62 protein-coding genes and 2 pseudogenes (1 of these 64 running past the window's edge) are annotated in these 55229 nt (G+C 56.9%); 27 read left to right on the forward strand and 37 right to left on the reverse strand.

All coding sequences use genetic code 11. The features are described 5' to 3' along the window. From GXX82_13830 to GXX82_13875, 10 genes are all read left to right on the forward strand, one after another. The coding region (locus tag GXX82_13830; protein ID NLT24117.1) for a PAS domain S-box protein at window positions 1-1395 on the forward strand (1395 nt) is incomplete at its 5' end. Further along, window positions 1370-2734, forward strand: coding sequence for a sigma-54-dependent Fis family transcriptional regulator (locus GXX82_13835; protein ID NLT24118.1), 1365 nt, complete (start codon window positions 1370-1372; stop codon window positions 2732-2734). The genes GXX82_13830 and GXX82_13835, both read left to right, overlap by 26 nt. Before the next feature lie 455 nt (window positions 2735-3189). Further along, entirely contained in the window at window positions 3190-4446 is a 1257-nt protein-coding gene (locus GXX82_13840) for an ABC transporter substrate-binding protein (GenBank protein ID NLT24119.1), read from the forward strand. A gap of 19 nt (window positions 4447-4465) precedes the next feature. Continuing rightward, window positions 4466-5335, forward strand: coding sequence for a branched-chain amino acid ABC transporter permease (locus tag GXX82_13845; protein NLT24120.1), 870 nt, complete (start codon window positions 4466-4468; stop codon window positions 5333-5335). Between the two features lie 2 nt (window positions 5336-5337). Then, window positions 5338-6351, forward strand: a complete 1014-nt coding sequence (locus tag GXX82_13850; protein NLT24121.1) for a branched-chain amino acid ABC transporter permease — start codon at window positions 5338-5340, stop codon at window positions 6349-6351. Next, the gene (locus GXX82_13855) at window positions 6348-7115 is read left to right on the forward strand and encodes an ABC transporter ATP-binding protein (protein ID NLT24122.1); all 768 of its coding nucleotides are present in this window, start codon (window positions 6348-6350) and stop codon (window positions 7113-7115) included. Before GXX82_13850 ends, GXX82_13855 begins: the two co-directional genes overlap by 4 nt. Window positions 7116-7118: 3 nt before the next feature. Then, window positions 7119-7865, forward strand: a complete 747-nt coding sequence (locus GXX82_13860) for an ATP-binding cassette domain-containing protein (GenBank protein ID NLT24123.1) — start codon at window positions 7119-7121, stop codon at window positions 7863-7865. Between the two features lie 11 nt (window positions 7866-7876). Continuing rightward, window positions 7877-9529: a long-chain fatty acid--CoA ligase gene (locus GXX82_13865; GenBank protein ID NLT24124.1), complete on the forward strand. Its 1653-nt coding sequence runs from the start codon at window positions 7877-7879 to the stop codon at window positions 9527-9529. A 366-nt stretch (window positions 9530-9895) separates the two neighbouring features. Next, a complete protein-coding gene (locus tag GXX82_13870; protein NLT24125.1) occupies window positions 9896-11143 on the forward strand; it encodes a M23 family metallopeptidase in 1248 nt (415 codons plus the stop codon). Next, on the forward strand, window positions 11143-13611 hold the full coding sequence (locus GXX82_13875) for a DUF3536 domain-containing protein (GenBank protein ID NLT24126.1): 2469 nt from the start codon (window positions 11143-11145) through the stop codon (window positions 13609-13611). The genes GXX82_13870 and GXX82_13875 overlap by 1 nt, the downstream gene beginning before the upstream one ends. 194 nt (window positions 13612-13805) lie before the next feature. Here GXX82_13875 and GXX82_13880 read toward each other — a convergent pair whose 3' ends face one another. The 6 genes from GXX82_13880 to GXX82_13905 form a co-directional block, all read right to left on the reverse strand. Further along, complete coding sequence (locus GXX82_13880) at window positions 13806-14006, reverse strand: hypothetical protein (GenBank protein ID NLT24127.1); 201 nt, start codon at window positions 14004-14006, stop codon at window positions 13806-13808. Window positions 14007-14248: 242 nt separating this feature from the next. Continuing rightward, the gene (locus GXX82_13885; protein ID NLT24128.1) at window positions 14249-14710 is read right to left on the reverse strand and encodes an FprA family A-type flavoprotein; all 462 of its coding nucleotides are present in this window, start codon (window positions 14708-14710) and stop codon (window positions 14249-14251) included. Window positions 14711-14746: 36 nt separating this feature from the next. After that, entirely contained in the window at window positions 14747-15013 is a 267-nt protein-coding gene (locus GXX82_13890; protein ID NLT24129.1) for a hypothetical protein, read from the reverse strand. A gap of 119 nt (window positions 15014-15132) precedes the next feature. Beyond that, entirely contained in the window at window positions 15133-15945 is an 813-nt protein-coding gene (locus tag GXX82_13895; GenBank protein ID NLT24130.1) for an ATP-binding cassette domain-containing protein, read from the reverse strand. 3 nt (window positions 15946-15948) lie between these two features. Further along, entirely contained in the window at window positions 15949-18771 is a 2823-nt protein-coding gene (locus GXX82_13900; protein ID NLT24131.1) for a hypothetical protein, read from the reverse strand. Window positions 18772-18774: 3 nt separating this feature from the next. Further along, the gene (locus GXX82_13905) at window positions 18775-19989 is read right to left on the reverse strand and encodes an STAS domain-containing protein (protein ID NLT24132.1); all 1215 of its coding nucleotides are present in this window, start codon (window positions 19987-19989) and stop codon (window positions 18775-18777) included. 116 nt (window positions 19990-20105) lie between these two features. On the opposite strand from GXX82_13905, the gene GXX82_13910 reads away from it, so the two are divergent. Then, window positions 20106-20561, forward strand: a complete 456-nt coding sequence (locus GXX82_13910) for a hypothetical protein (protein NLT24133.1) — start codon at window positions 20106-20108, stop codon at window positions 20559-20561. Between the two features lie 214 nt (window positions 20562-20775). Here GXX82_13910 and GXX82_13915 read toward each other — a convergent pair whose 3' ends face one another. Beyond that, complete coding sequence (locus GXX82_13915) at window positions 20776-20955, reverse strand: hypothetical protein (GenBank protein ID NLT24134.1); 180 nt, start codon at window positions 20953-20955, stop codon at window positions 20776-20778. A 497-nt stretch (window positions 20956-21452) separates the two neighbouring features. After that, entirely contained in the window at window positions 21453-21911 is a 459-nt protein-coding gene (locus tag GXX82_13920; protein NLT24135.1) for a DNA-binding protein, read from the reverse strand. A gap of 302 nt (window positions 21912-22213) precedes the next feature. On the opposite strand from GXX82_13920, the gene GXX82_13925 reads away from it, so the two are divergent. After that, on the forward strand, window positions 22214-22516 hold the full coding sequence (locus GXX82_13925; GenBank protein NLT24136.1) for a hypothetical protein: 303 nt from the start codon (window positions 22214-22216) through the stop codon (window positions 22514-22516). 27 nt (window positions 22517-22543) lie between these two features. On the opposite strand, the gene GXX82_13930 is transcribed toward GXX82_13925, so the two are convergent. The 8 genes from GXX82_13930 to GXX82_13965 are packed head-to-tail and all read right to left on the reverse strand — an operon-like array spanning window position 22544 to window position 27158. Further along, on the reverse strand, window positions 22544-23455 hold the full coding sequence (locus GXX82_13930; GenBank protein ID NLT24137.1) for a cation transporter: 912 nt from the start codon (window positions 23453-23455) through the stop codon (window positions 22544-22546). 45 nt (window positions 23456-23500) lie between these two features. After that, window positions 23501-24079 (reverse strand): thioredoxin domain-containing protein, encoded by a 579-nt coding sequence (locus GXX82_13935; protein ID NLT24138.1) that lies wholly within the window; start codon window positions 24077-24079, stop codon window positions 23501-23503. Between the two features lie 42 nt (window positions 24080-24121). Continuing rightward, on the reverse strand, window positions 24122-24682 hold the full coding sequence (locus GXX82_13940) for a hypothetical protein (protein ID NLT24139.1): 561 nt from the start codon (window positions 24680-24682) through the stop codon (window positions 24122-24124). 7 nt (window positions 24683-24689) lie between these two features. Continuing rightward, window positions 24690-24827, reverse strand: a complete 138-nt coding sequence (locus tag GXX82_13945; GenBank protein ID NLT24140.1) for a hypothetical protein — start codon at window positions 24825-24827, stop codon at window positions 24690-24692. Between the two features lie 25 nt (window positions 24828-24852). Beyond that, entirely contained in the window at window positions 24853-25272 is a 420-nt protein-coding gene (locus GXX82_13950; protein ID NLT24141.1) for a zinc-binding protein, read from the reverse strand. 17 nt (window positions 25273-25289) lie between these two features. Continuing rightward, a complete protein-coding gene (locus GXX82_13955; GenBank protein NLT24142.1) occupies window positions 25290-25520 on the reverse strand; it encodes a thioredoxin family protein in 231 nt (76 codons plus the stop codon). A gap of 16 nt (window positions 25521-25536) precedes the next feature. Next, entirely contained in the window at window positions 25537-26826 is a 1290-nt protein-coding gene (locus GXX82_13960; GenBank protein NLT24143.1) for a hypothetical protein, read from the reverse strand. An 11-nt stretch (window positions 26827-26837) separates the two neighbouring features. Then, on the reverse strand, window positions 26838-27158 hold the full coding sequence (locus tag GXX82_13965; protein ID NLT24144.1) for a winged helix-turn-helix transcriptional regulator: 321 nt from the start codon (window positions 27156-27158) through the stop codon (window positions 26838-26840). A gap of 147 nt (window positions 27159-27305) precedes the next feature. Between GXX82_13965 and GXX82_13970 the strand changes: the two genes are divergently transcribed. The 6 genes from GXX82_13970 (at window position 27306) to GXX82_13995 (ending at window position 31174) form a co-directional block, all read left to right on the forward strand. Next, complete coding sequence (locus GXX82_13970; protein NLT24145.1) at window positions 27306-27737, forward strand: metalloregulator ArsR/SmtB family transcription factor; 432 nt, start codon at window positions 27306-27308, stop codon at window positions 27735-27737. A gap of 15 nt (window positions 27738-27752) precedes the next feature. After that, window positions 27753-28847: an ACR3 family arsenite efflux transporter gene (gene arsB / locus GXX82_13975; GenBank protein ID NLT24146.1), complete on the forward strand. Its 1095-nt coding sequence runs from the start codon at window positions 27753-27755 to the stop codon at window positions 28845-28847. A 283-nt stretch (window positions 28848-29130) separates the two neighbouring features. Beyond that, the gene (locus GXX82_13980) at window positions 29131-29550 is read left to right on the forward strand and encodes a thioredoxin family protein (protein ID NLT24147.1); all 420 of its coding nucleotides are present in this window, start codon (window positions 29131-29133) and stop codon (window positions 29548-29550) included. After that, window positions 29547-30245 carry a cytochrome C biogenesis protein gene (locus GXX82_13985; GenBank protein NLT24148.1) on the forward strand — a complete coding sequence of 233 codons (699 nt, stop codon included), beginning with the start codon at window positions 29547-29549 and terminating at the stop codon, window positions 30243-30245. Before GXX82_13980 ends, GXX82_13985 begins: the two co-directional genes overlap by 4 nt. Window positions 30246-30371: 126 nt before the next feature. Next, entirely contained in the window at window positions 30372-30827 is a 456-nt protein-coding gene (locus tag GXX82_13990; protein ID NLT24149.1) for an arsenate reductase ArsC, read from the forward strand. Then, the gene (locus GXX82_13995) at window positions 30827-31174 is read left to right on the forward strand and encodes a DsrE family protein (GenBank protein NLT24150.1); all 348 of its coding nucleotides are present in this window, start codon (window positions 30827-30829) and stop codon (window positions 31172-31174) included. Before GXX82_13990 ends, GXX82_13995 begins: the two co-directional genes overlap by 1 nt. Before the next feature lie 27 nt (window positions 31175-31201). On the opposite strand, the gene GXX82_14000 is transcribed toward GXX82_13995, so the two are convergent. The 4 genes from GXX82_14000 to GXX82_14015 form a co-directional block, all read right to left on the reverse strand. Then, window positions 31202-31432 carry a zinc ribbon domain-containing protein gene (locus tag GXX82_14000; GenBank protein ID NLT24151.1) on the reverse strand — a complete coding sequence of 77 codons (231 nt, stop codon included), beginning with the start codon at window positions 31430-31432 and terminating at the stop codon, window positions 31202-31204. 9 nt (window positions 31433-31441) lie between these two features. Further along, window positions 31442-31819, reverse strand: coding sequence for a diguanylate cyclase (locus GXX82_14005; GenBank protein ID NLT24152.1), 378 nt, complete (start codon window positions 31817-31819; stop codon window positions 31442-31444). Then, window positions 31816-32118, reverse strand: a complete 303-nt coding sequence (locus GXX82_14010; protein NLT24153.1) for a DUF134 domain-containing protein — start codon at window positions 32116-32118, stop codon at window positions 31816-31818. Before GXX82_14010 ends, GXX82_14005 begins: the two co-directional genes overlap by 4 nt. A gap of 375 nt (window positions 32119-32493) precedes the next feature. After that, complete coding sequence (locus GXX82_14015; protein NLT24154.1) at window positions 32494-34509, reverse strand: sodium:proton exchanger; 2016 nt, start codon at window positions 34507-34509, stop codon at window positions 32494-32496. A gap of 200 nt (window positions 34510-34709) precedes the next feature. Here GXX82_14015 and GXX82_14020 point away from each other — a divergent pair, with 200 nt between their 5' ends. From GXX82_14020 to GXX82_14030, 3 genes are all read left to right on the forward strand, one after another. Next, window positions 34710-35063 (forward strand): molybdenum cofactor biosynthesis protein MoaE, encoded by a 354-nt coding sequence (locus tag GXX82_14020; protein ID NLT24155.1) that lies wholly within the window; start codon window positions 34710-34712, stop codon window positions 35061-35063. Next, window positions 35060-35749 carry a DUF1847 domain-containing protein gene (locus GXX82_14025; protein NLT24156.1) on the forward strand — a complete coding sequence of 230 codons (690 nt, stop codon included), beginning with the start codon at window positions 35060-35062 and terminating at the stop codon, window positions 35747-35749. The genes GXX82_14020 and GXX82_14025 overlap by 4 nt, the downstream gene beginning before the upstream one ends. Before the next feature lie 91 nt (window positions 35750-35840). Beyond that, window positions 35841-36557, forward strand: coding sequence for a peroxiredoxin (locus GXX82_14030; protein NLT24157.1), 717 nt, complete (start codon window positions 35841-35843; stop codon window positions 36555-36557). Between the two features lie 57 nt (window positions 36558-36614). Here GXX82_14030 and GXX82_14035 read toward each other — a convergent pair whose 3' ends face one another. From GXX82_14035 to GXX82_14095, 13 genes are all read right to left on the reverse strand, one after another. Beyond that, on the reverse strand, window positions 36615-37661 hold the full coding sequence (locus GXX82_14035) for an MBL fold metallo-hydrolase (GenBank protein ID NLT24158.1): 1047 nt from the start codon (window positions 37659-37661) through the stop codon (window positions 36615-36617). 91 nt (window positions 37662-37752) lie between these two features. Next, on the reverse strand, window positions 37753-39066 hold the full coding sequence (locus GXX82_14040) for a cation diffusion facilitator family transporter (GenBank protein NLT24159.1): 1314 nt from the start codon (window positions 39064-39066) through the stop codon (window positions 37753-37755). 307 nt (window positions 39067-39373) lie between these two features. After that, complete coding sequence (locus GXX82_14045) at window positions 39374-40273, reverse strand: sulfurtransferase (protein ID NLT24160.1); 900 nt, start codon at window positions 40271-40273, stop codon at window positions 39374-39376. Between the two features lie 38 nt (window positions 40274-40311). After that, window positions 40312-40701, reverse strand: a complete 390-nt coding sequence (locus GXX82_14050; protein ID NLT24161.1) for an iron-sulfur cluster assembly scaffold protein — start codon at window positions 40699-40701, stop codon at window positions 40312-40314. After that, the gene (locus GXX82_14055; GenBank protein ID NLT24162.1) at window positions 40698-41450 is read right to left on the reverse strand and encodes a DUF364 domain-containing protein; all 753 of its coding nucleotides are present in this window, start codon (window positions 41448-41450) and stop codon (window positions 40698-40700) included. Before GXX82_14055 ends, GXX82_14050 begins: the two co-directional genes overlap by 4 nt. 73 nt (window positions 41451-41523) lie before the next feature. Beyond that, on the reverse strand, window positions 41524-42795 hold the full coding sequence (locus GXX82_14060) for a P-loop NTPase (protein ID NLT24163.1): 1272 nt from the start codon (window positions 42793-42795) through the stop codon (window positions 41524-41526). Window positions 42796-42798: 3 nt separating this feature from the next. Next, entirely contained in the window at window positions 42799-43668 is an 870-nt protein-coding gene (locus tag GXX82_14065) for a P-loop NTPase (protein NLT24164.1), read from the reverse strand. Next, the gene (locus GXX82_14070; GenBank protein NLT24165.1) at window positions 43665-44546 is read right to left on the reverse strand and encodes a P-loop NTPase; all 882 of its coding nucleotides are present in this window, start codon (window positions 44544-44546) and stop codon (window positions 43665-43667) included. Before GXX82_14070 ends, GXX82_14065 begins: the two co-directional genes overlap by 4 nt. A gap of 286 nt (window positions 44547-44832) precedes the next feature. Continuing rightward, the gene (locus tag GXX82_14075) at window positions 44833-45597 is read right to left on the reverse strand and encodes a DUF134 domain-containing protein (GenBank protein ID NLT24166.1); all 765 of its coding nucleotides are present in this window, start codon (window positions 45595-45597) and stop codon (window positions 44833-44835) included. Between the two features lie 143 nt (window positions 45598-45740). Beyond that, complete coding sequence (locus tag GXX82_14080) at window positions 45741-46031, reverse strand: hypothetical protein (protein ID NLT24167.1); 291 nt, start codon at window positions 46029-46031, stop codon at window positions 45741-45743. A 30-nt stretch (window positions 46032-46061) separates the two neighbouring features. Next, window positions 46062-46541 (reverse strand): PaaI family thioesterase, encoded by a 480-nt coding sequence (locus GXX82_14085; protein NLT24168.1) that lies wholly within the window; start codon window positions 46539-46541, stop codon window positions 46062-46064. 139 nt (window positions 46542-46680) lie between these two features. Next, window positions 46681-46899, reverse strand: coding sequence for a preprotein translocase subunit TatB (locus tag GXX82_14090; GenBank protein ID NLT24169.1), 219 nt, complete (start codon window positions 46897-46899; stop codon window positions 46681-46683). 19 nt (window positions 46900-46918) lie between these two features. Then, the gene (locus tag GXX82_14095) at window positions 46919-48013 is read right to left on the reverse strand and encodes a YedE-related selenium metabolism membrane protein (GenBank protein ID NLT24170.1); all 1095 of its coding nucleotides are present in this window, start codon (window positions 48011-48013) and stop codon (window positions 46919-46921) included. Between the two features lie 274 nt (window positions 48014-48287). Between GXX82_14095 and GXX82_14100 the strand changes: the two genes are divergently transcribed. Continuing rightward, window positions 48288-49067: an enoyl-CoA hydratase/isomerase family protein gene (locus tag GXX82_14100; protein NLT24171.1), complete on the forward strand. Its 780-nt coding sequence runs from the start codon at window positions 48288-48290 to the stop codon at window positions 49065-49067. A 40-nt stretch (window positions 49068-49107) separates the two neighbouring features. Here GXX82_14100 and GXX82_14105 read toward each other — a convergent pair whose 3' ends face one another. The 4 genes from GXX82_14105 to GXX82_14120 all read right to left on the reverse strand — a co-directional run bounded on the left by GXX82_14105 (window position 49108) and on the right by GXX82_14120 (window position 52536). Continuing rightward, complete coding sequence (locus GXX82_14105) at window positions 49108-49530, reverse strand: iron-sulfur cluster assembly scaffold protein (protein ID NLT24172.1); 423 nt, start codon at window positions 49528-49530, stop codon at window positions 49108-49110. Window positions 49531-49569: 39 nt separating this feature from the next. After that, window positions 49570-50424, reverse strand: a complete 855-nt coding sequence (locus GXX82_14110) for a DUF89 family protein (GenBank protein NLT24173.1) — start codon at window positions 50422-50424, stop codon at window positions 49570-49572. A gap of 152 nt (window positions 50425-50576) precedes the next feature. Continuing rightward, the gene (locus GXX82_14115) at window positions 50577-51929 is read right to left on the reverse strand and encodes a sigma 54-interacting transcriptional regulator (GenBank protein NLT24174.1); all 1353 of its coding nucleotides are present in this window, start codon (window positions 51927-51929) and stop codon (window positions 50577-50579) included. Between the two features lie 70 nt (window positions 51930-51999). Beyond that, window positions 52000-52536: a hypothetical protein gene (locus tag GXX82_14120; GenBank protein NLT24175.1), complete on the reverse strand. Its 537-nt coding sequence runs from the start codon at window positions 52534-52536 to the stop codon at window positions 52000-52002. Window positions 52537-52557: 21 nt separating this feature from the next. Between GXX82_14120 and GXX82_14125 the strand changes: the two genes are divergently transcribed. The 5 genes and pseudogenes from GXX82_14125 to GXX82_14145 all read left to right on the forward strand — a co-directional run. Beyond that, complete coding sequence (locus GXX82_14125; GenBank protein ID NLT24176.1) at window positions 52558-52965, forward strand: DUF5320 domain-containing protein; 408 nt, start codon at window positions 52558-52560, stop codon at window positions 52963-52965. Between the two features lie 89 nt (window positions 52966-53054). After that, window positions 53055-53396: pseudogene (locus GXX82_14130) on the forward strand (dinitrogenase iron-molybdenum cofactor biosynthesis protein). Window positions 53397-53408: 12 nt separating this feature from the next. Next, window positions 53409-53504 (forward strand): annotated as a pseudogene (locus tag GXX82_14135) (dinitrogenase iron-molybdenum cofactor). Window positions 53505-53728: 224 nt separating this feature from the next. After that, window positions 53729-54730: an XdhC family protein gene (locus GXX82_14140; GenBank protein ID NLT24177.1), complete on the forward strand. Its 1002-nt coding sequence runs from the start codon at window positions 53729-53731 to the stop codon at window positions 54728-54730. Further along, on the forward strand, window positions 54717-55229 hold the 5' portion of the coding sequence (locus GXX82_14145; GenBank protein ID NLT24178.1) for a radical SAM protein. 273 nt of this gene lie beyond the right edge of the window; the window shows 513 of its 786 coding nt (coding positions 1-513); the start codon lies at window positions 54717-54719; the stop codon falls past the right edge of the window. The genes GXX82_14140 and GXX82_14145 overlap by 14 nt, the downstream gene beginning before the upstream one ends.

The following is a 55229-nucleotide window of genomic DNA, read 5'->3' on the forward strand; positions in this document are numbered from 1 at the left end:
TACGCGGTGCTCGTCGACCACGACTACCGGATGATCGATTGTCATATCCGGTGGATCACGAGATTGAGGCTTCTCGGCGGGTTCACCCTGTCCGAGGTCCAGGGCGCGTACGAGATGTTCAGGAAGCTCGTGACCCCTGTCCTCACCAGCAAGCTGAAAGGGCGTGAGCTGCAGAATGCCCTGGAGCGCGTCAACGAGTGTCTCTACTACACGATCACGAGGTTCAGCGACTATTTCCAGCAACTCCACGAAAAGCAGATCAGGGACCACGCGCGGGACCTGAAGAAACAGGTCGAGGAGAGGACGAGCGAACTTGCCGAGTCGGAGGCGCAGTACCGGGTGCTCGTCGAGGACATTAACGACGGGTACTTCGTCAACCAGAACGGGATCATCGTCTTTGCCAACAAGGCCTTCTGCGATCTCCACGACTACACGGTGGCAGAGGTTGTCGGCAGGCCGTACCTTGAGTTCATAGCCCCCGAGTCCCGCGGCGAGGTGAGGAAACTCTATGAGACCCGGGTGGAAAGGGGGGCTGCACAGGACCTCTATATGTATTTCCGCCGCACTCGGGACGGACGCGCCCTTCCCACGGAGAACAAGGTGAAGCTCATTATCTACCGGGGGCAGAAGGCCGCCGTCGGCATATGCAGGGACATAACGGAACGGGTCGAGATGGAGAGAAAGGTCCGCGAGTCGGAGAGCCTCGCCCACATCGGGCAGCTTACCACTTCTCTCGCCCACGAGATCCGCAACCCCCTGTCTTCCGTCAAGATGAACATCCAGATACTCCTCAAGAAGATCGAGTTCAAGGGGAACGACAAGCGGCGGATGGAGATCATGACGGAGGAGATATCCCGCCTCGAGAGGATCCTCACAGAGATGTTGGATTTTGCCAAACCTCTCAGACTGGACCTCAAGCCCGCGTCGATCAGGTCCATCATCCTCTCCTGCCTTGAGATGATGACGGTGAGGTTCCAGGAAAAGGGCATCGAGGTGCGCAAGTCGTTCTCGAGGGAAATCCCGAGGATATCCATAGACCGCGACAAGATCGAGCAGGCCATCATCAACGTCCTGCAAAACTCCATCGACGTGCTTCCCGAAGGGGGAAAGATCGGTATAAGGACGAAGTATGCCGCCGGGAACGGCAGGTTCGTCAGCATAGACGTCGATGACAACGGACCGGGCATAGCGGACGGAGACCTTCCTTACGTTTTCGATCCTTTCTTCAGCAACAAGAAGAAGGGTACCGGACTGGGGCTGTGGAATGTGAAGAAGGTCATTGAGGCACACGGGGGGACGGTGGGTATTACCACGAAACGAACGGGGGGCGTTCACCTCTCCATGACGGTACCCGTCAGGAGGCGCAATAATGAAAAAAAGGATACTCATCGTTGACGATGAGAAGTCGCTTCTGGAATCCCTTGAGATGTTCCTGAGCGAGAAGGGCTACGACGTGGCATGCGCCATGACCGCCGCCGAGGCCATCGAAAAGAACAACTCCTTCAAACCTGACGTGATCGTCCTCGATATCCGTCTTCCCGACAAGGATGGCCTCGAGGTGTTGAAAGAATTCAGGGAGACCACGAAAAAGAGCAACGTCATCATAATAACGGCCTTCCATGACATGGACACAACGATCAAGGCGATGAAGTTCGGCGCCTGCGAGTACATCCCGAAACCGATCGATATCGAGGAACTGGAAAGCGCCGTCGAGCGGGCGGCGCGGGCCGGGGCGCCGGGGCCGGCCACGAACGCCATATCACTCGATCCCTCCCTCATATACGAAAAAGGGAAGATCATCGGTAAGAGCCGGGAGATGAAGGAGATATTCAAGGCGATCGGGATACTGTCGGAGAACAAGGTAACGGTCCTCATAGAGGGGGAAACGGGAACGGGCAAAGAGATGATAGCCAGGGCCATCCACTATCACAGTCCGGGGAAGGACGCCCCGTTCATCGGGATCAACTGCTCCTCCATCGTGGGGACCCTTCTCGAAAGTGAGCTTTTCGGGCATGAGAAGGGTTCCTTCACGGGTGCCATCGCTACGAAGAAAGGAAAATTTGAACTCGCCGGCGATGGCACGATCTTCCTCGACGAGGTGAGCGAGATACCCTTTGAAATGCAGGCGAAGCTGCTGCGCTTCCTGCAGGAGAAAGAGTTCGAGCACGTCGGAGGTGAAAGGAGCCTGAAGTCCAACGCGCGGGTCATAGCCGCGACGAACAGGGACCTCTGGCAGATGGTCCGTGAGGGCCATTTCAGGGAGGATCTTTTTTACAGGCTGAGCGTCGCCATGATCAGGGTGCCTCCGCTTCGGGACCGGAGTTCCGACATACCTCTGCTCATCCAGTACCTGCTCAAGAAGATCAATGCCGACCTGCACCACAGCATCAAGAGGGTCGAGGAAAGGGCCATGGAGAGACTGCTCGCCTATCACTGGCCAGGCAACGTCCGTGAGCTGGAGAACGTTTTGACGAGGGGCGTGATCTCCACCCCCGGCGAGGTCATCCTCGACGAGTTCATCGTGACGCTTCTCGAAAAGGCCGACGCCGACGAAGAGGAGGCGAGGGAGGCGACGGGCGCCATGACGACCCTGCAGGATGTCGAGAAGGTCCACATTCTCAAGGTCCTCCAGCACACGGGATGGCATTTCGGCAAGACCTGCGGCATCCTCGGCATATCGCGGCCCACCCTCCGGCAGAAGCTGAAGGAGTACGATATCGCCTTGCCCTCCTGATCTCCACCCCGTTGCTGGCATCCTAATTGCAGTTAGCATGTCCGTGACCCCTTCAATGAAGACGCTGCAGGAAATCCGAAAAGAGCACATCTGCAAAGTGCTCGAAAAGACACATTGGGATTTGAAAGAGGCCAGTACCATCCTCGAAATTTCAGAGGATGTTCTTCTAAAAGAGATCAACAGCGCGGGAATCACAAGAGCGAAAATTTTCCATCAAAAGTAAAAGTTCCTTTCAATTCCCGTCAGAGGAGAATTGAAAATTTTCTGCAATCTGACGTCACATCCATCCCCGGGGATTGTTCTACACCCTTTGAAGCGATTGACGTGCAACCCGCCGCAAACGTTACTCTCAACCGGCGAGGGGGAGCGGGTACCGGCAGACATGGCATAAATATTGCTCATTCCGTGGGAAAGGGCAAAAAGGGTATCAAATATATCCAAAGGGGGAGGTTAGCATGAGAAAGCTGATGTGCATCATCATCGCTTTATTTGCGATGGGGTTTTTTCTGCCCGGCCCAGCGGGTGCCGCGGATCCCATCGTGATCGGGGCGCCGCTAGCGACCGCATTCCTGTATGGATGGGACGCGGAGAGGGGCATCAAGCTTGCGGCGGATGAGATCAATGCCGCGGGCGGAGTAAAGGTGGGCAACACAAAGAGACCGTTCAAGGTGGAGGTCATCGACACCAGAGACCTCGAGCCCGGCGTGCCGGTCAGCGAGGCGCTCCTGGGGCTGGAAAAGCTCATACTCGAGAAGAAGGCGGATTTTATCGTCGGCGGACCGGTGCGCTCGGAAGCGGCCCTTGCCGCCATGGACATCCTGAGCAAGTATAAGAAGGTGAGCATCCTCACTACCGGGGTCCTCACTCCCGCGTACCACAAGAAGGTCGCAGATAATTATGCCAAATACAAATACTGTTTCAGGAACTCGAGCCATGTCGGCGTTATGATGCCGGAGTTCCTCACCCTCCTTGAAGACATGAGGAAAAGCTACGGGTTCAAGACCGCAGCCATCATGGTCCAGGATGTGGCGCATGCCCGCGCGGGTGGGGAGGCCATGGAAAAGGCCCTGAAAGGCAAGGGCTGGACCGTCATGGCGCCGAAGATCTATCCCACCGGGACCACGGACTATTCCGTCGGGCTCGCGGATGCCGGCAAGAACGGTGCCCAGATCCTTTTCCTGTGGATGGACATGCCTGAGAGCACCATCCTTCTGAAGCAGTGGGCGGACATGAAGCTCAAATGCATCCCCATCGGGTTTGTGAACGCGGCCGAGCAGCCTGGATTCATGAAGGCCTCGGGAGGAAAAGGGGAATACCTCATAGTGAACCTCGTCAACGGCGGCAACGCGCCCGCGAAGATCACTCCCTGGACGATGAAGTTCGTCGATGCCTACAAGAAAAAATGGGGGCTTGAGCCCGAGGGTTACGGCACATCGTCGAGCTACATGGCTGTCTACCAGTTGAAGGACGCCATCGAGAAAGCGGGGAGCACGGACTCGGAGAAGGTGATCACCGCCCTCGAGAACGGGGACATCATGGGTGTCTACGGGAGAATGAGGTTCGACAAGAAGACGCACCAGATAATCCCTTCCCTCGACCCGAAGGAAGGCGCTGTGACGGGCATCATCCAGTGGCAGAAGGGCAAGAGGGTGCAGATATTCCCTCCCAAGGTGGCAGATGCGAAGGTCGTTCTTCCGCCCTGGATGAAGTAAACCAAGAAAGAGGGGACATATGGAGCTTCTCGTATACGGGATCATCAACAGCATCACCCTCTCCCTGGTATCCCTTGGCTTTACCCTTGTGTACAGCATAAGCAGGGTCCCGAACTTCGCTCACGGGGCCCTGTATGTTGCCTCGGGATACCTGACGTGGCTCTTTCTCAACCAGTTTCTGGGATTCCCCTATTTTCTGGCGATCCTGTTGGGAGTGATCATCACGAGCCTTGTGGGGGCGGCCATCTACCAGTTCATACTCGTGCGCATCAGGGGCATGGAGATATCGGAGATAATAGCGACGTACGCGATCGGCCTTGCTATCCTGGAGGGTTTAAGGTGGGGAGGTTTGAGAGGCGGGACATTCGTTCTGCCCGCCTTCTTTTCCGGCTCCGTCAGCATACTGGGCGTGAGCGTGGACTACCAGCGTCTCATCATCGTCGGGGCGGGCATACTGACCTTTATCATTCTCTACCTCTTCACGCGCCTGACGAAGGTCGGCCTTGCCTTTCGCGGCATAGCCCAGGATGAACGGGCGGCCATGATGCTCGGGATCAATTCCGATATGACCGCCGTTCTCTCCCTCGCCATAGGATCGGCGCTGGCGGGGCTTGCCGCGGTGCTCCTTCTGCCCCTGGGGAACATAGTCGTGGAAGGAGGATACAACGTTCTTGTCTTCGCCGTCGCTGTCTGTGTCATCGGGGGATTGGGGAGCTGGGGAGGAGTGATCGTCGCCTCTTTCATTATCGGCTTCGCCCAGATCATGACGGAGTTCTTCATCTCCGCCCATTACCAGATGGTCGTTGCCCTTCTCGCCATCATTATCACACTTCTCGTCAAGCCTTCGGGGATATTCGGTAAACAGAAAGAACTGGAAGAGCGGGTGTAGCCATGGATACGATGATGCGAAAAGAGAGGATCGACCGGGGGCTCAAGGTGAGGACGGAGGGCATCTACGCGATAACCTCCGCGCGGGAGATCCTCTATCTGATGGGACCGAGGATACTGCTCATCGTGGGGCTTCTGGCCCTTCCGTTTGTATTCGAGCTTGCTCCATACTGGAAAAAGGTCATCAACATCATGTGCGCGTACGCGCTCCTCGCGTTATCCTTCGACTTCCTGGCGAACTATGTCGGCCTTGTGTGTCTTGGAGGCGCGTTCTTCACCGGGGTCGGAGGATATTTCGCGGCTATCTTCAACGTGGAAGCGGGGTTGCCCATATGGCTATCGATGCCGCTGGCGACCGTCGTCGGGGCGGTGTTCTGCACCGTTGTGCTTTTGCCATGCCTTCCGCTGAGGGGTGTCTATTTCGCGATCGTCACCCTCATGTATCCCCTGCTGTTCACGAGGATCATAGAGGCCCTGAACATACTCGGCGGCACGAACGGCATGACCGGGGTCGCTCCCTTTCCCAACGCCTACGTTGAGAACTATGTGATCATCATCCTGGCCCTTGTCTTTCTCTTCGCCATGCGGAGATTCGTGAACGAGGACGTCGGTCTTGTCCTGAGAGGCGTGAAGGACAACGACCAGTCGGTGAGGGCATCGGGCATAAGCGTCACCCGCATGAGGATCATCGGGGTTTTTATCGCGTCCCTGCTCGGGTGCCTCGCGGGTGCTTACATTGCCCATCTGTACATGTGGGCGGGTATCTCGCTCTTCGCCCTCGACTTTTCGATCATTCCCATTGCCGCGGTTGTCATTGGAGGAGGCGGGACCCTGGTGGGTGCCTTGATCGGCGCCTTCATCCTTGTTCCCCTCTCGGAGGTCCTCAGGGCCTTCGGGACCTTCAGGATCGTCATCTACTGCGTCATCCTGACGGGTTTTATCGTGTTCAAGAGCGAGGGTATCATGATCTACCTTCAGAGAAAGTATCACCAGTTTGAAAGGTGGGTGAAAGTATGAGCGCGCAGCCGGTACTATCCGTGCATGGAATCACGAAATCCTTCGGCGGTCTGAAGGCGCTCATGGATGTGAGCTTCGATATCTACGAAGGGGATGTCTTCGGCATAATCGGACCGAACGGGTCAGGAAAAACGACGCTGATAAACTGCATCACCGGTTTCATCAGGACAGAGGCGGGCAAGGTGATGTTCAAAGGCAAGGACATCACGGGCTGGCAGCCTCACAAGATAGCGGACATAGGGATCGCCAGGACCTTCCAGATAATGCGGCCCTATCATTCCCTGCCGGCGTACAAGAACCTGATAATACCGCTGTGGTCGCCAAGGGCACGTAAGACCGGCGGGTGGCGCGGGGGCGGAAAGCACGGCGACAGGGACACGGTCGCCGTCGACATCCTCGAGGAGATCGGGTTCGAGCGCGATTCCCGGGTGCCTTACAAGCTTGCATCAACCCTGCCCACGGGGTATCAGAAACGGCTCGAACTGGCGAGGTGCATGGCGCTGCGCCCGGAGATCATATTCTGTGACGAGGTCTTTTCCGGATTGAGCATGAGTGAGATAGCAGGCATGGTACCGCTCATCGAGAAGATGAAGATGGAGGGAATAACGCTCATCATGGTGGAACATCGCCTGCGCGAGCTTTTCAAGGTGGCGACAAGGGTCATGGCCCTCAATTTCGGAGAGAAAATAACAGAAGGTGAAGCGCTCGATGTCATCGAGGACAAAAGAGTACGAGAGGCATACCTCGGAAGCGAAGGAGTGTAGCCCATGTTCGAAGCCTTTGAATTGATGGTGTTTTTTGAGAATATGATCGCTCTCAACAACGTGAGCATGACCTGCAGCGAGGGCAAGATCATCGGGATATTCGGTTCCAACAGCGCGGGGAAGAGTACCTTCATGCACGCCATCTCCGGGATCATCCTGGATATCAAGAAGAAAGAGTTGATGCGTGGCGGTGAACGGATATCCGTATTCGGGCGTGTGTTCTTCAACGGGAAGGACATATCGGCGGTGAGCCCCCACAACCGGGCGAAGGCAGGCATTGTCCTGTGTCCGGAACGAAGAAGGATATTTCCCGAGAGCTCGACGCTGGAGAATCTGAAGATCGGTTCCTATCTGGTGGGCAGCCGTGAGACCAAAGAGAACCTGGAATATGTCCTCAATCTCTTTCCTCGGCTCAAGGACCATTTGAAGAGACAGGGGGGGTTCTTAAGCGGCGGCGAGCAGCAGATGCTCGCCATCGGCAGGGCGCTCATGGCGTCGCCGAAGATGCTCCTGCTCGACGAACCTCTCCTGGGTCTGAGCCCGGCGTATCAGGAGATCGTCGTCAACGGAACCAAGGCCATCCGCGATTCGAAAGGTATCTCGATCATCATCACGGAACAATATGCTCGGCCCGTCATGCCCATTATCGATTACGGATATATACTTGAGAACGGCTCCAGTGTGCTGATGGGGACAAGAGAAGAACTGATGGATAATCCCGATGTGAAATCGGCATATTTCGGAGTGTAAGGGGTGAGGCAATGGCATCCTTAGAAAACCAATATACATTCACACGTTTTGAGGAGGTGTGCAAGGAGCACTCCTCCAAGATCGCCCTCGTCTATCTTGGCGAAACCTTCACGTATGGACGACTGGAGACCCTCGTGCACAAGTTCGCCCGGGGCCTCTCCGACATGGGGGTGAAACAGCAGGACAGGGTGATGCTCTACATATCGAACTGTCCACAGTGGATCATCGCGAATTTCGCCATAAACAGGATCGGTGCCGTGACCGTTCCCGTGTCACCCATCTACACGGCCTTCGAGATCGAATACATGATCAACGACGCCGGCATAGAAACGGTGATCTGCCTGGACACGAACTTTGTCTACGTGAAGGAGGTCATGGAGAGAACGAACCTGAAAAGGGTCATTGTCACGAACCTCGTTGATTTCATCTCGCCCTTCAAACGGGTGGTTGGCCATCTCTTCGACAAGATCCCCACGGGCAAGGTGGAAAAGGGAGACAGGATACACTTTTTCAAGGATGTGACATACCGGTCCCCGAACATACCGCCGGACATCACGATCGACCCGAAGACGGACCTCTCCTACATCATGTATACCGGTGGCACCACAGGTTTTCCGAAGGGCGTCCCTGGCAACCACGTCGGAGAGGTTACCTACATAAACGACATCATGGAGGACGTGATCAAGGACTATGTCAATCCCGGGAACGATACCGTCCTCATGATCAACCCTCTCTTCCACATCATGGCGAAGGGTTTTTCCATAGCCTTCGGTTTCAACTATGCCAACACGGTGGTGCTCATGCCCATACCGGAGGTGGACCCCACGCTCTCCGCGATAGAGAGGTACAGGATCAAGTGGATGCTGGGCGTCCCGGCGCTCTACAGGATGATCCTCGAGAGCGATCGAGTCGACCAGTACGACCTGAGCTCGTTGAGGTACTGCTACTGCGGCGGTGATGTTCTTCCCGTTGAGGTCTTCAAGACCTGGCAGGAGAAATACTCCGTACCGCTTTACCAGGTCTACGGTTCCACGGAGATAGGCCACGTGACCTACAGCCTGCTCAGCCAGGAGCCGTCGCCCACCGTGATCGGGACTCCTTTGAAGACGAGGAAATCGATCGTCGTCGACAGGGAGACCCTGGAGAAGCTGCCGCCCGGCGAGCTGGGAGAGCTGCTTGTGACCTCTCCATACACGCTGAAGGAGTATCTCAATAAACCGGAGGAGACGGAGTATTCCTACGTAAGACTGAACGGGGACATCTATTACCGCATGGGCGATTACGTCAAGATGAACGAGAGGGGAGAGCTGGAGTTCGTCGAGAGGACCGCCGACATCATCAAGTACAAGGCGTACCGAGTCTCAGCGTCCGAGGTGGAGGCCGCCCTGCAGGACCATCCGACGGTCATCGGCGCCTGCGTCATCGGCGTGCCCGACCCCAAGGTCGGGGAAAGGATCAAGGCGATCGTCGTTTTGAAGGAGGACGCGAAAGGGATCGGAAGCACCGAGCTTCTCAAGTGGTGCAGGGACCGGCTGGCCCCCTACAAGGTCCCAGGCTACATAGAGTTCCGTGACATGCTGCCGAAGTCGAAGGTTGGCAAACTTCTCAGGCGCGAGATACGGGACGAAGAGAAACGCAAGCTCGAAAAGGAGAAGAGAAGGTAAAGGAAAGAGAACCGTTTCAAACAAAACCCTTAGTTTCACAGTTTCAGGTTTCAGGACAGAAGTGGCTTCAAGGCTGCAACGATTCAAGAAAGGGACGATTCATCTTGCTTTGCCATGCAAGGAGGACCTACCCCCCCTCCTCGATGGCAAGAGGGGGGCAAGCCGGATCGTCCCTTCCTCTTTCCCAGGATTCTTTCCCTGTAATTTCATCGTGCTTGGTTTAATCCTTTGTTTGGGATAACACGAAGGTGTAAAATGGTTTACAGAATTACAGATGTATTTTGAATAGAGTCTAATGCAAAAACGTAAGGAGGCCGGTATTCTGGACCAATACGACAAGGACGCCGATCCCGTGTGGAGCGGGTCATGAATAGAAGCCACGCGGCGTATGGAATAGTGGTGCTGACGGTCGTTGTCTGCTTCGTGTTCCTTGCTTCATCGGGCAGCGATACGCGCAAGCCCGTCTTCAGGGATGACTCGCGGGTGAAGTTCAGAAAGGTGTCGGGCACGGTTCGAAAGGGAGACGTCCTTTCGCGGCTTTTCAAGCGCAACAATCTTCAGTCTGCCGATCTCAGGCACGCGAAAGAGGCTGCGGACGGTGTCTATGATCTTGGCAGGCTCTGCTCGGGCCGTCCCTACAGCATGACGATCGACACCGACGACAGGCTGCACTCGCTCACGTACTGGATAGACGATGACACCTATCTGAATCTTTCGCGCGACGGGGACTCGTTGACCGCGACGATCGAGAAGGTGGAGTATGAGAATCGGCAGCTTTCCTTCGGTGGTGTCATCAGAGACAACCTGGTGGCCTCCCTGGGCCCCGGCAGGAACGCCTTGCTCCTTGCCCTCGACCTGTCGGATATCTTTGCCTGGGACATGGATTTCAACACGGACCTGCGGGAAGGGGACACGTTCAGGATAGTGGTTGAAGGTCTCTTCACGGGGAATACCTTCAGAAGGTTCGGCAGTATCCTGTCGGCCGAGTTCATCAACAACGGGCAGAGATACCTGGCCTACCGGTACGAGGTAAAGGGAAACGCGGGCTACTATGACGCCGATGGGAGGCCTTTGAGACGGGCGTTTCTCAAGGCGCCGCTCAATTTCCGGAGGATCAGCTCCCATTATACCGGCAGACGCTTCCATCCCATACTCAAGGTTCACAGGCCGCACAGGGGCATTGACTATGTCGCCGCCACGGGAACCCCCGTTTCCGCCCTGGGTGATGGTGTTGTCAGTTTTTCCGGCCGCCGCGGAGGCTACGGGAAACTCGTTATCATACGGCACCGGAACGGCTATAGCACCTGGTACGGTCACCTGTCGAGCGTCGCGAAGGGCATCAGGAACGGATCGAGGGTGGAGCAGGGTGATATCATAGGCCGCGTCGGCTCCACCGGCCTCGCCACGGGCCCCCATCTCCACTTTGAGATGAGAGTGGCAGGAAGGGCAGTGAACCCCCTTAGGGTCCGCTGCGTTCGCGCGGAACCCCTTGGCGCGGGGCACAGGCCTCGGTTCAGGGAATACGTCGCTTCTATGAACCGTCGCCTCACAGAGGCGGTCGCCGTGGACGACATGTCGATACCGTCGATGCTGGCGGCAATGGAGAAGGAATGATGGAAGAAGACAAACTCCCACCCAAAGCGGAACGATACATTTGCGTCCATTGTCATTTTTACCAGCCGCCGCGGGAGAATCCCTGGCTCGAGTCCGTCGAGATACAGGACTCGGCTTACCCCTTCCATGATTGGAACGAGCGCATCACCTCCGAATGCTACGCGCCGAACCTGGCCTCCCGAATGGTGAACGGCTACGGCCGTATCACCGACATCGTCAGCAACTATTCCAGGATAAGCTTCAACTTCGGCCCGACCCTGCTGGCATGGATGAAGACCTTCGCTCCTGCCGTGTACGAAGGTATCCTCGAGGCGGACAGGCTGAGCGTCTCCCATCGGTCGGGCCACGGGAACGCCCTGGCCCAGGTATATAACCATATCATCATGCCGCTCGCCAATTCCCGCGACAGGAGAACGCAGGTGATCTGGGGGATCAGGGACTTCCGGAAGAGATTCGGACGCGAACCGGAAGGGATGTGGCTCGCCGAAACGGCTGTGGACGTGGAGACTCTCGAGCACCTGGCGGTTTGCGGTATCCTTTTCACCATTCTTGCTCCTCACCAGGCAAAAAGGGTCAGGAAGATCGGTTCCGGCAAATGGAAGGACGTAACGGGGGGGCGCATTGATCCTACCCGTCCCTATGTCGTGCGGCTTCCTTCCGGCCACAGGATAACCGTCTTCTTCTACGATGGCCCCATATCGAGGGCTGTTGCCTTCGAAGGCCTCCTCAAAAGAGGAGAGGATCTGGCGATGAGGCTCGCCTCGGGTTTCCGGGCAGACAGGAGCTGGACCCAGCTCATGCATATCGCTACCGATGGCGAGACCTACGGCCACCACCACCGGTTCGGGGACATGGCCCTCGCCTTCGCGCTGCATCACGTCGAAAAGGAGGGGCTCGCGCAACTGACCAACTATGGCGAATTCCTCGAGAGATTCCCGCCGACGCACGAGGTGAAGATCGAGGAGAATACCTCCTGGAGCTGCGCCCATGGCATTGAGCGCTGGCGCAGCGACTGCGGGTGCAACTCGGGTGGACACGGGGGCTGGAACCAGGCATGGAGGCGTCCCCTGCGCGACGCGTTGGACTGGCTGCGTGATGAACTGGCCCGGGCATATGAGGAAAAGGCCAGTCAGTATCTCCACGACCCCTGGGCGGCCCGGAACGATTACATCGATGTGATCCTCGATCGCGACAGGGAAACCGTTGACGAGTTCTTCACGAAGCACGGCCGAAGGGTGCTGGCCGGCGATGAAAGGACCGAGGCGCTGAAGCTTCTCGAATCGCAGCGCCACGCGCTGCTCATGTACACGAGCTGCGGATGGTTCTTCGATGAGATATCGGGGATAGAGACGGTCCAGATCATTCAGTACGCGGGAAGAGCCATTCAGCTGATCGCGGAGGTGAGCGGCGATGACAGGGAGAGGGTCTTCCGGTCTCTTCTCGAGAAGGCGAAGAGCAACATCCCGGAACAGGGGGATGGCGCCAGGATATTCGACAGGTTTGTCACGCCCGTGGTGATAGATCTCAAGAAGGTCGCGGTGCATTACGCCGTTTCCTCGGTGATGGAAGACTTCGGCGATCGCACGGAGATATACAGTTACACCGTGGACAAGGAGGAGTATTTCAGGATAGCGGCGGGCAGGACGACGCTTGCCATCGGCAGGGTCCTCATCGCGTCCCGCATCACAGGCGATTCCGAGCGGATCAGCTTCGCGCTTCTCCACCTGGGAGGGCATGCTTTCAACGGAGGGGTGCGGGAGTACCTCGGGAAAGAGGGTTTTCAGTCGATGAGGACCGAGATGACCGCCGCCTTCGAAAGGGCCGACTTCGCAGACGTATTCCGCCTGATGGACCATCATTTCGGAATGCACAACTATTCCTTCACCAGCCTTTTCAGGGACCGGCAGCACGCGGTCATGAACCTTCTTTTGAGGGATACGTACGACAAGTACGAGGTAGCCTGCAGGGAGCTCTTTGAGGGCGAACGGATCCTCATGAACTTCTTCCGCGAGGCCGGCATGACGGTTCCCAATGTCTTCAGGGCCGCCGCCGAGTTCATTCTCAGTCTTGATCTCAGAAAGGCCTTTTCCCAGGACACTCTTGACGCGAACCGTATCCGCGGACTTGTGAACGAGGTCGAGAAGTGGGGTCTTGGCTATGATACGGTTCAGATGGAGACGATCATCAGGAAGAGACTGGAAGGTCAGATGTCCCTCCTGCAGGCGGACCCATCGGATATCGCGCTCATCGAGGCCGTGAAGATGAGCGCGGAACTCTCCCGGTTGTTACCCATCGAGGTGAACCTCTGGGAGGTCCAGAACATCTACTACTCCATGGCGAGATCTGTCTATAAGAATATGGTGAAAGAGGCGTCCGGGAACAGACCGGAAGCGGTTCAATGGGTAAAGGCCTTCGTTGATCTCGGGGAGAAACTTGGTTTCGACATCGGGTCGATCCCGGGTCGCTAGAGAGAATTTCGGAAAAGGCCACATCCGTCCATCGTCGGGGCCGCCCGTCCGGCCTGCCCATGGTGAGAGGACGGTGTGTTTGCCCTGAAAGCTCTCTCGTTTTTGTTGGTGCGTTAGCTGATCGCTTTTCGCGCGGGGCGTGAATGTGAAACCCACCCCTGTTCCTGATACCTTTGCAACGTGGATCTGCGGCCTCAGGCCGTCTCTTCCTCTTCCCCGGCTGATGTTTCTTCCCCGGTGGTTTCCGCTTCGGCAGCAGTTGTCTCTTCGTTGATCTCTTCTTCGGGTTCCTGTTTCTTGTGACCCTGTCTTCTCATCATTTTTTCCTGGGCTTTCTGCTGACGCTTGATCTCCTTCTGCCTTTTCAAAAAACTGTTTGGGTTGCGTTTCGCCATTCAGGCTCCTTTCTTCTTCCCGGTGTTTCTCCCGGTGCTTCCATGCGATATCTCCGGTGACCTGCCCGGGGAGAAATGGGTCATGGTAAGATGCAGATATGGATTATGACGTGATTTGAAGGGTTTGTCAAGAGAACCGGTTACAGGTTATGGGTAATGGGTCATGGGGGATGACGGAGATCTGCGTCTCCGGCGGGGTTGCAGCCTGAATGATACCAGAGGGACTCATAATGGGATTGTCCTCAGAATATTCCCGCATTCACACCCTCGGCGATGGTTTCGCCGAGTTCTCTGCACAGGGCGAGCATGTCGGGCGTGACGGGACCCTTGCATATTATGGGATTTTGCACCTTTTTAAAATTATAGCCCTTGCAGATGCGTTCTATGTGTCTGACGGCTCCGCTGCCGTCATTGCCCGCGCTGATGACAATGGAGTAAGGTTTTTTTCGGGTCCGCGGGTCGTCTTTCAGTTCTTCGTATGTCCTGTCGAAAAGGTCTTTCATCGCGCCCGACATGTAGCCGAAATACTCGGGGGAGCAAAAGACGACGGCGTCGCAATCCCGGATATCGCCGGCGGTGGTTTCAAGGGCTTTTTTCATCTTTGCCCGTGCGTTCTTGGCCTGTGTTATCCCGGCGGCCACCGCCCGGGCCATCTTTTCCGTGTTGCCTGTTTGTGAGTGAAATGCGACAAGTATATGGGCCATTTCGGAACCTTCCGGGACAAATTCCCCTGCCGCCCTCTAGGGCTTGATCGTCTCAGGCGGGTTGCAGCCTTCGATGCTGGCGCAATCCTCGGGGATCCTGGGAGGCTTCGGGCAACCCTCGATGCTCTCGCAATCAGCGGCAATGCACATGCACGACCCGTTCGGCTGCAGGTACGCCTTGTAACCCGGGCCGCACACCGCATCGGTGCAGGGCACCTTTGACTGGGCAAACGAGACACCCTCTGTCATCGAGAACAAAAGGGCCATCGCGATCACGACAAGAACAACAACCCGACAACACATACCTTACCTCCTCAGCACGACCTTATCACGATTGCTATTATCCTAATTTGCGCAGGGCAAAGAGTAAAGCACAAAAACCATTCCAACAGTTCCAACGGCTCTAACGGTTCCAACGGTTTTCAGAGATATTCCCTCCTCATCTCCTCTATCATGTCGGCAGTGAGCTTCTCCTGTTTTCTCAGGTCCGCGAAGCGGTCGAGGAGGTCGGTGGTGGTGAGGTATTGCTTGTCCTTTCCCGAGATCTCCTCAATGACCTGACCCTTGTGCATGAGGATGGTCCGCGAGCCCAGCGCGAGGGCCTGCTGCATGCTGTGGGTGATCATGATGGTCGTAAGGTGGTAGCGGGCGATGAACCGTTCCGTGAGGGCCACCACCTGGGCGGCGGACTTCGGGTCGAGGGCCGCCGTGTGTTCGTCGAGGAGCAGGACCCTGGGCTCGTTCATCACGGCCATGAGGAGAGTGAGGGCCTGCCTCTGGCCGCCGGAAAGGGTGCCGATGGTGTTGTCGAGCCTGTTTTCCAGCTGCATTTCCAGCATCCGCACTTCCTCCCCGTAGACGGCCAGACGCTCGCGGGTGAGGCCGGGGACGGGGTAGCGGGGCTTGCCCCTCATGAACGCGAGGTGGATGTTCTCCGCTATGGTCATGTCCGGGGCCGTTCCCATGAAGGGGTTCTGAAAGACGCGGGAGATGAAGCGGGCGCGATGAAAATCCTGTTTCTTCGCCATATCCTCACCGCCTATGGTGATCGTGCCGCGGTCGGGGAGGAAGGTACCTGCGATGGCATTGAGAAGGGTGGACTTCCCGGAGCCGTTCGTTCCGATGATGGTCAGGAACTCTCCCTCTTCGACATGGAGATCGACGCCCCGGAGTGCGTAAACCTCGTTCAAGGTGCCGGCATTGAAGGTCTTGTGATAATCGACGATCTTTATCATGGGTTATTTCACCGCCCGCACGGCTTTTTTGACGAGGTCGTCGGGAATGCTTATGCCGTATTCCTTTGCCAGGGAGAGGCTGAGTGTGAGCTGTTCCGGCACGTAGGAGACGATGGGTATGGCGGCGGGTTTCTCTCCCCCGATGACCCTGACGGTGAGCTCGGCGGCCTTGAGCCCCACGTCGTAGTAATCCGCTCCGAGGCACATGAAGACCCCGGAATCGATGTCCGCCGGCGTGTTCGTCACGTAAGGGATCTTTTTCTGCCGGAGCTTCTGGGCAACAGAGGGGATGACCGCGGAAACGGTCGTGTCTCCCGAGGTGAAGAAGATGTCCGGTTCGCTCGCGAGGATCGAGCGGAGCGCCTGGTCGATCTCCTGGGTGCCGGTGATCTGGACCTCGACAACCTTAAAGCCATATTTTTTTGCTGCCTCCCGCGTCAGGAGGGTACATATCTCAGAGTTCGCCTCGGCGGGGTTCCAGATCATCCCGATAACCTTCGCCTTCGGGAAGACCCTGCGCATGAGTTTGACCGTCGCTTCGACGGGTTGCGGGGTGGCGATTCCCGTAAGGTTTGGGGGGTGATCAGTGAAGCTTTTTGCCGCCCCGGCCTTTATCGGGTCGGTGACCGCCGCGAAAATGTGGGGAATCTCCTTGTTGTGGTTCACTGTCACCTGGAGTGATATCGTCGATACGGTGACGATATAATCATACTTCTTGCTCACCATCTCCTGGGCAATGGACTGGGCGGTGGGAAAATCCCCGTTGGCCATCTTGTGGTCGACGGATATTTTTTCTCTCTCGAGGACGCCGCTCTTCTTCAACCCGTCGATAACGCCCTTGGCACAGGTGTCGAGGATGACGTTGTCGGTGAACTGGAAAAGGGCGAGCCGCTTACCTTGCCCGGATATTCCCCGGGAAGAAGGGTCACCGCCCCGCTTCTGTGTGTTGCCTCCCTCATCGACGATCACCGTGGCCGCATCGATGAGCTCCCGGGGTATCGTAATCCCCAGTTCCCTTGCGACCTTGAGATTGATACCCAGCACCGTTTCCTTGTATCGCTCAAAGGGGATCGAGGCGGGCTTTTCTCCTTTAATGATACGGTCCACCAGGTTTGCGGCCTGCCTGCCGCTGGATTCGTAGGCGTATCCGAAGACCACCAGGGCGCCGCCTTCGGGATGGTCGACGTCGTTGAAGATAATGGGCACCTTTCTGCCTCGCGCCGCCTTGACGACGGAATCGAAGGCGGTATAGACGGTATTATCCGTGGAGAGGACGAAGGCGTCTATTCCCTTTTGGACCAGCGACGCGGCAACCTGGTATACCTCCGAGGAGTTGGCGATGTTGCCGCCGACGAAGGTGACATTGGGATGATTCTGCACGGCCTTTTTCAGGTTGTTGACGTTGTACTCGGAATTTGCCTGAGAGGGGTCCCAGATAACCCCGATCTTGATCTTTCCAGGAAGGATCCTGGTGACGATATCCATCGTCCTGTCCATGGGCACTGCGCCGTAGACCCCCGTCATGTTCGGGAGGTGGTCCGTGTCCGACTTGCCTGCCCCGATGAGGAACGGGTTTGCGACGGTTGCGAAGACCACGGGGCGGTCCTTTATCTTGTTGGCTGCCACCTGCGTGCAGGCCGTGGAGATGGGAACGACGATATCCACCTTTTCCCGGAGGAACTTGTCGGCTATGGCGTTCAGGGTGGCAAGTTCCCCGCTGGCGTTTTCGACGATAAAGGTCGCGTTCTTTCCTTCCACGTAGCCAAGGCGCTTCATCTCTCCGAGAAAGCTGTCACGGGTGATATCGAGGATGGGGTTGTTGCTGACCTGGAAGACACCGATCCTGACCTTTTTTTGTGGCATGACGGCGACCAGATCCCCGTATTTCACGGAGGCGAAGACTCCCAGGATAACGGCCGCGGCCACTGCTGCCGTCACAAGGTGCTTCTTCTTCATCTTTGCTTTCCCCTTGCCGATCTTTGCGGTGACAACGAGGGTGATGAGGACGAAGATCGCCGTCATAAGCTTGAGATCGATGGGGTCCATCCCGGCATAAAGGGCGGTGGCGATCATGAACCGGAAGATCACCGAACCGATTATCGCACTTGCGATCCAGGTGTAGACGGAATGCTTCTTGAGGATCGACTCCCCGATGATGACCGAGGCGAGGCCGGTGACCACGGTCCCGATACCCATGCCGATGTCGGCAAAACCCTGGTACTGTGCCACGAGGCTGCCGGAGATGCCCACAAGACCGTTGGCGATGGCGACGCCGAAGATCTTGACATGGTCCACGTTGATGCCGGCCGCGCGCGCCATGGTGGGGTTGTTGCCGGTTGCCCGCATGGAAAGGCCGAAATCGGTCTTGAAGAAAAAGGAGACGGCGAACCAGGATGCGGCCATGATAAGAGTGAGGCACAACGCCGTCCACGGTTCGCGGGGCAACCCGGGGTTTGCCTTGTTGAGGAGCGTAAAGAACTCGGGTGTGTCAAGCAATGGTATGTTGGAGCGGCCCATGATGTGGAGGTTGACGGAATAGAGGCCGGTCATGACCAGAATGCCTGCCAGGAGACTGTTGACATTGAGGCGGGTGTTGATGAGCGCCGTGATGCTTCCCGCGGCGCTGCAGGCGAGAAAAGAGGCCAGTACGGCCAGGAGAGGATGGACGCCGGAGACGACCAGGACGGAGCTGATGGCGGCGCCCGTCGTGAACGTCCCGTCAACGGTGATGTCGGGAAAGTCATGAATGCGGAAGGTAATGTAAATGCCGATGGCCACGAAGGCGTAGAGAAAGCCGAGGTTGAGGGCGCCTACCCAGAGCTCCATCGACTAACCGCCGATCTCCACGATACCCATGAGGCCGGGACCGACGTTCGACCTGCCCATAAGGTGGACGACCCTCTGCGGTTCCATGCCGGTGACGATCCTCCTGAGTTCGTTGGGAAAGTTGTCCGGCATCCTGTTGAAGGGTTTCTTGTCGAAAACGACGGCGTGCACGTGGGCGCGGCCCTCCCGCGGGATGGCCCTGTCGGCATCTCCGGTCACGCGGTCTCTCTGACGGGCGGAGATGCCAGCGATGACGACGAGGTTGTAGATGTCCTCGGGCTCGATGGAGTAGTCGACCCATTCGGAGAAGCTCTTTCCCGAGAAGATATCCTCTTCGCCGGGGCCGCGGTTCTCCTCGAGGGGGATCTTCTTGAGGCGCATGCCGAAGAGGCCCTTGCTCTCGAAGATGGCCGCAATGCCTATCACGGGTGAGGACGATACGGTGTGGGCGCTTTCGAGAAGAGTGTCAAGCGTGAAGAGGTTATTTCCGGGCTCGAAGGAGACGATGTGGGCGAAGTCTCCCGTGAAGGAGAAGCCGTGGAGAAAGTGATAGACCGTGTCCATCTCTCCCTCGGTGTGCACGATGAAATCAACGGCGGACCTTCTCAGGGCGGGGTATACAAAGATATTGCCGTCGAGGACGATGGTTTCCCCGAAATAGCCCTTATAGTCCTCGAAACTGTGGCCCAGAGCCGCGAATCCGGCCGCAAACCGCATGTCTGCCGCCCTGACGGACACAACATCCCCTTCACCGTAGGAGGCCGACGGAAGCTTTTCTTCGCTGCCCATGAGGGTGAGCGACCCGGTGGGGACATCCCGGGTGAGGACACGCAGCGCCGCGTGGTCGTACGGGACCTCCTTGATCTCGACCTCCCCTGCAGAAGACGTGAGGAGTCGTGTTATCTCGTTTTCGGAGGAAAGGAAACGAAAGATCTTCGTGAATCCGCTTATCTCAAATACCGAATGAACGGCGGACGGACATGCCAGGAAGCAGACCTCTCCCCCCGCCTTTTTCAGTTCCTTCTGAACGGACAGGAAAACACGCAGGCCAGCACTGCTCACATAGCTGACCGCCGTCATGTCGGCGACAATGAGCCTCTTACCGGCCATGATGGCGTTCCTGAAGAGGGCCTCGATCTCCCGGCAGGTTATGCTGTCGATCCTGCCTGCGAGCAGAAGCTTGTCGACGGTCTGTTCTGGGGACAAAGGATCGTTCATCCGGAGGGTCTCACCAGTAAGCTATCATTGGAAATCCCACTTTGCAAACCTTTTGTGTTTGACAGGACTGATCAGGGGAGGTAGCATGGATTAAACACAGTCAAAGGAGGAAGATCATGCGTTCAGCGACAAGGTTGTGTGCGGTGAGCCTCGTCCTTATGTTCCTGGTGTCGGCGGGGTTGTTCGTGTTGACAAACGAGGGGTTGGCCGATCCCTGTCCTTCGGGAAGTTACCAGAGGTCGTGCAACATGAGTTCGGCCACATGTACCCCCAGCAGCATCACCGCGTCGTGCAAGAAGATGAATGGTGACTGGAGACAATCAAGTCTCAACCTGCCCTGCAGGCAGGAAATATCCAACTGTGACGGTACGCTGCGTTGTCTTTGCGGCAGCGACTGCCCGGCGGGAAGCTATAACCAGTCCTGCTGGTGCTGCTACATTCAGGGTTCAACCCTGGGTTGTTTCTGCAAGAACAAAAAGGGAAAGTCGGTACCCACGACCCTTTCCGGTTACACGTCGTGCAGGTCTAACACGATCTGGAACGATAATGGCAAGTTGAAGTGTCAAAGGTAGGGGCGCCACGGAGCCGCGCTTACCCGGAAATGGCGTTTCCGCCCGTGAAGCCTGACTGGTCTAACGGGTTTGGGGCCACGGCCATCTGTAACAAAAGGAATTCGGGTTGCCGGTGACGTAACGAACGCACTAAGGTCAATAACGATCGGTGATGATGAGGTTGGGAACCGGGGTTTTGCGAGTATAAGGTTCGACAGGGTCTTACACGGAACCGTCAGGCTTTGGCCTTTTTGGCCTTTTCCCTTCCAAAGAGGAAGACAAAAAGCCCGATGAAGATGAGCACGGCACCGGCGGCGAGCACCGTCGTGCTCCGTGTCATGAATATCATGACGAAACCACCGACCATGACCGCAAAGGCAATGATGTAGAGTATCAAACAATTCTTGTCGCCCATGCCAACCCCCGTCGCTTGAGATATTCTACTATAGCATACATTCCATTTTTATCAAAAAAAATACTGCATTATTTCGGGCTATTCCGACCTTTTCGGCAAAAAAGGTATTAAGAAGTCATCGCCCGCTCCGATAATACCATGTGTATCGGTACGAAGGAAGGGTCTGTCTTGAGTACCGGCCGGAAACGCCCGTTACGGACTGCACGGAAGGTACGGACCCGCGGCACGGACAGCGAACGAAGAGGGCCGCAGGTATGAAGCAGGGAGCGGACAATGAATCTTAAGAGTGCCAGAGACCACGGAGCAGAGGGAGCCGGACCCCCACCGCGGCGCCCCCTCCTGTCGGGGGCGCAGACTCCGGTGGCCGGGTGCCTTTTTCGCGACATGATGAAGGACCGCGGCATCGATGGTTGCCGGAACAGGACCTGCAATTGCCCTTTTGCCGGAAAGAACCGCCGGGAGCGGCACTGATCCCGTACACAGGCCGCAGCGATCCCCTATCTTCTCCACCCCGACCAGGCGGGAATCCCCGAGCTGTCCCGCAACGTGAGGACGTTGTCGTCCTTCTTCAGCTCCGCGGCGATGATGACCGGTTTGCCGTCGAAGGTCACCCGGGATCCTTTAACCTCCACAGCGTCACCTTTTGCGATCTTCGTGTCGAGGCGTCCGATATACCATTCGGGGCCGAGATGGACCGTAATGGTCTCCTTTTCGGTCTTCAAGGTTAGGGTCGCGGCCGCGTACATGCCTTTCATGGGGACCGCCGTTCCGACGCTTTCGACAGTGCCCGAGACCGTCTCCACCTTTGCCGGGTCGTACATCCTGTTGTACGGGGTGCCCTGACCCCAGCCGCCGCTTCCCTTCCACTTCATCGCACCCCTCTGGGCAAATGACTCGGCCGTAACACCGAGAGCAGTGATCGAAAGCACGATAAGAACGACAATGATCCTCTTCATGGTTGGTTCCTCCTTTTGTCTGGCAGGTCGTTGACCCTTGATCATTCCATTATACAATATTCTATTGTTTATGCACCGTCACGGCACACATTTTTTCCCATTTCCCCCCGGGTCCCCTTGTGGTATCAGGCGCCGGCAGTGAGGGTTTCGGGCTCGGGTATTGTGGCTGGATGTCTTGCTGATAGACTGGTATGCTATAAGCGGAACAGGGTGCCGATCGAATGGTTGTTCCGGTGCGGGGAGAAAAGGCCTGAGGAGGATATCGGATGTCCATTTTTCAAGTGATAGGGTGAGTTACCTGAGTGGATCCAAACGCGCCGACAGTTAGCCGGCGCACACTCAGGTTCTTTGACGGTACACAGGTCGCGGTCAATAATCTCCACGAGATAATGTCGGAGCTGCACTCTGTCGGCAAAGAGCCGAACAGGGAGACCGTGGATGAGATCATTGCCGGACTGGAGGCCATGGGCAATTACATTTCTCCCTCCGAGGCCACCCGAAGGGAATACAGGAACGTCCTCCTCGAGGAATACAGAGAATTTGTCGAGACACACGACAAGGCAAAGAACGACGCCGCTCCTTCTTCGGGGGGGCCTGAACGGTGAAGGACGTCTCTCGGTGAGGGAGCCCTGTCAGTGGTCGTGCGTATCTTCGTGGCCGCAGGGTTCTGACCGGCAATAGAGGCTGCCTCCGCATTCCACCGAGCTACATTCCATCTGCAGGGTGCTGTGGTGTACCCCGGCTTCCCGCAGGATGTTCTCTATGTTCTTTCTCGTTGTTTCGACCTCCCCCAGGGTCCTGTCGTCTACAAGGATGTGGGCCGAAAAGGCGACGTTGTTGTGGGCGACGGGCCAGAGGTGAACATCGTGGATATCTATCACGTCAGTCATCCCGGCTATCCTGGCGACCAGTGACTCCACATCGAACCCCCTTGGCGTGAGATTGAGGAAGATCGCCATCGTGTCCCGCACCAGTCTCACGCCGCCCCAGATGATGACGCAGCCGATGAGGGTGCTGGCGACGGGGTCCGCGTAGGTCCATCCGGTGAAATGGATCGCTATGCCGGAGACGATGACGCCCGCGGAAGAAAGGGTGTCACCGAGAACGTGGAGCCACACGCTTCTGAGAGTGATATCCTTGTGCCGATGTCCCAGTATGAATGCCATGGCGAGGTTTCCGGCGAGACCCAGGGCCGCGATGGACAGCATTACGGGGATATCCACGGCGGGAGGCGCGAGAAAGCGCCGGTAGGATTCGTGGAAGATGAGGACGGCTATAACGAGCAGACTCAGGCCGTTTATCAGCGCGGCGACAAGACCCACGCGCTGATAACCGAACGTCGCCTTTCTGTCGGCAGGCTTCCTGCTTATGCGGACAGCCACGAGCCCAAGGGCTATCGCGAGGGCGTCAGTGACCATGTGGCCGGCATCGCTGAGGAGTGCAAGACTGTTGCTCAGGAACCCGCCGACCATCTCGCCGGACATTATGAGAAGGGTTACAAGGAGGGTTATCGCAAGCCGCTTTTCGCCCGTCAGGCTGCCCATGACATAGTATAGGACATCTTAGGGAATTCCGGGAGGTCCCTTCCCCTATGTTTCCGGCTGTTTCCTCTTCAACCTTTTCAGGGCGTCGATTATATTGCCGGGCCCACCGTGCTTCTTCGTTTCCCCGTTCGTCTCGATCACGCATGACGGGGTGGCATCGATGGCATCTTCCTTCAGATGACGCGAGAACACCTTGAAGGTGTGACCGGGATCGAAAGGTTTCAGTGCTATCCCATCCTTCTTGAGGAAGGTTTCCAGTTTGTCCGCGCTGTCGAGGCCGTTCTTCGCCGCCTCTATCAGGGCGCGTCTCACGCGCAGCGCGTGTTCGAGGTCCTTCTTCGCGTTGATGGCGTAAAGGAAACAGCGGGCATAGAGCGAAGAATACCTGTAGAACGGTGTGTCCACGAAGATCAGAGTTATGGCGTTGCTTCTCACGAGGTCCGTTATGACAGGTTCGATGCCCGGTTCCATGTCCCTGCAGGGGGGACAGAAATAGTCGGAGTACAGCCTGACCTTCACCTTGCCCTCCCCGAAGGATGGAATGGGCGGATCAGTCGCACCGGCCGTGGGCGGAAGAATGATGGCCATGAAGATGAGGGCAAGAAACATCAGCACCGTCCGCATCGGTTGTCCGGGTGACTTCAAACAGCGATCAGCTTTCATCTATCATCTCCCCGCATGTTGCTGGGCGACCATGGCTGGCCACGTGGTTCCGAAGGTCTCCATGAAGAATTCCTGCATTGTGTACGAGTAGGATGGCGCGAGAGAGCCCTTGAAGAACAGAGAAAAAATGATGAGGGCCGCTGCCATGGATATCGCGCAGAGGGTCTTTTGGTTGCGCCGAAAGTTCAGGATGAAGAGTATGAAGACGATCGCCGCGAAGGCCAGGCAGTACGGGCAATAGGTACCATACCATACCTGGAAGCCGATGAGATAGAACTCAATCCCCACGCCGGCAGATATCAGGACGATAAGAAGCATGTCTTTCCTGAGAAGACTGAGGAGGATGACACAGGCCATGAAAGCCATGCCGATGTATTGAAGATCGATCCCCAGAAGTGTGCCCTTGAGGTAGGAGCACGAACCCGCGCAGATGCTGTAGTAGATCTCGAGGCCGATGGCCAGACACGCGAGAAGGATGCTGATGAGATAACGCCGATACAGTATCCTGCCGGCGATTGACAGCCGGGCCTCCCGGGAATCATGTAGCTCGGCAGTATTTCCCATGCCGGCCTTACCTCTGTGTCCCCTCGCCCTGCGGAGTCTTCAGCAAGTACGTCCTCGGCGCCGAAGGAGGCACGGGACACGTGGTGCACGCACACAGAGCCAGTACGGTCAGCAGGGCGATGGCAAAAAGGATCGATCGTTTCATATTACCTCTCAACAGTTGGGATAGCTTACCTCGAAGAAGACATTTTTTCCAGAACAGCTTTCAAAACAATGCCTGTTTCGTCGGGCAGTCTATCGAAGCTGTGGACCTTCGCTATGCCGAGGTCGGTGACGACAAAATACAGTGACGGCTCGATGGCATACTTCTCCAAGGCCTTTTTCGGGCATCCGGTTGGGCACCTGTCGATGACGACCGTTCGGGCCGCCTTGGCGCTTTCGGTGAAACCCGAAAGGGAGGCTCCGATGCCGGCAAGGTAGTGGGCATTGCCGAGTCCCTTCCTGCCAAGCTCTATCATCATACTGTTCCACACCTGGCCCGCGTTCGATGCACCCGAGCAGGCGACGACAAGGGTGGGAGTTTGCGACCCGCAGCAGGCGTCTCCGGCACCGGGATCTGTGGTGCAACATCCGTCCTTCTCTTTCGACATACCGTTATCTTCTCTTTCTACAAGAATTTCTTGATCTCTTCCACGGAAAGGACCTTTCCGACGCTCTTCACCACGCCATCGACAGCCAGAGCCGGCGTCATCATAACGCCGTAGTTCATGATATCGTTGATATTCTGAACCTTTTCGATCTCGAACTCCACACCGGCATCCCTGGCCGCTTTCTCAGCGTTCTCCGTGAGTTTCATACACTTGGCACAGCCTGTGCCGAGAATCTGAATTTTCTTCATTTCCTTCACCTCCTTTTCATTCGATGATCCACCCGTACAGCATGCCCGCGAAGGTGTAGAGCAATACGACGTACACTATGAAGACGGCGGTCTTTTTCGTGCCAAGGACGGTCCGGATGACGATCATGCTCGGTAGGGAAAGGGCGGGCCCTGCGAGAAGCAATGAGAGGGCGGGGCCCTGACCCATCCCGGAGCCCAGAAGCCCCTCAACGATGGGCACCTCTGTCAGTGTCGCGAAGTACATGAAGGCACCCACGATCGACGCGAAGAGGTTGGGGAGAAAACCATTGCCCCCGACCAATGCGGCAATCCACCGGGACGGGATGATCCCGTTGTCCGTCCCCGGCATGCCGAGGAGAAATCCCGCAACCACAACCCCGCCCAGCAGCAGGGGTGCTATCATGAGAGCGTACATCCAGGTTGAGTCGATCCAGCTTTTGGTCTCGTCCGACGAGGTCTTCGTTACCCACACGACCCCCGCGATGCCGGCCGAGAAAGGTAGAAGAGGCCACTTCGGGAAGAGAAGCGCAAGGACGAGAACGACGGCGCCGATTATCACGGTGGGTAGGGGTTTTGCTCCGAACCACCTCACAATAACAAAACCGAAGAGGATGCCGAAGAGACCGGTGACGTACCACTTTGCCACATATATGCCATACCACAGCCCCGCTTCCTCCATCGGCTTTCCCCAGTTCGCGAAAACGAGGATGCCGATCATGGACGCCATGTAGACGACGTCCTGCCAGAGCTTTCTCTTCGGCTCTTCCTCAGGCATGCAGACAGCCTGTTTGGAGGCCTCTTCCTTTCGGAAGGTGACGGCCATGAGAAGTCCTATCACGTAGGCGAACAGGACCGCGCCGATGGCCCGTGCCAGACCGATCTTCCACCCCAGGACCTTGGCGGACAGAACGATGGCGAGGACATTGATGGCGGGTCCCGAGTACAGGAACGAGGTGGCGGGTCCCACGCCTGCCCCCATCCGGTATATGCCGGCGAAAAGGGGCAGAACGGTGCAGGAGCAAACGGCGAGCACGGTACCCGAAACGGATGCCACCGAATAGGAGAGACACTTGTTCGCCGCCGGGCCGAGGTACTTCATAACCGATGCCTGGGAGACGAAGACCGAGATGGCACCGGCGATGAAAAAGGCCGGTACGAGGCACAGCAGTACATGCTTCTGCGCGTAGTCCTGGAGCATATAGAAAGATTCCAGGATGGCCTTCTGGACCGATACGCTTTCAAAGGGAATGAAATAAGCGGCGATAAAGGCCCCGAGGAGTATGAGAAATTTGTATATGTCTTTCATATGATCGCCCTCTATCTTTTACAGAGGCACACCTGCTGTCTGCGGACATTGTTCTCGATCACTGCGGTGACACAGCAAAAAAAATCGGTCACGCAGGGCACTTCCAGCCTGTAGATCATGTCCGCGCCGGTCTTTTGAGACGTGATGATGCCGGCTTCTTTGAGGACGAGCAGGTGCTTTGAAACGGTGGACTTGTCCAACGTGAAGAGACTGAATATCTCGGAAAAAGACCGTGTGCCGTCTTTTAGAAACTCTATCATCATGAGTCTCACCGGGTGACCCATGGCCTTGATGATGTTGCTTCGTATTTCCGCTTCTTCCATTGTTATCATAGCGTCTCCTCTTGCATCGTTGGTCAATATACCAACAGACCAATAAGTAATCAAGGAATTTCTTTCACGGTCTTTTTCATTGACAGCGGGAGACTTTTAGTCTTTATTCTTATATCCGTTTAAGCAGATAGATGCGGGCGGTGAGAGATGGAAGACATAGCGCAGATATACAAGGCACTCTCCGAGCAGATGCGATTGCGCATACTCATGCTTCTCACCCACGGGGAGCTCTGTGTGTGCGACCTGATGGCGGTCCTCGAGGAACCGCAGTCGAAGGTGTCGCGTCACGTGGCGTATCTGAAGAACTCGGGACTCATAAAGGGCAGGAGGGTCGGCACGTGGATGCACTACTTCCTGAAGGAACCCCTTGAGGGGCTGGCCGCGGCACATGTCGAGTTCCTCAAAAGGGAATTGTCCGGTCTCGGCTGGGCACGGGATGATATGGAAAAGATGAAGGAGGTACAGGCGAGGAAACTTTGCGAAGCGCCGCCTGTAACCAACAAGCGTGCTTCAGGGACGACAGGGACGGCCGCCGCAGGTAAGACAGGGAACAAAGGGAAGAAAAAAGCGAATTCCTGAAGGAGACATGAAGCGATGACCTCCGAACACTTGAGCAAAAGACTTTCCTTCCTCGACAGGTTTCTGACGTTGTGGATCTTTCTTGCGATGTTCATCGGGGTCGGTTGGGGGTATTTTTTTCCGGGGGTTGTCGGTTTCTGGAACCGGTTCCAGAGCGGGACCACCAACATCCCCATAGCCATGGGCCTTATCCTCATGATGTACCCGCCGCTGGCGAAGGTGAAATACGAAGAATTGGGGGAGGTTTTCAAGAACTGGAGGGTTCTCGTTCTCTCCCTTATGCAGAACTGGGTGGTGGGACCCATACTGATGTTCATTCTTGCCATCGCATTTCTGAGAGGTTACCCCGAATACATGGTCGGCCTTATCATGATCGGGCTCGCCCGGTGCATCGCCATGGTCATCGTTTGGAACGACCTGGCAAAGGGCGACACCGAGTACTGCGCCGGTCTTGTCGCCTTCAATTCGATCTTCCAGGTCCTGTTCTTCTCTGTGTACGCGTATATCTTCATAACCGTCCTGCCTCCGCTTATGGGACTCAAAGGTGTGGTTGTCGATATCACCATCGGCCAGATAGCTGAGAGTGTTTTTATCTACCTGGGCATACCCTTCATCGCGGGGGTTGTCACGCGCTTTGTACTTATCAAGGTCAAGGACAAGACATGGTACCACGAGAGGTTCATACCGAAGATAAGCCCCATAACGCTCGTCGCGTTGCTTTTCACCATACTTGTCATGTTCTCCCTGAAGGGTGAGTACATCGTGAAGATCCCGATGGACGTCGTGCGCATCGCCATACCCCTTCTTGTCTACTTTGTTTTCATGTTCGTCGTTTCCTTCTACATTAGCGCGAAGGCGAGAGCGCATTACGGCCAGGCCGCCACCCTGTCTTTCACCGCGGCGTCAAACAACTTCGAACTCGCCATAGCGGTCGCGGTGGCCGTCTTCGGGATCAACTCGGGACAGGCCTTCGCCGCCGTCATCGGCCCCCTTGTCGAGGTGCCGGTGCTGATCAATTTGGTTCACCTGTCGCTATGGATCAAGAAGAGATACTTCCCCTACGCGGTGGAAACGCCCACGGGTGTTTGTTATGTGTCCTGCAAGGATTGAAAGGGAATTGCGCGGACCGTTTATACTATCCGCGTATGTCGGAAGACAGGTACAGGGGCCGGCTTTTGTGTCCATCGCCGCGAGCGAAGCAGCCGGTTCCAGGCCTGAACAAAAGGAGGCCTGTGAGTGAAAATGCTTCTTGTAATTGCCATTGTTATGCTTGCCTGGGTGACCCTGTATTCCTGTTCCCCGGGCTGCAAATGCGGCGTACCGGCGCCTGATAAACGGCAAGGAGTTCAGGATGAAAAATAGGTCCATGATACTCTGCATGATCATCTTCACCATGCTGTCGTGGGCCATTATGGCATCGACCGCCGTTGCCTCGGATGAGGCCATGGCAGGTCGAAAGGTCTCCTCGACCTCGAAGGGTCCCGCGGTTCCTCCCGCCGCCGTGCGGTACCCGGCGCTGGTCGATGTCGGATCGAAACAGTGCATCCCCTGCAAGATGATGGAGCCCATCCTGGAGGAACTGAAGGTTGAATACGCGGGTGTTCTCCGCGTCGAGTTCATCGATGTCCAGGTGGACCCTGAGACCGCCGTGAAACTGGGCGTGAGGGGAATACCGACGCAGATCTTCTATGATGCTTCAGGGAAGGAGCGTTACCGGCACATGGGATACATATCAAAGGAGAACATTCTCGCAGCCTTCAAGAAGCTCGGGGTCGCTCTGGTGAGGAAGGACGGCGGGAAGAAGGGTAAGTGATCGAGAAGGTTTTCATAGTGCTGACGAGCGCCGTTGAGGGGACCCCCGCCATCGCGCTCGGGGCATCCTTCCTCTGGGGAATCCTGAGCCTTGTACTCAGCCCTTGCCATCTATCGAGCATTCCCCTGATCGTGGGCTTCATCGACGAGCAGGGCCGAACGTCGCCCAGGAGAGCTTTCTACACCGCTTCCCTGTTCTCGTCGGGGATCATGATAAGTATCGGGCTCATCGGGCTTGTCACGGCAACGGCGGGACGGATGATGGGCGACGTGGGCCGCTACGGCAATTACTTCGTTGCCCTCGTTTTCTTTCTCGTCGGGCTCCATCTTGTCGGCGTCATACCCATGCCCTGGTCCGGGCCGGGCAATGTAGATATGAAGAGGAGAGGCCTTCTTGCCGCCTTTATCCTGGGGGCCGTGTTCGGTGTGGCCCTTGGCCCCTGCACCTTCGCTTACATGGCGCCCATGCTCAGCATAACCTTTCAACTCTCCGCAACAAAGATATGGTACGGGATCCTTCTCCTCCTTGCCTACGCGGTGGGTCATTGCTCGATCATCGTCCTTGCCGGCACCTTCACCGAGGCTGTTCAGAACTATCTCAACTGGAATGAGCGGTCCATGGGGGCGAGGATCGTGAAGATAGTCTGCGGGGTCCTCGTCATATGTGGCGGGATCTACCTGGTCTACACCGCGTGAAACAGACGCTGGAAACGCTCCGGGCACGTCCCGGGTTGAAAAGAGGGGAAGAAAGGCTTAGTGTGAAGGCATGGCATCCCTTCGTTACGCGTTCCCGGGGAGATCGATCAAAATGGAGGTGGGGTAATGGAGAAGCCGAGGGTCCTTTTTGTGTGTATCCATAACAGCGCGAGAAGCCAGATGGCCGAAGCGTTTGTCAACAGGCTGGCAGGAGACCGGTTTCACGCGGAAAGCGCGGGGATGGAGCCCGGCGTGCTGAACCCTCTCGCCGTAGAGGTGATGAAGGAAGAGGGGATCGACATATCCGGCAACAGGACGAAGAGTGTCTTTGAGAAGTACAGGAGGGGAGAGTTGTATTCGTACGTGGTCACCGTCTGCGACGAGGCGAGTGCCGAGGCCTGCCCCATTTTCCCGGGACTCAGGACCCACACGCTCCACTGGAGCTTCGAGGACCCCGCGTTGTTTACCGGTTCTTTTGTCGAGAAGCTTGAAAAGACGCGTCGCGTTCGCGATGCCATAAAGAGAAGGGTCCTGCAGTTCATGGAAGAGGCGGGCCCTGACAAAGGTGAGGGAGGCTCGTGATGAAGAAGGTAGTCCTGTTCGCCTTCAACGGTGAACCCATGTGTTTTGTCCATGTGTTGCTCAATGCCGTCAACATGAAGACGGCGGGATATGATGTGAAGGTGGTGATAGAAGGGGCGGCCACGAAGCTTATTCCCGACCTGGTCGAAGAGGGCAATCCCGTTGCCGTCCTGTACCGCAACGCCAGGGAAAAGGGGCTCATAGAAGGGGCCTGCAAGGCCTGCGCCAACAAGATGGGTTCCCTGAAGGCAGCGGAGGAGCAGGGATTGCGCCTCCTTGATGATATGTCGGGCCATCCTGGTATGGCCCGTTATATCAACAACGGGTACGAGGTTATAACCTTCTAACCCCGTCCACGTAGGACCCGACCGGTACTAGCCGGAACAGCAGCCGCCCGGTGTACCGCAGGAACCGGGGGAACCGCAGCAACCTCCGAGATTGGGCATGGAAGACGAGCCCGATGAAGCGGAGGTATTGTGGGCGGACATGAGCTTCGTCAGCTTCGTGCCACCGCATGACCGGCAGGCCACTTCCTCATCCGCGGAGAAGACGATGAATTCGCTTACGGCCCCGCAGTCCTCACATTTGTATTCGTAGATCGGCATATGTTCTCCTTAATGATGGGCGCATCCGCCGGCATGCCCGGCGCAGGTGCGATCGATGGTCAGCTCGGGAAGCTTGTTCTCGCTGAAAAGGGCAAGATTGTCCTTTATCGTCGTCCCCGTGGCCTTGAAGACCTTAATGCCCTTCGCGTTGAGCCCCATGAGAGCCCCGGCGCCGATGCCTCCAACGACTACGGCGTCCACCTCTGTCCCGCCGATCGCCTTGATCGGATTACAGGCGCCGTGGATGTGGTCGGCATCGCGGTTGACCACCGTCGAAACGTCGTTGCCTTCCGTGTTGACAACAACAAAAGCCGGCGCGGAGCCGAAATGATTGTAAACGGTGCTTTCAACGCCTTCGTCTTTCAGGACCGCAAAGCATATCTTCATGGTGTTCCTCCTGTTACTGTTTCTTCAGAGTCTATCCTCAGGGCCTTACCGTGGAGGATGGCGTCGGCGACCTTCCGGTGCGCCGCCTCCACGATCCTGCCGAAGGTTGCCCGCGAGATGTTCATCTGCCTCGCCGCTTCTTCCTGGTAGAGCCCCTCGACATCGGCAAGGCGAAGGGCTTCAAGCTCATCCATTTGCAGGGTGACCTCTTCAAGGTCTGTGAGGGGTGTGCCGCGGGGCTTGAAGCAATCCGACTCCAGTTTGCAGCATACGCACCTGCATTTCCTCGGGCGAGACATGGTGTTATTTTAAGCATATGCTCAAAACAAGTCAAGAGCTCAAGGAAAGGTTCAAGGGTTCAAAAGTTCAAGGGTTCAAGGGTTCAAGGGAAAGACCGCGAAGAAAGACCGGTCGTCAACACAATCACTGGCTGGCGCACCCAAAGCTCTTCCTGAATGTCGCTTGGACTAAATGACCTTGAACTCTTGAACTTTTGAACCCTTGAACGTCATTCGTCTGTTCTTCTGGGTGGTATCTTTGTTCCGCAGAATTTGCAGGTGACTGTCCTGTGTTGTTCGCTCGGCTTTGTCACCTGCTCACGCCTGCATTTGGGGCACTTTCTCTTGAGATGCAGAACAGTTCCTATCGCTGCGGCCAAAAAGGGGTTCATTGCTTCACACATCCTCTCTTATTGAGCATTGCGGGGGCCCATTTTCACTGGAATCGAGATAATCGACAGCGCAGTCGATATCCTCACGGCTGCCGATGAAAAGCAGGACGTCATCGGCAACGAGGCGCAGGGAAGGAGAGGGCATTCTATGGACCTCCCCGGCGCGTTCGATACCGATCACTGTCACGCCCGTCTTCGACCGGAGGTTGAGATCCCTGAGGGTTTTTTCATCGGCCACCGAGCCCTGCCGTATCCGGTAGGTCTCGATCACGATGTTCTTGAGTATGTCCTCGCGTTCGACGAGGTATCTCCTGGGGAGCTTCACAACCCTCAATGCAAGGTAATTGTCCTGCCGTATCCTGTCGATGTGGTCCCGGATGTCGTTGACGGGAACCTGCAGCCGGTTCAGGACCTTGGAGAATATCTCCACGGAGGTCTCGAATTCCTCGGGTATGACGTCGTTGGCTCCGAGATGCTTCAGTCCTTCCACCTCAGCCACGTACTTCGTGCGGGCAATGATGTACAGATGAGGGTTCGACGACCGCGCCAGTTGCACTATTCTCCTGGTGGACGGGGCGTCGCTGATGGCGACCACAAGGACGCTTGCGTGTCGTATTCCTATCTTGTGGAGAACCTCCGCGCTGGTGCCATCGCCGTAGTAGATCGGTTCACCCTTCTTCTTCCCCGCCCGGACGGTCTTGCTGTTGAGCTCCAGAGTGACATATTTGATATCCATGGAACGGAGGACACGCGCCAGATTCCCGCCGTTGAGGCCGAAGCCGATTATGATCACGTGGTCCTTTATGCTCCCGGGATAGCGTTCCGCGGCTCCTTTTCCCTTTCCCAGGAAGCGAAGAGGACTCTTCCTGGCGATCCATTCCGCGATGGATGATGATCCCCGTATGAGAAAGGGTGTCATTATCATCGTGATGATCGAAGCCGACAGAAAGGCTTGATAGAGATCGTCGGTGATAAGGCCATACTTCTTTCCTTCCAGCGCCAGGATGAACGAGAATTCGCCGATCTGAAAGAGATGAAGACCTGTCATGAGAGAGTTTTTAAGGGTGTTACCGAGGACCATGCCGGTGATGGTGATGGCGGTCGTCTTGAGTACCACTATCACAAAGACCATCACCGACACGCCGGCGACGTTGTTTACAAGCACTTTGAGGTCGAGGAGCATGCCGACGGAGATGAAGAAAAGCCCCGTGAAACTCTCTTTGAAGGGAAGGACGTCCGAAACGGCCTGGGCCGCATACTCTGATTCCGAGATGACCATGCCGGCCAGAAAGGCGCCGAGGGCCAGCGAGAGGCCCATGGACGATGTGAGCAGTGCCGTGCCGAGGCACAGCGTAATGATGGATATCACGAAGAGCTCCCGGCTCTTCATCCCCACCACCTGTTTGAATACGAAGGGTACGAACCACCGGGAGGCAAAGAGTATGAGGGCTATGACCAGTGCTGCCTTCACAACAGTGAGGGCTATGCTGCTGCCGCCCGAATTGCCGGCAAGGACAGGGATGAGAAGCATGAAGGGCACGACACAGAGGTCCTGGAAGATCAATATCCCCACGGAAAAACGCCCATGGGGGCTGTTCATCTGGGCGCGGTCGAGGAGGATCTTGAAGACGATCGCCGTGCTGCTCAGGGCCACGAGAAAGCCGTCGAACAGAGCCCCCTCAAGCGGCTGGCCATAGAAGAAATAGCCTATGCAGACGACAAAGGCGATCGTGAGCGCGACCTGCATGGCCCCGCCCCCGAGCACGATCGACTTCAGCTGGAAGAGGTTCTTGAGGGAAAACTCGAGCCCAATGGTGAACATGAGCAGGACGACCCCGATCTCGGCGAGGAGTTCGATCTCGTGCGGGTCGCCGACGAGGTTGAAAGCGGACGGTCCGATGAGAATGCCGGCCAGGAGGAAACCCACCACGGACGATATCCGGAGCTTCCCGAGGACGAACACTATGAGGGCGCTTATCCCGAGAACGATCACCATCGCCTGAAGGTATTCAACGACCATTTGTTCCTTTCTCTCCACGCCTGTGATCGTGTTTGCCGGGCCACGCTGCGTGGATGCGCGGCGGTTTCTATATAATACGCGGATTGGCCCGGAAAACCAAGGGTTCTCTCCGTTGCTCCGTCTCCGGACCCTTAAGCCGCAGGGAGGCTGCTTCTTGATTTTCCCTTCCATCGGTGTTAGAAACCGGTAGGAGGAATGCCATGATCGAGAAATGGATCGAAGAGGTAAAAAGATCGACGGATCCGGGCGAACTGGGAATGATGCTTGTGCATAACGGTGTCGTGCGGGCGAGCTCGAAAGAGGGAAGGCCGGTGAAAGGCATGCGGCTTTCTTACGACCGTGAGCGCCTCGCGGCCGTCATCGACGAGGCGAAAAGGCGTGAAGGAATTGCGGACGTGAGGGTCTGGATCAATGAAGGGGACCTGAGGGTTGGAGACGATATCATGTATGTCCTCGTGGCGGGACGTTTCAGGACCGATGTCCTGCCCGTTCTGCAGGAACTTCTTTCGAAGGTCAAGGGAGAGGTTGTTCATGAAGAGGAGGTGCTGTCTTGAAAAAGCGCGAGGAGAGCACCTGTGCCGCTTGCGACATCCCCCTTCGGGAACGGGTCTGCACAAGTCCCGACGGAAAGGGTTCGAGGGGCTGTCCTACAGTTCTCAAGAAAGAGCTTATCGAGAAAGCGCGGAGGGAGTACAGAAAGAAAGCGGTGCGGGAGTTCGCCCGCCAGGCATCCATCCAGGAAGGGGAGTGTTACATCGACCGCGACCGGAAGCCCTACCGGCTGCACCCCGCCAAACCGAGAATACTGGAGATCTGCGAGTTCGCGAAGAAGATGGGGTACAGCAAGCTGGGTCTTGTTTTCTGCGGAGGGCTGGCAAAGGAAGCCGCGACGGTTTCCGGGATATTTGCGCGAAAAGGCTTCGATGTCGTCTCGGTGATGTGCAAGGTCGGCAGGGTGCCGAAGGAAGAGATCGGCCTCGAGGACGAGCACAAGATGTTCCGGGGTGAATTCGAGGCCATGTGCAACCCCATACTGCAGGCCCTGGTGGTGAATGACGCGAAATGCGAGTTCAATGTCCTCCTGGGGCTTTGTGTCGGCCATGACTCGCTTTTCCTGAAATATGCCAAGGCGCCCTCCACGGTGCTTGCCGTGAAAGACCGTGTCATGGGGCACAATCCCCTCGCGGCCGTGTATCTGTCGGAAGGGTATTATTCCTGGCTGGAAAACCCGGTGGAGTGAAGGAAGGACCGGCAGAATTTGTGCCGGGACCCTTTCCCTTCCCAAGTCCGGCATCATGGGCTAAACTTATCTGTGTTGACGGGAGGTGAACATGGCACAACAGAAAGAATCATGTGTCAAAACGGCCAAAGGCCCGATAAGCGCCCCATCGGCCGAAGGGTCCGCAGCATCCGCACCAATTGAAAGGGAGGTGGCCATGGTGACAGCAAGAGTGGGCAAACCGGCACCGGATTTCGAGGCGAACGCATTTGTCGACGGTGGGTTCAAAAACATCACCCTTTCCGAGTTCAAGGGTCAGTGGGTCGTCCTTTGCTTCTATCCCGGGGACTACACCTTCGTTTGACCGACAGAGCTGGCGGCGGTCGCCGTCAAGCACGAAGAGCTGAAGGCGCTTGGGGTCCAGATCCTCGCGTGCAGCGTCGACAGCAGTTTCGTTCACAAGATCTGGAACGAGGATGAACTGTCGAAGATGGTCAAGGGCGGTCTTCCCTTTCCGATGCTTTCAGACGCGGGGGGACGTATCGGAAAGGTCTACGGGGTATACGATGAGGAGGGAGGGGTCGATATCCGCGGCCGTTTTATAATCGACCCCGACGGCGTCATCCAGGCCATGGAGGTCATTACGCCTCCCGTGGGCCGCAACGTGGCGGAGTTCATCAGGCAGGTGCAGGCATTCCAGCACGTGCGCGCGACCGGCGAGGCAACCCCGTCGGGATGGCGGCCGGGCAAGGTGACGCTCACGCCCTCGCCGGATCTCGTCGGGAAGGTCTGGACGGTCTGGCAGCCGCAGATGGCGTTCGAGGATTAGGCGATCAGAGCACCGGGGCCGGGAGACTGTGCGTGATCCCCCGGCCCCGCTGCATTTTCAGAAGACTACGACGTCTCCGTTGCCCAGGTACATCTTGCTGGGGGATCCGTGTCGGCCGCTGCCCTTGACGACGGGATAGCCCAGTTCCACCATCTTCTCGACGGCGCTCACCCCGGTGCAATGGTTGCAGGCGATCTTCCTGAAACCGAATCTCGCCATTTCCCTGACCGTCTTTTCCCCCTCGGGGCTGAGCGGTCCTACGGGAGCGATGTGGAGACCCCCGTAAAGACCATACAGGTTTTGTCCCCCCTCGAGTTTTGTCCTGGCGAACTCGGCAAAATCGATGATGTTCTGGTGACAGCACCCGGTGACGCAGACGATCCCCTTATCCTTGACGTTGAAGTAGAGGGATTGTTCCCCCCGGGTGCGGCAGGGTATGGGCAGGTCGAAGGTGACGGAGGCGCAGCCGGGATAGAGCCTGTATATCTTCGCGGGGTCGTGCTTTACGAGTGTGCCTTTATAGGGAATGGAGTTTTTTACCTTCGATTTCTCGAATTCGGCGCCGGCGAGCAGGCGATATCCCTCGTCGTAGAACGTGTTGGGTATGATGACCTTGATTTGCGGATCGTGCCTCAAGACCGATTCTATACCGAAGAAGTGGTCAAAGTGCTCATGCGTGACGTAGAGGAACTCGATCTCGCCTTTCTTCAGCATGCTGCCGATGCCTTCCCGTTCAAAGGCCTTATCCATGAACGAGTTGTTCCAGCCCGTGTCGAGGAGGAACCTGTGACGGCTGCCGTCGAGGCCTTCGATCTCGATGAGGCTGGAGTAACCCCCGCTGTTCTTCTGGTCCCAGTCGACGATCCACTGGTTTGCCTTCGGACCCCCCGCGTCCTTCATGTTCTTCATGAGGACGTTTCCGTCGAACCAGCTCGTTTCCGAGATACAGGTGATCTTCACGCTTTTGCAGAGGCCGATGTCCTCTTTTCCCCCGCTTCGGGCGAATGCCATCGTTCTGGACAGAGGACCAGCTGCCCCCAGGGCCACGCCTGTTGCGGCCATCAGTTTCATGAACTCCCTCCTTGTCGCACCTCTTTCTTCCATGATAACCTCCCCTCTTGTGGATTGACCGGCTGCCTGATCGTCAGGCGGCGGTGAACAAACCTGGATAAGTTCGCCGCGGGGAAACGACCCGTCATGGTTTGTCCCCTCCCGACCGTATTGCGCCTTCGGCCAGTGATTTCTCGGCGGGATGGGTGGGAGCGCTGAGGAGTTCCATGTCGCCCCGGCGGAAACGTTCAAGGGTTTCCGTGACCGGTTCATCTTCCCGGGCCCTGTAAATGTCCACGAAGGCGTCTTTAAGCATGTGAAAGGATATCTCTCCTATCTGGGATGTAAAAAGAGTATTGAGGCCATACCGTGTCAATTCCTTTATAACCTTGACCCCTACGTGAATGCTGGCCTTCTTCCCGAGGTGCTCATTGTAATAGAAATCCTCGATCTCGACCCCGCTTTCCCCGATCTTCACAACGATGAAGTACGGTGCCCGGCCGAAATGGCCGTGGACCTTTGAGTTGAGACCATCGATATTCTTGACGGGGATTATGGCAACGGTGGTCCTGAGCCTTCCGGGTTCCACATGGACGTACACGGACTCTATGTAGGGAAAGGTCTTTTTGACGCGGTCTTCCACCCTGTCGGCAACGCCGTGGGCCTGGTACAGAGGCGCGTGGGGGTTGCTTTCGATATTGCACTCCACAAGCCTGAAAGGCCCGGCCTGTCTTATCTTAACGTCCCGAACCCCGGTTACGCCCTGGATGTCACTGATCTCCTGTATGATCTCCGATTGCAGCGGACGGTCAAGATTGGCGTCGAGGAGGATGAGCAGGGAAAACCAGATGGTCTCGAGGCCCAGCTTCAGGATGAGCAGGGAGATGATGACGAGGAGCACTCCCTCCACATAGGGGATGGAAAACCAGGCGGCCAGGATACCCGCGAGGACCGCGAAGGACACGGCAATATTGAGGTATGAGTCCTGGGCTATCGTTTTGAGAGATTGGGAATTGATCTCATTTCCGACTGCGCCTTCCCGCCGCGCAAGGAAGTAGCCGATGACCATGGAGACGCAGGAAACAACGATCGGCAGCAGGGGAAAGGCACCTGTCGATGCGGGGGGACCGAACTTCCTCACCCCCTCCAGGAACACCTCGATCCCTGCCCAGGCAACGAGAAGTCCGATGATGAAACTGACAAGGGTCTCGGCCTTGTAGAGACCATAGGGGAAACGCTCCGTCTTTTTGCGGGCAGCCAGAAAAAGCCCGAACCATGAGGCGAATATCACGGTGAAGTCGGAAAAGGTGTGGAAACCGTCGGCGACGAGAAGAGGAGAATGAAACCCGTAGCCGATGAGGGCTTTGGCGGCGGCGAGCCCGAAGGTTACAGCAGAGGCAAAAAGGGCCGTCCGCTGACCCCTTGCCAGATCGACCTGGGCGATATCGCCATTTTTCATGGCTTTATTCCCGTCGGTCCTCTGCCGGGAACCGCCCCGCCATCATGCTCTGACAGCGGGGACAGGGCGTCAAAAAGCAGGGTTGCCCGGGAACCTTGTCCGTTATCATGCCGCACTGCGGACAAATGCACTGCCGTGGCGGCACGGCACACGAACGGGCCGGGTCACCCGTCTCTCCGGTGAGGGCCTTTCCACCACGTTTGCGATGACCGTGCCTGCCTCTGAATCCGAATGACATCCCGGACCTCCGCTCCTGCCGGTGCGATGTGTCTCCTCTCAGGCCATCGGCGTACCACCCGCTCCCCGCCTACCGGTCCTCGACGAGAGGCGCCGAGGAGTCCGCGCACCATTCCTCCATGGACCCATCGAAAAGGGAGACCTTCTCATATCCCAGGACCTGACTCAGCATGTACCACCACGTGGGAGAGAAGCGGCCGGTGCAGCACAGGACGACGATCTCCTTCTTCCTGTCCTTGCCGACGGTACGGACAGCGTAGCGGTCGAGGCTTTCCCTGCTCCGGAAGGTCCCGTCCTTTCTGAACGCGTAAGTATAGGGCAGATTGACGCTGCCGGGAATGTGCCCCTTCTTCCTGATGCCCGGGTCTCGCACTTTACCGGTAAAATGACTGTGGATCCTCGTATCGACTATGGTGACGCGACCGGCCTTTTCCCTGAGACATTCCTTTGAACAGAGCAGGTCCTTGTTCCAGGCGCAGCAATGAGAGCTGGGCGTTGCGGTCGCCCAGCCGCTGACAAGGGGACGCCCCTCCGCCTTCCACTTGCTGTAACCGCCGTCAAGAATGGCCACATTGGCGATACCGGCATATTTCATCGTCCAGGCGACCCGTGCCGGGTGCGCCCGGTCAAGGTCCGTGTCTGTCTTGCCGACGATAACCACAATGCTGTCCCGGCTGATCCCCGCGGACCTCAGATTGTCCTCGATATCGTCCTTCGGGGGGAGCTGGCATGAGATCTCCTTATCCATGGTCCGCCACGCGTTGTATGTCAGGCTGATGGACCCGGGCAGGTGGTCCTCTTTGTATTCCTCGACCTTTCTGATATCGGTGATGACAAGGCGGGGATCCTTCATGTTCTCCGCGAGCCACTTCGTTGTGACGACCGGGGATATCCCTTCGGCCGCGTTTGCGGTTGTTCCCACGGAAAGCGCGAGAACAACCAGGATAAGTGCCATGAGAACAGGTTTCATGACTGCCTCCTCGTGATGCGGAATACTGCCTTCCCGGCCTAATCCTTCAAACTCGACATATAACGCGCAAGGTGGTTCAGGATCGCTTTCTTCAATCCCGTCGCGCCGAGATTCGAGCAATGGAGCTTGTACTCCGGGAGGCCTCCCAGGGCCTTGACGATATCCATATCATCGATCATCATGGCCTCGTCGAGGTCCTTGCCGACGGCAAGCTCCGTCATGACACTCGCGCAGGCAATGGAAGCGGGACATCCCCGGATCTGGTATCGTATGGCCACGATGATGTTGTCCTCAACTTTGATGAAGACCCTGAGGAAGTCCCCGCAGTTCGGGTCGCCGATCTCCCCCATCCCGTCATGGTTGGTGATGATGCCGACGTTGCGGGGGTTGTTGAAATGGTCCATGACGATCGGAGTGTATTCGTTCATTGGAGACTGTGCCCTCTCTGGTTTTTCATTAGGGTGACGAGCCGGATGGAACCGGTACGCTTCAATGCCCTGAAGTTTGCTCCCTGACGGATACCGAGGAGTGCCGTGTCAGGGTCGGTGACGATGGAACCGGAGATGATGTCGACGCCGTGATCGAACAGCACGCTTGTGAGAGGCGTGGTGGGACCGAGCAGCATCTTTGTGCTGCCCGAAGGGCAAAGGCCGAGTATGGTGCCGAGGGTGTGATTGATGAGGGTAGTGCTGGAGATGGCTATCAGGTCGGATCGCGCGAGGAGGGTCCCGGTCTCTTCCTCGGGTCGGTCCCCGGGTTGCAACCTCTTTTCGATGACCCAGAGGTTCTTCGCGACCTTTCTCAGGTCATCGACAAAGGGAAAATGACCGATCACCGTGATGTTCTTTCCCTGGCCGTTCTCGGCGAGATAATCCCCGGCGTTGAGGTCGATGCATCGCGCCATGTCGACATCGATGAGGGAATTGATCGCGGCGAGCCCCACCGATGCATCGAGAGTGCTGGAGAGCACCGCGCCCTTCGCCAGGGAAGCCGCGCTTGTCTGGAGGTATGATGTTTGCCCCGGCTCCCTGCCGTCTTCCATCTTGCAGTCATAGATCATCGTCGATGCCAGACCGCAATGCCGGCTGACCACAGCTGTCCAGAAGATGCCCCTGGTCACATCCGTGACGGGAGCATCGACGGTGATGGACGATATGATGTCCTCGAGCACTTTCATAATGATGGCCTGTTTCCGTTCGGGGACGGATGACGCGGTCCGTCAGCCGTCCCCGAAGATCCTGCCGGTATCTTTAATGGTCGCACGTGTTGGCGCCGGTGACGAGCGTTCCTTTCAGGTAGTTCTCCACAGCCTTTTTCGGGTCTGCTTCCTGCGCGCCCGTTACAACCCTGACGCCCTGCTGGGCGAAAAGCTGCTGGGCACGGCTCCCCATGCCTCCCGCTATGATGCAGTTCACGCCCTGCTCAGCGAGCCACCGCGGGAGAACGCCGGGTTCGTGGGGAGGAGGTGTCACGTATGTTTCATTCATGACGTTGCCCTGGGCATCGGAGTCGATGAGGGCAAAAGCCTCACAATGACCGAAATGCATGCAGAGCTTGCCTTCGTTCGTGGGAACGGCGAATTTCATGGTGCCTCCCTGGGTAACGATATCTCCCTCGCTCGCGCCGCTGGAGGATGGTGTGACGGAGTTCTCCACCTTGTCTTGTTTTGCCGGCGCCCGGGGGATATCGGTATTGCCTGAATAGACCGCGGTGATCTTGTCCACGATCTCGTCAAAACGTTTCGCTGTTTCCGAGGTGCTGTAGGATAGCACGTAGGGTATCCCGTTGTCTCCACTCTTGACGATGTCGGGATCGAGCGGCACCGCCCCCAGGAAGGGGACGTTCATACGCTGTGCCAGCTCCTTTCCCCCACCCTTCATGAAGATGTCAACCTCTTTTCCGCAGTGAGGGCAGATGAACCCGCTCATGTTCTCGATGATGCCGGCCACGGGAAGCTCCAGCTGTTTGCAGAAGGTGATGCACTTCGCGACGTCGATGGTCGATACCTGCTGTGGTGTCGTCACGATGATGGCGCTGGCACGCTCCTTGATCAACTGTCCTACGGAGAGGGGTTCGTCGCCCGTCCCAGGAGGCGCGTCGATGACGAGATAATCGAGTTGTCCCCACATGACGTTCTGGAGAAATTCCTTGATCACGTTGTACTTGAGAGGGCCCCTCCAGACGACCGGCTGGTCGTCGTGCTCGAGGAGCAGCCCCATTGATACGACGTGAAGTTTCCCGAAGACTTCAATGGGGAGTATCTCGTTGTCCTTGACACCCAGTTTCTGGCCGTTGAGCCCGAGCATCTTCGGGATGCTTGGCCCATGAATATCGACGTCGAGGAGGCCGACCCTCTGTCCCTGCGCGGCCAGGCTCAAGGCCACATTGACCGCCACTGTGCTCTTGCCCACTCCACCCTTGCCGGAAAGGACCATAAGGGTCCGGTTGATCCGGCTCAAGCGTTCCTGGAGGACAAGGTCGTCCATGTCCTTATCCTGTGTTGTCTGTCCACACTCTGCCATACGTTACTCCTTGTATATTGATATTATTTGCTCCGATATCTCCCGCAAGGCCTTGCTCACGGGAAGGTCCGGTGCATATTCCACTATTGCCTTTCCCTGCCGCTGGGCCTCCGAGATGGCCCTTTCGTAGGGAAGGCGGCCGAGAACGGGTATGTTGTTCCTGCCGCAGTACTCATCTATCGAATCACTGCAGACCGGGTTGATATCGCTCTTGTTGATGATCACGGCGGCGGGAAGCGAGAAATGCCGGGCAAGCTGCGCGATCCGTTCAAGGTCGTGGATCCCTGAAGCGGTCGGCTCGGTGACGATGAGAGCGAGCGATGTCCCCGTGATCGATGAGATAACGGGGCATCCGATGCCCGGAGGTCCGTCGATGAGGATCCGTGACAGGCCGGCGCGTTCCGCCTGTGCCTTGGCTTCCGTCCTTACCATGGTAACCAGTTTACCAGAATTTTCCTCTCCGGGCGAGAGTTCCGCGTAGACGAAAGGGTCCCCTGCCGGTGTGTCGCATATGTAGCAGTGTCCGGCAACAGGTGTTTCGAATTCCACGGCGGATGCCGGACAGAAGAAGAAACAGGCTCCGCAGCCTTCGCATGCCACGGGATCGATGATGAAATCATCAGAAATGGCGTCGAAGCGACACATATCTTTGCAGATCCCGCAGGTGGTGCATTTTTCGCTGATTATCCGCGCCTTTTTCCCGGCGGCGAACTCCTTTTCCTCGATGACACGGGGACTGAGAACAAGGGCAAGATTGGCGGCATCCACGTCGCAATCCACCATGGCCTTCCTGTCGATGAGGCAGGCGAGCGATGCCACGACAGAGGTCTTGCCTGTCCCTCCCTTTCCACTCACGACAACTATCTCCTTCATGATCTTATCCTCCCTGCGTGGGCGCCATGGGCGTCGAGGAGCTTTTCAAGATTGTCCGCCAGGGACCGGTAGACGTCGACGTAGCGGGGGAGGGTCTCGAGGATGATACTTCCCTGTGAATAGTGACGGGCAATCTCGGCATCCTCGGGGATCACTGCGAGCACAGGCACGCCGGCCGAGGCCAGATAGTCGGTCAGGGGCGGATAGCCGCCCTGGTCCCGGTTAATGACGACCCCCGTGGGTATGTTGAGGAGTCTCGCCACATCTATGGCTATCTTCAGGTCATGGAGCCCGAAAGGTGTTGGTTCGGTTACCATGATGACCGCGTCGGATCCGTTAAGGGTCGCCACAACGGGACAGGAAGTCCCGGGGGGAGCGTCCACGATATGCACGTACGGATCCTTTCGCCCGTTCTTCACTTTCTTTATGAGGGGCACAGCCATCGCCTCTCCGACATTGAGAACGCCATGGATGAAATCTATTTCCTTTGTCCCGCTTCCCTTCTCAATGAGCCCTATCTCCCTGTCTCCCTCGCTGATGGCGCCGGTAGGACACACGGCGCCGCAAAGACCGCAACTGTGGCACAGACCGGGAAAGATGAGTGTGTCTCCGGGGAGATTCACGATGGCATGGAACTGACATTTCAGTCCGCACTCACCGCAGGATGTGCATTTTTCCTGGTCCACGACAGGGACCATGACCTTCGACGAGGATGACTCGGTGACCGAAGGTTTGAGAAAGATGTGGCCGTTAGGCTCTTCCACGTCGCAGTCGAGATACTGTACACGCTGGCCGGCCGAGGCGAGGAACCAGGCGAAATTGACAGCCACCGTTGTTTTGCCGGTTCCCCCCTTTCCGCTGGCCATCGTGATGTTCATACCGGTATAATCGATCATGATGCCCTCACCATCCTGGCTCCGCACTGAGGGCAGACCTGTTCGTAACAGGGCACCCCGCGTGAATGGGGCGATCTCGTACCACAATTCGGGCACTGGCATTCTCCGCCGGTGCCGAGGCCCTGGCCTCCCATCCGGCCTCTTCCCATGCCTGACCGACCACCACCGCGGCTTGCGCCCTGACCCAAACCGCCTTTTCCGGTCATTGGCCCTTTTCCGGTCGGACCTGTTCCATCTTTTCCTGGCATAACATGCACCTCCCTGCCTTTTACCAGTGTCCCTCGACGTCCGCTCCGGTAAGCTTTGGCAGCTTCCCGTTCCTGTAGGCTTGGAGCGCGTCACGAACTGTCATCCCTGACGCCGTGTATACGTCGACGCCTGCGGTCGAAAGCACACGAAAGGCATTCGGTCCGAGATGGCCGCTTATAACCGTCTTCGCTCCCGCCTGAATGACATTCTGCGCTGTCTGAATGCCGGCGCCCTGGGCGGCGTTCATGTTGGTCACGTTGTCGACGGTCTCCTGACCGTTTGTTCCGTCGTCCACGACGACGATCTTCTTTGCCCTGCCGAAACGTTCATCTACCATTCCGTCAAGCGTTCCGTCTATGCTCGTTATGGCTATCCTCATGGGAATACCTCCTTCTTGTTGTTGTGCCAGAGAGACCTGGGACGCCACGGCTTCGGCCGAAGAGCATCCTCTTCCCCAGTGTTTTCTCCAGTGGCATGGGCTGGCCGTCTCTTCGCAGATCGTCACATTGCCGCCATCTATCCTGAGGGCCTTGCCGTTTATGATAGCGTCGGTAATTTTTTGATGGGCGGCGTTGATCAAACGATGGAAGGTCGGCTGCGAAACGCCCATCTGGTTTGCGGCTTCTTCCTGGGGGTACCCCAGGAGGTTCTTGAGCCGCATGGCCTCGACCTCGTCGTGACCGATCACGATCTCCTCGACGACGCCCATAGGGATACCCGCGGGCTTGAAGAACACCGATTTCGGCTGGAATCCTATTCGTCTTTTGCACGTCGGACGTGGCATTTGCACCCCGCAGCATTTATTCTATGTGTCACGTAATGAATATATATTCAGAACGGACAGTTTGTCAAGGGGTAGAAAAGAAAAGTCTCAAGTTCCACGTTTCAAGTTTCAGGAAAGAGAAGAAAGACAAAAATGGCAAAGTGTTAGAGGTCGCCGATGAAGATCTCTGTGATGTCTCGCTCCCGGCAGATACCTTTTTTCCACCTGTCCAGGTGGGGGATGATGTGGGGCAGAAGCCTCATGGCATAGAAAGGCGGGAGGATGGGCAATCCCACGAGGTCACCGAAGACGATGAGCATGAAGAGGTTGTTCAGGTGACCCCTGTCCTTGCGTATCTCCACGTCCAGTTCATGGACGGTCATGCCGTAGAGGAACTCGCGGACCGTTTTTCGAAGAGAACGCAACGTCGAGGAAAGGTCCTTGTTATCGTCCATAAGGTTTGCCTGCCTGTGTGGCAGAGATCCTCAATCTCCTCTTGCTCTTTTCATGGTCCCGGGCATTTTGACGGCCACGACCTCGCCGCGGGCGCAGACCTTTCCTTCAGCCAGGACATCGATGGACACGACGACCTTACGCTTGCCCGCGCTCTTGACCGTGCCGCGCGCCACCAGCTCAGGTCCGAGCGGTGTGGGCAGGAGGTAATCCACCTTCAGGGAGGCCGTGACGAAGCGGAGAGTGGGCTCCGTGTCCATGGCCCTTCCTTCCAGGCGATAGACCGCCGCCGCCGCGGTGCCTGTGCCATGGCAATCGACGAGCGACGCTATCACGCCGCCGTACACGAAACCAGGTGCCGCCATGTGGCAGGCCTTCGGTGTGAAACGGGCTACCGACGTCTCCCCGTCCCAGTAGCTCTTGATATGAAGGCCTTCTTCATTGAGGCGGCCACAGCCGTAACAATGACTGACATCCTCCGCGTAATAATCCTGAAATGCCTTTTCTTCCATTGTGCCATCTGTCCTTTCGCAGGTACTTCATCCAGAGGAATATGAAACTATATGTATCATTTTGGGGACAGAAAAGCATGATAATTTTCCGTGTATCCTGACAATCTGCAGGAGAGCATCAGAACGGCTGCGTCATGGGTCAGCCTTTCGTGATGCTGATGCGGAATCCTTCACCTTCAGGCTCAACGTTCTTCAAGGTCCATCCCTGGGCGATCGCCGCCCGGGAGACGTTTTCCCTCGACGTCACCGTATCCACGAGGACGGTTATCTCGCCCTTGCCGACCTTCTTGATCTCGTTCAGGGTCAAAATGACAGGCTGCGGGCATGAAAGCCCTTTTGCGTCGACTATTGAACTCATTCTAATCCCTCCTTATGATTCAGGCGACCTTTTCTCTCATCGTGAACCCGATGAATAGGCACACCAGGAGACCGATAATGACAGCCGGGACCCCGTAAGGCCCGACACCCGCGGGGGAACTGGCGAGACCGAAATTGTGCGCTATGCCGGCACCGACGATCATCCCCATCACGAAAACGGCGGCATCACCGTCACCCTCGCCCGAGAGGAAGAGCTGCCGTCCCGGACAGCCTCCGGCAAGGCAGAAGGCCAATCCCGCGAGCACCATCCCGCCGAAGTTCCACAGGCCCATCGTGTGGGCCACGGGCTGGTTGGCGAAGCCGGGGTGAAACTGTCCGAGGACCAGGTTGGTCAGGAAAGCGAACACCACGAGTGAGACAAACCCCGAAAGAAGGTGGGTCTGCCTGAAGAGAACCAGGTCGCGTATGGCCCCCATGGTGCAGAACCTGCTCCTTTGCGCCAGAAACCCGATGATGAGACCTATCACCAGTGATACGATAAGAGCGGCATGCATGGAGCCGGGTCCTTTCAGGCTGTAGAACAAAACCCCGTTCTTGTCCTGTCCCGGTATCTGGGGAAAGACCAGCATGAGAACGAGAAAGCCAAGCATCGTCAGGGGCAGCAGCCATCCGACAGAGGTGTGTGTGGTTTGTGAGCGTCCAAGGTTATACCCGCCCTTGAGGAAGAGGGTCCCCACCCATATGCCGCCGATAAGTCCTAGGAGTCCGAAGATCGCGTTCCAGTCACCCCCGGCCAGGCGCAGCGCCGCCCTCCACGGGCAACCCAGAAAAACGAGCGCTCCGATCATGGCGAAGGCACCGAGAATGAACCGGACGATCGGAGCGGACCCGGCGCGCGCCCGGAATTCCTTGAAGATGTAAGCGGCTATCAGCGAACCCAGGACAAATCCGATGATCTCGGGACGCATGTACTGGACGATGGCCGCACGGTGAAGCCCCAGGGCGCCCGCCATGTCCCTCTCGAAGCAGGCCACACAAATGCCCATATTCGCCGGGTTTCCCCACTTTTGCAGAAGTTGCGCGAAGATCCCTATAAAAGCTCCCACCGCAATGATTCCCCATCGTGTCGCAAATATCTGTACGAACTTTGACATAGGCTTTTCCCCTGTATCCTTATTTTAATCTTCCCATGTAACACAACATAACAATTACAGATGTGTCAAATTAATATTATGAATAACTGCTTTCAGCGTGATTCAACACCTCTATCGCCTTGGGGTTGCCGCGGCAATCCGTTCAGGTCACTCCGTATCGCCTCTGTTTTGACAAGAGCCAACGCAATTTGATATAGGAGTATCGGACTCATACACAGCGACCCTGATCGCGTTTTGGGGTGGGAATACCAAATGAGACCGAAAGGAGCATGACATGAAGAACGGATATATTCTTGTGGAGACCGGCGACGACCATATCTGCCGGATCACTCTGAACAGGCCGGAGAACATGAACATCTTTAACACTCCCATGGCGAAGGAACTCAACGAGGCGCTTCGTGCAGCTGACAGGGATGAGAACGTCCGAGTTATCGTGCTGACAGGTGCCGGGAAGGCGTTCTGTGTCGGTATCGACGTTAGCGAATTCCCGGGAAAGACCGCGATGGAGTACAACGAATGGATAGGCCTTATGGGTACCCCGATGGTGACCATGCATGACATCAGGAAGCCCGTGATCGCTCAGGTGCGGGGGATCGCCGCGGCGATCGGGGCGGGGCTCGTGGCGGCCGCGGACCTCGCGATCGTGTCGGAGAACGCCCGTTTCGGCCTGACGGCGATCAACGTGGGCCTCAATTGCGTCGGACCTGCTGTCCCCGTCAGCCGCTGTGTGGGGAGAAAGCGCGCCCTGGAGCTCTTGCTTTACGGGGATCTGGTAGACGCTCAGGAAGCCTTGCGGATAGGGCTTGTGAACCGCGTTGTTCCCACGGAGGAGCTTGATGAGAGGACGATGGAATGGGCGGCCCGGCTGGCTTCAAAGAGCCCCCTGGCGGTCGAGACCGCGAAAAGGGCTTTTTACACGGGCGCCGACATGGAGTATCACAAGGCCTTCGAGCACATGACCTCCACTCTCGCCCGTCTGTGCACGACGGAGGATGTCACCGAAGGCATCAATGCCTTCTTCGAAAAGAGGGAGCCCCGGTGGAAACGGCGCTGATGAAGATCGTCCCGAGGATGTCTCGAGGACGGGTTTCCTCCTATTTGTCGTAATTGTGAAGAGCCACCTGGAGGGTGTTGGCCGCGAGCGACGCGCAATGCATATCCTCTTCAGGGAGGCCGCCGATGGTATCCAGAATGGTCTCGGCCGATATCTCCCTGATCTCGTCGGGGTTTTTGCCCGTGGCAAGCTCAGCCGCGAGAGATCCGCAGATCATGCTGGGCCCGCAGCCGTCGGTTATGAACGAGGCTTCCCGGACCCTTCCTCCCTCGAATCGCAGGAAGATCTCCATCGTATCGCCGCATGAACCGGTAACACGGCCCCGGGTATCCGCGTTGTCCATGGCGTACATGTATTTCGGGTCGAGCCAGCGGTCAAAGGCCTTCCGGCCGTAATCCTTCAACGCGTCATCGTATATCTTATCCTGCAGCTCTTTCACAAAACTATCGAGTTTATCGGTCATGTCTATCACCCTTTTTACCGTAAGCCGCGCTCTCCTCTCTTATCGTGACGCGCGGGTCAATACGTTCGTTCCTTGCTTGAAACCCGTGTGTGAGGCCACTGTCTGGCACTTGATCCTGAAAAGGAAGAAGATGTTCTTTTCGTCGTTGCTCAGGGTCTCGTAATTGCCCTGGCCTTTCGCGATCACCAGGTCGGCGTTCCTGTAACAGCTCTGGAATTCAAGGCTGCAGTCATCGAGTATTGTTCCCGGCGCGTCGGAGCCGTTGCTGACCAATTTCACCAGGTCTTGAAGTCCCGCAGCCTCAGCGTCGCACATAACGGCATCGTTGATGACCGGGCCACCGCGAACGGCAACAATGACACGCTCGATGGGCATCTGTTCGATGAGAAGGCGGTCAAAGACGATCTCGCCGGCATTATCGGCGAGGAAGAGGATGCTCGATGCCTTCTCCATCTCTCTACGGAGGTGTTCGATATCGATGTGGAAAGGCTCGGAGAAGGTCCGTGCTATGCTCGAACGCACCTCGTCTTCCGTAAGATCGCCGTGAGCCCCGAGATCGATCACATTCCCCGTGATCGAAAGAAGAGCCGCGGTCTTGAGAGGGTCCTCGCTCGTGCGCACTATCTCTTTGAGTTCGGGTAACAACTGGAGCGCGAGACGGTTGTGCCTGTTCTTGGCATCCCTGTAAGGATCGGGGTTTCCCGTCAATTCCCTGAGCTTGCGGTGTATCATCTGTCCGACGAAGGGAGGCGGTCTGTCGAGATCGAGGCCGGCCAGGCACCGGAGTATCTCTCGAAGCACGCCCTCATGGACGGAAGGGTAATCGGAAACAAAGCGCGCGGCTTCGAGCGTCTGTCTCACAAAACAGGGAATGCAATCGATAGAGGTTTTCATATCCCAAAACTAAGCAATTCATGTGCCATGCATGGTCCGGTAGATACGTGAAGCGTATCCTCCCGAAGGGAAACGTATTTTCATCGATGACGACATCACGCTCGCGATCACGGTAAGCAAGAAAAGGCAGAACATCCATGCAACATGCAATACTATGCTCTTTGCCCCCGGCCATCGCTCCCGGGCGTTTCGATGTTGAGGTCCCTGATCTTTCGGTACAGCGTGCTCACATCGATGCCGAGGTCGCGCGCCGCCCGTTTCCTGTTTCCCGCGTAGCGCCGCAGGGTCTCCGCGATGAGATGTCTCTCCATGGCTTTGAGGTTCGTAACGCTATTGCCCTCGGCCGGGGAGGGGAGGCTGGGCCTGAGCTCGGGCGGGAGGTGGTGAAGTTCTATGATATCCCCACCGCACAGGACGAAGGCCTGCTCGATGATGTTTTCCAGTTCGCGGATGTTCCCGGGAAAATCATACCCCATGAGCCGTGTCGATGCCTCGAAGGAGATCCCGGCGATGTTCTTCCCCTGGAGACGGTTGTACCTGGCTATGATATGGTCCACGAGAAGAGGGATGTCCTCTCTGCGGTCCTTCAGGGCCGGGAGAGTAAGATGGACAACACGGATCCGGTAATAGAGGTCCTCCCTGAACGTGCCTTCCCTGACGAGGCTTGCCAGGTCCTTGTTCGTGGCGGCTATCACGCGGACATCGACCTTAACCGGCTCCGTGGAGCCGAGGGGTTCGATCACGCGTTCCTGGAGCACCCGCAGGAGGCGCACCTGCAAGGCCGGCGATATGTCTCCGATCTCGTCAAGGAATATGGTGCCTCCCTGGGCCAGGGCGAAACGTCCCGGTTTGTCCTTCCGCGCGTCGGTGAAGGCGCCGGCCTTGTGCCCGAAGAACTCGCTCTCGAGGAGAGTGTCGGGCAGGGCGGCGCAGTTGACGGCCACGAAACGCCTTTTCTTCCTGGGGGAGAGATTGTGCAGGGCCCGGGCAAAAAGCTCTTTTCCTGTACCGCTCGGTCCTTCGATCAATACGGTACTGCTGCTCTCGGCGATGAGCGGAAGCATATCAAAGAGACGCATCATCACCGGGCTTCTTCCGACGATGTCCTCAAAAGTGTGGCGGCTTTGCAGCTCTTTGCGCAGCTCTTCCACCTGGCTCAAGTCCTGAAAGGTCTCGACGCCGCCGATGACGTTTCCATCTTTGTCCCTCAGGATCGCCGTGGAGATGCGTATGGGAACCGTGAAACCCTTGTTGTTGACGATATGCGCGGTGGCGTTCACGACGGGTCGTCCCGTTTCAAAGGTCTTTCTCAGCGCGCAATCATTCTCGCAGACGTTGGCATGAAACACTTCCGAGCAAAGACGCCCGATGCTTTCCTCTCTCGGTACGCCCGTGATCCTCTCGGCTGCTTGATTGAAGGAGGTGATCCGCCAGTCAAGGTTCACGGTAAAAACGCCCTCGTTTATCGAATCAAGTACGACGTCACGCTCATTCGTTGCATTCATAGCTGCCGCGTTCCTCCTTCACCAGTTCCCTCGCGACTAAGTATAATCATGCTTATTGCCATTATCAACACTAGTAATTGTTGCATAATGCATTATTATTGTCAATAAAGCCAGTTCCGGATATGCCGTTATAAACCGTCAATATTGGATTTAGAGCCCCTGTACCGGTGCTGGTATGGATGTTGCAAATCTTGTTATCATGGTCATAGCGATAGCAGATTGGCAAGGAAATGTGTCTCCCGTTTTTGACGTATCGGACAGGCTGTGTGTTGTCGAGATGATAGATGGTGCCGAATTGAGGAGAGAGGCCAGGTCCCTGAGATACAGGGACCCATTCGGAAGGGCCAGAGAGGTGGCGGGCACAGGTGCCGAAGTGTTGATCTGCGGTGCCGTCTCCCATGTTTTTGAAACCGCTCTGATCAATGCAAGGGTTCAGGTTCTCGCCTTTATATGCGGCAATATCGATTCGGTTATCGATGCGTTCGCGGAAGGCAGATTGGCTGACAGCCGTTTCTTCATGCCCGGATGTTTCGGGAAAGGCCAGGGCTATCGGTTTCAGCACCGTCGCGGGAGAGGCCGCAAAAGGCGGTGAGCTGGTGACCGGCATCAACGAAAGGAGGTAACGAACATGCCAGGTGGAGATGGAACAGGACCTCGTGGATTCGGTCCCATGACGGGGCGTGCGGCTGGTTTTTGCGCGGGCTTCGGAGCCCCGGGATACGCGACGTTTGGCACAGGCAGAGGATATGGGGCCTGGGGCAGGGGCCGTGGAGGCGGTGGGCGCGGTTACAGGAACTGGTATCACGCGACAGGTCTGACAGGTTGGCAGAGAGCGGCCGGCTATGTGCCGACGTGGGGTGGCCCCGTTGCTTACGGCAGGACCTATTACGCCCCTCCTCCCGTGCCGCCGATCAGTCGGCAGCAGGAAATGGACGCTTTGAAGGCCCAGGCGGAATATCTGGAAGATGCCCTCGAAGGTGTCCGCATGCAACTCAAGGAACTGGAGGATAAACAAAGCGGCAAACAGGGAACCTGAAGGCGCCAAGCGGGCAGGAGACGGCGGTGCGGGAGACCACCACCGCCTCCCCGCTTTACTTCTTCAGGAGGTAAGCCAGGAGGTTTATTATGTTTATTGCGGTTACGTCGGAAGGTCCTTCTCTTGACGCGAGGATCGATCAGCGATTTGGAAGATGCAGATATTTTCTCATCATCAACACCGACGATCTCAGTTTCGAGGCCATAGAGAACCAGAACGCGGCCCTTGGCGGCGGGGCCGGGATCCAATCGGCCCGGATGATCGTCGACAGGGGAGTGGCCCGGGTTTTCACGGGTGCCTGCGGTCCCAACGCTTACCAGGTGCTCGCGGCAGCGGGAGTGGATGTTGTCACGGGTTGCGCGGGAAATGTCCGGGATGTGATCGGTCAGTCCCGGGAAGGAAGTTTCACGACCGCGGCAGGCCCCAATGTGGCTGACCATTACGGCATGGGCCAGGGTTTCGCGGCCGGGTCAGGCGGCGGCATGGGACGCGGCATGGGCATGGGCGGCGGCATGGGACGCGGCATGGGCATGGGCGGAAACCGTCCGGTCGCTGGACAGAGCGCGGGTCCGCAGAACATCCCGGAGACGGCTGACGAAGAACTGGAGACGCTGAAGCGGGAGATGGACCGGATCGGCAAACGCATCAGTGATCTCGAAAGGCAAAAGGGCGGCAAAGGAAAGAGCTGAAGGAGGGGGGGAGCGCTGGAGATACCGGGGTTTGAGGTTTGCTGTTGCCGCTTGACCCCCGTGGAAAGGGAGCAATGGATATCTTCAATACTATACTGAGCCTTCTGCGGCAGGGTTCCCATGGTGTGCTCGCGACGGTGGTGAGAAGAGCGGGGTCTGCCCCCCGTGACGTAGGCTCAAAGATGCTCGTGACCGATGAGGGAAGAGTGTTCGGGACCGTCGGCGGAGGGCAACTGGAATCGGAGGCGTACGCGAAGGCAACGGAGATAATGGGGGAAGGTCTCACCGTGATGCTCCGTGTCAACATGGACGCAACGCGGGTTGAAGACAGAGCCATGCTCTGCGGAGGCAGCGTTGACATTCTTCTCGAGCCTGTCAGGGAAGAGCGTCGCGCTGTTTATGAGGCAGTTGGAAGATGCATTGAGGACAGGGAGCGCGCTATGGTGCTTACACGGTTCGGTCCCCGCGGGTTCGCAAAATCGTTGATCCGGGGAGATGGAACCGTGATCGGCGATCATGTGGATCGGCAAGCCTTAGACCGTTGCATGGACCTCATGAACCTCAGCCGATCGGAATTGTCGGAAGAAACGTTCGCCGAACCTGTCACGATCACCGTGCCTCTTTACATCTTTGGCGCCGGGCATGTATCCCAGCATCTCTCAAGGATCGCGAAGGCAGCCGGTTTTTCCGTGACCGTTATCGACGACAGGAAGGAATTCGCCAATATCGACAGGTTCAGCGAGGCCGACGCCATCGTTACGGGTCAGTTCCGGGACGTCTTTTCCTCTCTCGACTTTACGGGGAACGAGTACGTGGCCATATTGACGAGGAGCCAGGAACAGGACGCTCTCGTCCTGGAAGAGGTGTTGAGGAGGAACACGAAATACGTCGGAATGATGGGGAGCACGCGAAAGATCGGTATCATCATGGAGAGCCTTCACAAAAAGGGCCTTGAGCGGAAGACCACCGGCAGTGTCCACGCCCCTATCGGTCTTGACATCGACGCGGAAACGCCGCAGGAGGTGGCCGTAAGCATCGTGGCCGAAATGATAAAGGTGAAAAATGCCAAACACTGATTATCAATATATCTATGGTCCCGTACCATCCTGGAGGCTTGGAAGCTCTCTGGGGATCGATCTTCTCTCGCGTCCTGAAAAGATCTGCTCCTTCGATTGCACCTATTGTCAACTTGGCAGGAACAACGTCAAGAGGACGACGAGAGGCCTGTTTGTCAGCACCGAGGACATGGTAAGAGAGATCGGGTCATTGCCGGAGGTGGCCATTGATTACCTGACCTTTTCGGGCAGGGGTGAGCCCACGCTCGCGTTGAACCTTGGCGAGGCCATCCGGTCCCTGAGGAGGATCAGGAAGGAAAAGATATCGGTTATAACAAACTCGTCTCTCATGACCAGGAAAGATGTGCGCAAAGACCTTCTTCGCGCTGACTTCGTGATAGCCAAGCTGGACGCTGCCACCGACGAGGTCTTTGAGGCGGTCAACAGGCCGGCAGAGGGCGTGCGCTTTCGGGATGTTGTCGAAGCGCTTGCCGATTTCAGAAAAGAGTTCTCGGGGAGA

Source organism: Syntrophorhabdus sp., assembly GCA_012719415.1.
Classification (GTDB): Bacteria; Desulfobacterota; Syntrophorhabdia; order Syntrophorhabdales; family Syntrophorhabdaceae; genus Delta-02.

What these genes read in the sequence shown, in the direction of transcription:
- GXX82_13835 (NLT24118.1), top strand. Translation starts at nt 1,370, where the DNA reads ATGAAAAAAAGGATACTCATCGTTGACGATGAGAAGTCGCTTCTGGAA.
- GXX82_13840 (NLT24119.1), top strand. Translation starts at nt 3,190, where the DNA reads ATGAGAAAGCTGATGTGCATCATCATCGCTTTATTTGCGATGGGGTTT.
- GXX82_13845 (NLT24120.1), top strand. Translation starts at nt 4,466, where the DNA reads ATGGAGCTTCTCGTATACGGGATCATCAACAGCATCACCCTCTCCCTG.
- GXX82_13850 (NLT24121.1), top strand. Translation starts at nt 5,338, where the DNA reads ATGGATACGATGATGCGAAAAGAGAGGATCGACCGGGGGCTCAAGGTG.
- GXX82_13855 (NLT24122.1), top strand. Translation starts at nt 6,348, where the DNA reads ATGAGCGCGCAGCCGGTACTATCCGTGCATGGAATCACGAAATCCTTC.
- GXX82_13860 (NLT24123.1), top strand. Translation starts at nt 7,119, where the DNA reads ATGTTCGAAGCCTTTGAATTGATGGTGTTTTTTGAGAATATGATCGCT.
- GXX82_13865 (NLT24124.1), top strand. Translation starts at nt 7,877, where the DNA reads ATGGCATCCTTAGAAAACCAATATACATTCACACGTTTTGAGGAGGTG.
- GXX82_13870 (NLT24125.1), top strand. Translation starts at nt 9,896, where the DNA reads ATGAATAGAAGCCACGCGGCGTATGGAATAGTGGTGCTGACGGTCGTT.
- GXX82_13875 (NLT24126.1), top strand. Translation starts at nt 11,143, where the DNA reads ATGGAAGAAGACAAACTCCCACCCAAAGCGGAACGATACATTTGCGTC.
- GXX82_13880 (NLT24127.1), bottom strand. Translation starts at nt 14,006, where the DNA reads ATGGCGAAACGCAACCCAAACAGTTTTTTGAAAAGGCAGAAGGAGATC.
- GXX82_13885 (NLT24128.1), bottom strand. Translation starts at nt 14,710, where the DNA reads ATGGCCCATATACTTGTCGCATTTCACTCACAAACAGGCAACACGGAA.
- GXX82_13890 (NLT24129.1), bottom strand. Translation starts at nt 15,013, where the DNA reads ATGTGTTGTCGGGTTGTTGTTCTTGTCGTGATCGCGATGGCCCTTTTG.
- GXX82_13895 (NLT24130.1), bottom strand. Translation starts at nt 15,945, where the DNA reads ATGATAAAGATCGTCGATTATCACAAGACCTTCAATGCCGGCACCTTG.
- GXX82_13900 (NLT24131.1), bottom strand. Translation starts at nt 18,771, where the DNA reads ATGGAGCTCTGGGTAGGCGCCCTCAACCTCGGCTTTCTCTACGCCTTC.
- GXX82_13905 (NLT24132.1), bottom strand. Translation starts at nt 19,989, where the DNA reads ATGAACGATCCTTTGTCCCCAGAACAGACCGTCGACAAGCTTCTGCTC.
- GXX82_13910 (NLT24133.1), top strand. Translation starts at nt 20,106, where the DNA reads ATGCGTTCAGCGACAAGGTTGTGTGCGGTGAGCCTCGTCCTTATGTTC.
- GXX82_13915 (NLT24134.1), bottom strand. Translation starts at nt 20,955, where the DNA reads ATGGGCGACAAGAATTGTTTGATACTCTACATCATTGCCTTTGCGGTC.
- GXX82_13920 (NLT24135.1), bottom strand. Translation starts at nt 21,911, where the DNA reads ATGAAGAGGATCATTGTCGTTCTTATCGTGCTTTCGATCACTGCTCTC.
- GXX82_13930 (NLT24137.1), bottom strand. Translation starts at nt 23,455, where the DNA reads ATGGGCAGCCTGACGGGCGAAAAGCGGCTTGCGATAACCCTCCTTGTA.
- GXX82_13935 (NLT24138.1), bottom strand. Translation starts at nt 24,079, where the DNA reads ATGCGGACGGTGCTGATGTTTCTTGCCCTCATCTTCATGGCCATCATT.
- GXX82_13940 (NLT24139.1), bottom strand. Translation starts at nt 24,682, where the DNA reads ATGGGAAATACTGCCGAGCTACATGATTCCCGGGAGGCCCGGCTGTCA.
- GXX82_13945 (NLT24140.1), bottom strand. Translation starts at nt 24,827, where the DNA reads ATGAAACGATCGATCCTTTTTGCCATCGCCCTGCTGACCGTACTGGCT.
- GXX82_13950 (NLT24141.1), bottom strand. Translation starts at nt 25,272, where the DNA reads ATGTCGAAAGAGAAGGACGGATGTTGCACCACAGATCCCGGTGCCGGA.
- GXX82_13955 (NLT24142.1), bottom strand. Translation starts at nt 25,520, where the DNA reads ATGAAGAAAATTCAGATTCTCGGCACAGGCTGTGCCAAGTGTATGAAA.
- GXX82_13960 (NLT24143.1), bottom strand. Translation starts at nt 26,826, where the DNA reads ATGAAAGACATATACAAATTTCTCATACTCCTCGGGGCCTTTATCGCC.
- GXX82_13965 (NLT24144.1), bottom strand. Translation starts at nt 27,158, where the DNA reads ATGATAACAATGGAAGAAGCGGAAATACGAAGCAACATCATCAAGGCC.
- GXX82_13970 (NLT24145.1), top strand. Translation starts at nt 27,306, where the DNA reads ATGGAAGACATAGCGCAGATATACAAGGCACTCTCCGAGCAGATGCGA.
- arsB (NLT24146.1), top strand. Translation starts at nt 27,753, where the DNA reads ATGACCTCCGAACACTTGAGCAAAAGACTTTCCTTCCTCGACAGGTTT.
- GXX82_13980 (NLT24147.1), top strand. Translation starts at nt 29,131, where the DNA reads ATGCTGTCGTGGGCCATTATGGCATCGACCGCCGTTGCCTCGGATGAG.
- GXX82_13990 (NLT24149.1), top strand. Translation starts at nt 30,372, where the DNA reads ATGGAGAAGCCGAGGGTCCTTTTTGTGTGTATCCATAACAGCGCGAGA.
- GXX82_13995 (NLT24150.1), top strand. Translation starts at nt 30,827, where the DNA reads ATGAAGAAGGTAGTCCTGTTCGCCTTCAACGGTGAACCCATGTGTTTT.
- GXX82_14000 (NLT24151.1), bottom strand. Translation starts at nt 31,432, where the DNA reads ATGCCGATCTACGAATACAAATGTGAGGACTGCGGGGCCGTAAGCGAA.
- GXX82_14005 (NLT24152.1), bottom strand. Translation starts at nt 31,819, where the DNA reads ATGAAGATATGCTTTGCGGTCCTGAAAGACGAAGGCGTTGAAAGCACC.
- GXX82_14010 (NLT24153.1), bottom strand. Translation starts at nt 32,118, where the DNA reads ATGTCTCGCCCGAGGAAATGCAGGTGCGTATGCTGCAAACTGGAGTCG.
- GXX82_14015 (NLT24154.1), bottom strand. Translation starts at nt 34,509, where the DNA reads ATGGTCGTTGAATACCTTCAGGCGATGGTGATCGTTCTCGGGATAAGC.
- GXX82_14020 (NLT24155.1), top strand. Translation starts at nt 34,710, where the DNA reads ATGATCGAGAAATGGATCGAAGAGGTAAAAAGATCGACGGATCCGGGC.
- GXX82_14035 (NLT24158.1), bottom strand. Translation starts at nt 37,661, where the DNA reads ATGGAAGAAAGAGGTGCGACAAGGAGGGAGTTCATGAAACTGATGGCC.
- GXX82_14040 (NLT24159.1), bottom strand. Translation starts at nt 39,066, where the DNA reads ATGAAAAATGGCGATATCGCCCAGGTCGATCTGGCAAGGGGTCAGCGG.
- GXX82_14045 (NLT24160.1), bottom strand. Translation starts at nt 40,273, where the DNA reads ATGAAACCTGTTCTCATGGCACTTATCCTGGTTGTTCTCGCGCTTTCC.
- GXX82_14050 (NLT24161.1), bottom strand. Translation starts at nt 40,701, where the DNA reads ATGAACGAATACACTCCGATCGTCATGGACCATTTCAACAACCCCCGC.
- GXX82_14055 (NLT24162.1), bottom strand. Translation starts at nt 41,450, where the DNA reads ATGAAAGTGCTCGAGGACATCATATCGTCCATCACCGTCGATGCTCCC.
- GXX82_14060 (NLT24163.1), bottom strand. Translation starts at nt 42,795, where the DNA reads ATGGCAGAGTGTGGACAGACAACACAGGATAAGGACATGGACGACCTT.
- GXX82_14065 (NLT24164.1), bottom strand. Translation starts at nt 43,668, where the DNA reads ATGAAGGAGATAGTTGTCGTGAGTGGAAAGGGAGGGACAGGCAAGACC.
- GXX82_14070 (NLT24165.1), bottom strand. Translation starts at nt 44,546, where the DNA reads ATGAACATCACGATGGCCAGCGGAAAGGGGGGAACCGGCAAAACAACG.
- GXX82_14075 (NLT24166.1), bottom strand. Translation starts at nt 45,597, where the DNA reads ATGCCACGTCCGACGTGCAAAAGACGAATAGGATTCCAGCCGAAATCG.
- GXX82_14080 (NLT24167.1), bottom strand. Translation starts at nt 46,031, where the DNA reads ATGGACGATAACAAGGACCTTTCCTCGACGTTGCGTTCTCTTCGAAAA.
- GXX82_14085 (NLT24168.1), bottom strand. Translation starts at nt 46,541, where the DNA reads ATGGAAGAAAAGGCATTTCAGGATTATTACGCGGAGGATGTCAGTCAT.
- GXX82_14090 (NLT24169.1), bottom strand. Translation starts at nt 46,899, where the DNA reads ATGAGTTCAATAGTCGACGCAAAAGGGCTTTCATGCCCGCAGCCTGTC.
- GXX82_14095 (NLT24170.1), bottom strand. Translation starts at nt 48,013, where the DNA reads ATGTCAAAGTTCGTACAGATATTTGCGACACGATGGGGAATCATTGCG.
- GXX82_14100 (NLT24171.1), top strand. Translation starts at nt 48,288, where the DNA reads ATGAAGAACGGATATATTCTTGTGGAGACCGGCGACGACCATATCTGC.
- GXX82_14105 (NLT24172.1), bottom strand. Translation starts at nt 49,530, where the DNA reads ATGACCGATAAACTCGATAGTTTTGTGAAAGAGCTGCAGGATAAGATA.
- GXX82_14110 (NLT24173.1), bottom strand. Translation starts at nt 50,424, where the DNA reads ATGAAAACCTCTATCGATTGCATTCCCTGTTTTGTGAGACAGACGCTC.
- GXX82_14115 (NLT24174.1), bottom strand. Translation starts at nt 51,929, where the DNA reads ATGAATGCAACGAATGAGCGTGACGTCGTACTTGATTCGATAAACGAG.
- GXX82_14120 (NLT24175.1), bottom strand. Translation starts at nt 52,536, where the DNA reads ATGCCGGTCACCAGCTCACCGCCTTTTGCGGCCTCTCCCGCGACGGTG.
- GXX82_14125 (NLT24176.1), top strand. Translation starts at nt 52,558, where the DNA reads ATGCCAGGTGGAGATGGAACAGGACCTCGTGGATTCGGTCCCATGACG.
- GXX82_14140 (NLT24177.1), top strand. Translation starts at nt 53,729, where the DNA reads ATGGATATCTTCAATACTATACTGAGCCTTCTGCGGCAGGGTTCCCAT.